This window comes from Neorhizobium turbinariae (assembly GCF_023223505.1).
Taxonomy (GTDB): domain Bacteria; phylum Pseudomonadota; class Alphaproteobacteria; order Rhizobiales; family Rhizobiaceae; genus Neorhizobium; species Neorhizobium turbinariae.
The window spans coordinates 57,672-109,266 of the sequence record NZ_JALPRY010000027.1; the positions used below are offsets into that span (position 1 = coordinate 57,672).

Here is a 51,595-nt window from a genome sequence, read left to right on the forward strand (position 1 = left end):
CCTGGTACCACGACAACTACCTGATGAGCATGCCGCACAACCTCCAGGTTGGAAAGTGGTTCACCGCAATGGGCGACGGCCGCATCACCAACATCTCGCGCGACGACTGCGCCCGTGCTGCAGCCGCAGCGCTCGCCAGACCGGCTGCGGAAAACCGGATCTTCACTCTCACCGGCTCGCGGTCTTTGAATGCTCACGAGATTGCATCGCTTGTGACAGAAGCAACGGGAAAGCCGCTTGAGGTCGTGCCTGTGAGCGATGAACAACTGGCGCAGGGGCTGGCGGGCGCGGGCCTCCCCGACTTCGTCGTGAAGATGCTGGTCTCCGCCGATGCAAATGTCCGTGCCGGCTATTTTGATCTCGTCACCAACGACTTCAACGCCTTGACCGGCAGAGAGCCGCAGTCACTCAGGGACTTCCTGGCGGCCCACCGGGATGCGCTGGTCGCCGGACACTAGCGACAGGATTGCTTTTCCAATCTGAAAGCGATAATTAGACAACCATTCTAATCTCGCTTCCATTTGGAGAACATATGCGTCGCATCGGCTTGATTGGCGGAATGAGCTTTGAAAGCACCGCAGTCTATTACCGCCTGATCAACGAGATGGTGCGGGACCGCCTCGGCGGCCTCGCCTCAGCCGATATCCTGCTGCATTCCGTGAACTTTTCGGAGGTCGTTGAACTGCAGAAGGCAGGCCGATGGGATCTCGCCGCGGCGCATCTTGCAGCGAGCGCCGGTAAGCTTGCTCAGGCCGGCGCCGACTGCGTGCTCATCTGCACCAACACGATGCATTTGATCGCCGATGAGGTCCAGGCGGCCGTCGACGTTCCGCTCATCAACATCATCGATGAGACGGCCGAGGCTCTCCAGGCGCGCGAACTGAAGCGACCGCTCCTGCTCGCGACCCGCTACACGATGGAGCACGGCTTCTATGCCGATGGCATGCGCAAGCATGGTATCGAGATCATGGTGCCCGACGAACACGACCGTGCCGCGATGCACGACATCATTTTCGGGGAACTCTGCTCTGGCACCGTCAGCGATGCCTCCCGCGCCAGAGCGCTGGCAATGATCGAGAAGGCGAAGGCGCAAGGCGCCGATAGCGTCATTCTCGGCTGCACGGAAATCTGCCTGCTGCTCGATCCCGAACGCCTGCCGCTGCCCGGGCTCGACTCAACCGCAGTCCATGCCTGCGCCGCCGTTCGGTTCGCGCTTGCCGACCACGAAGGTGCACGCGTCGCCGCCTGAGACGGTGAACCTGGCTGAGACGATCAGACGTCCTGGCCGCAGGCGCGCCTGAAACGCCGCACGGTTTCGGCCATCCCGTATTCCAGCGCGTCCGCCGTCAGCCCATGGCCGATCGACACTTCCGCCAGATAGGGGATACGGCGCACGAGCGCCGGAAGGTTGGCGACCGTCAGGTCGTGCCCGGCATTCACCTCCAGCCCTTCGTCACGCGCGGCATCCGCCGTGGCACCGAGGTCGCGAAGAATGGGTTGCGCCCTCTCCTCATCATTAAAGCAGCCGCCATAGGGTCCGGTGTAAAGCTCGATCCGGTCCGCACCAGTCTCCTTCGCCAGCTTCACCGCTTCAACATCGCCATCCCCATCGGCAAACAGTGAAACCCGCATACCGCCCCTCTTCAGGCGCGCCACGATCGGCTTCAGCATCTCGCCGCTCGCGCGGAAGTCGAAGCCGTGGTCAGAGGTTGCCTGGCTCGGATCATCCGGCACCAGCGTCACCTGTTCCGGCTGCGTCTTTTCGCAAAGTTGCAGGAAGTCTTCGCTCGGATAACCCTCGATGTTGAACTCGGCCTGCGGAAACTCGTCATCGATCAGTGCACGCAGCACCGGAAGATCGCTGAACCGGATATGCCGCTGGTCCGGTCGCGGATGAACCGTCAGCCCTGACGCGCTGGCCTCTAAAGCAATCCGCCCTATATTCTCCACGCTGGGCCACGGCAGGTCGCGGCGATTGCGCAGCATGGCGATGGCATTGAGATTGACGGAAAGCTTGGTTGGCATCGGGATCACCCTCTTTAGGCGCATTGGGGAGTGTTCTAGATCAAGCTTTGGCCCGGCGCCATTCGCCTGCGTGAATTACACTCATAAAGAGTTTTTACAGGCGAGAATTCAGGTTAACGAAGATCTACCAATCGGAACAATTTTCTGTAAGTTGCCGATAACAGAATTCGCTGTTGAAGCCATTGGCGGCGGGACGGCGGATGCGGCGAATTCTGTTGCTTTTTCTGCAGCACACGGCACCGCAGCCCCATTCCCACGGATCTTGCACCACAACAACCTGTGACTGCACCCGATTCCGCTGCATTCGCCCTTTCGGGCCTCTTCTCATTGTAGAATCAGCGAACCACCGTCAGCGTATCGGCCGCACGGGTGATCGCCGTATAAAGCCAGCGTTCCCGGGTATCGCGGAAAGCCCAGCTTTCATCAAACAGAACCACGTTGTTCCACTGCGAGCCCTGCGCCTTGTGCACCGTCAGCGCATAGCCGTAGTCGAACTCGTCATAACGCTTGCGCGTCGTCCACGGAATCTCTTCATCGGTCTCGAAGGCCTGCTTCAGGAGCTTGATCTTGGCCGCACCACGATCCATGTCGTCGTCTTCCGGGCGGATCATCAGGTTGATGCCGGGCTTCACCGTCTCGCGCGACGAACTCATTACCTGCCACAGCGAGCCGTTCAACAGCCCCTTCACCTGATCGTTGCGCAGGCAGACCAGTTTGTCGCCTGACTGCGGATAATCCGCGGTAAAGCCCTTCAGCTCGCGAAGACGCTGGTTGTAGCGCTTGCGGGTCTTGTTGGTGCCCACCAGAACCTGGTCCGCTTCCAGCACCAGTTGCTGCGTCACCTCGTTGCGCGAGATCACCTGCGCCTTGCCGTAGTCGCCATACATGATCTCCTTGCCCTCGCGCACATTCATGGCGAGCTGGATGATCGGGTTGTCGCGGGCCTGGCGGTGAATATCAGTGAGAAGGTAGTCCGGCTCCTGCTCGGTAAAGAACCCGCCGCCGGTAACCGGCGGAAGCTGTCCCGGATCGCCGAGCACCAGGATCGGCGTCCCGAAGCTCATCAGGTCCTTGCCCAGCGCCTCGTCCACCATCGAACATTCGTCGATGATGATCAGCGCCGCCTTGGCCAGCGGGCTCTGCCGGTTGATCGAGAACATCGGCGAGATGGACGTCTTGCCGGTTTCCTCGTCCTCGACCGCCTCTTCGCCGCGTGGGCGATAGATCAGCGAGTGGATCGTCTTGGCATTACGGGCGCCACGCGACCGCAGCACCTGCGCCGCCTTGCCGGTAAAGGCCGCGAACAGCACCTCGCCATCCACATGCTCGGCAAAGTGCTTGGCAAGCGTCGTCTTGCCCGTGCCGGCATAACCGAACAAGCGAAAAACCTGGCTGCGGCCATCCTTCAGCCAGCGTGAAACGGCCTTGAGAGCCTCATCCTGTTGGGGAGCAAATTGCATGGCCGGACTTGGCAGGATTCGGACGCGAATCGCAACCAAAAAAGAACGAAAGCGGAATCAAGCTTGTTGAGATGCAAGCAGCGGATCGTTGGCGAGTTCGATCGGCCTGCCATGCGGCGTCGCCTCCGCAGCGCGCTGCCAGCTGTGCTGCAGGGCGAGTATAGTCTCCTCATCCGCCAGCCCCTTGGCCGCCAGAAGGCCCGAAAGCGCGGCAACCCAGCAGTCAAAGTAGTCGCTTCCATCCTCGGCGCGGCCCGGTCGGTGCACCTCGGTCGACAGCGCCTCGGCCCATTCACTCCAGCTGAACAGGCCCCGTTCGTGCAGATACACGGTCATGGCAAAGGCCTCGGCCGCCCATGGTTCGGGAAAGACCGGCGCACCTTCCGGTGATTTCGGCAGCCCGACGGATTGAACAAGCGGTGACGTGGTTTCACAGGTGCTCAAGATAACTCTCCCAGGCATCGATCGAGACGGTCAGCGTCGGGTCGGCGCCCTCGCCCCAGACTTCACCGGCATCGAACACCACGGTATAAACCCATTGCGGGTTTTCGCCCTTCCCATGGGCGTTGTCGTCCGGGAAAACGAAGGAGCCCTGAACCGCCTCGACCACACCGATCTTGGCGCGCGCGTATCGCGGCAGCCGGGTATGGGTCTCGGGGTTGAAGTTCCTCGTGCGCACCTTGTCGCCCGGCCGGAACAGAGGTTGCGTCTCCACCGGCCGATCGCACGGTCCACCCTTGGCCAGCACCGCCGGCACCATGTCCGCCCTCAGGATGCGCTTCGGCGTCGCCGGTTCGGTCAGCTTGACGCTCGCATCAATTTCAGCACGCGTCGCAAAGCCGTGTCGCTCCAGAAGCGTCTCAAGAGCACGCGTCCAGATCTCGTAGTAGCTGGCGGACAGGTATTCGGCCGGTGGGATCCTTTCACGAGCATGCCGGCTTTCATCAATCGACCAGGCACCGAAGGCGCCGCAGGACAAAGTGATCCCGAGCGCCCTCTTTTCCCACTCGGCGTGGAAATACGGCTCGTTCTTTTCCGGCGCGACCGGTCCAAAGCCCATCTGACCGCCAAGGTCATGCGGGCCGTTCATTGCGGTGCTCCCGCAACCGCCGTACCGATCATCGAGTCGCGGCTGACGAGTGCGGCCAGTTCCTCTTCGCTCAGCGCCTCGGTGCCGTCCGGGCGCTCCGGAATGACGAGGTAGCGAAGCTCGGCGGTGGAATCCCAGACCCGGATCTTCTTGGTCTCCGGCAGCCTCAGACCGAACTCCTCAAGCACGCCGCGCGGATCGATTACCGCACGCGACCGATAGGCCGGCGCCTTGTACCAGACCGGCGGCAGGCCAAGCACAGACCACGGATAACAGGAGCAGAGCGTGCAGACGACGAGATTGTGCGTCTCCGGCGTGTTGAACACGGCGCGCATATGCTCGCCCTGGCGACCGGTATAACCAAGGCTGGCGATTGCGGCTGTCGCGTCTTCCTTCAGCCACTGCGCGAAGGTTTCATCCGTCCAGGCCTTGGCGACGACGCGGGCGCCGTTGCGCGGACCGATCTTGGTCTCGTAAGTCTCGACAATAGCGTCGATCGCCGCCGGATCAATCAGACCCTTCTGCACCAGCACCGTTTCGAGTGCCTTCACCCGCGCCTGCATGTCGCTGTAGCGGTTGTCGTGATGGTGGTCGTGCCCGTGGGAGTGACCATGTTCGTGATCATGGTGATGATCATGATCGTGGGAATGATGATGGTCACCCGACATAGGACGTTCCTTCACTTCAGCATGGGCCAGAGGCTCGCGACCAGCAGCACGGCCATGGTGATGTTGAACCATTTCAGGCGTGCCGGAACAGAGAGCCATTCGCGCAAAGCCGACCCGAACCCGGCCCAGGTCGAAACACTCGGCACGTTGACGAGTGCGAAGGCGACCCCGACCAGCAGCACCGTCATCCAGTAGGCGTCCGGATTGGTATAGGTCGCCATGGCGGTCACGGCCATTACCCATGCCTTCGGGTTGACCCACTGGAAGGCGGCAGCAGCAAGGAAGCTCATCGGCTGCGCGCCGGCCTTGCCGTCGGAGAGCGTGCGGGAACTGCCGATCTTCCAGGCGATCCACAGAAGATAGGCGCCGCCAGCGAATTTCAGGATCGTGTAGACGATCGGCACCGTCTGCAGGAGTGCGCCGAGCCCGAAGCCCACGCCGATCAGCAGCGTAAAGAACCCGACGCCGATTCCCAGCATATGCGGCACCGTGCGGGCGAAACCGAAATTCACGCCTGATGCAAAAAGCATCATGTTGTTCGGCCCTGGCGTGATGGATGTCGTGAAGGCGAACAGGACGAGAGCCAGAAATGTTTCCAGCGGCATGCATACTCCTTCGATGCCAAGGGTCCCGTTGTTACTGCCATCTCGTTTGGCGGATGGCCGTGCTGCGTCATAGGATTGTTGCCGGCGCTGTTCAAGAAGAACTTGGAAGCGCTTGGCCACGCGTTATGTCTTGACCATTGCGCCACCATAAAAACGAGTTCGATCATGGCTGAAATTCCGACTGTTGCAATACCCGGCGGCGCCACCGTTCCCGCCCTTGGGCTCGGCACTTGGATGATGGGCGAGGATCCCGCCAAGGCGCAGATAGAAATCGAAAGCCTGCGGCACGGGCTCGATCTGGGCATGACGCTGATCGACACGGCCGAGATGTATGGCGAAGGCGGCGCCGAAAAGATCACCGGCGCTGCGATCGAAGGCCGTCGCGACGAAGTCTTCCTCGTCAGCAAGGTCTACCCTTGGAATGCCAGTCGCCAGGGCGTGGTCGATGCCTGCGAACGCAGCCTGGAGCGTCTGAAGACTGATCGCCTTGATCTTTACCTCCTGCATTGGCGCGGCGAGCATCCGCTGGCGGAAACGGTCGCCGGCTTCGAGGCGCTTCGCCAATCCGGCAAGATCGGCGCCTGGGGCGTATCGAACTTTGACATCGACGACATGCAGGAACTGATGGCCGTGCCCGGCGGCGAGAATTGTGCGGCAAACCAGGTGCTCTTCAACCTGTCGCGGCGCGGCATCGAATACGACCTCCTGCCGTGGTGCCAGCAACGCGGCATCCCGGTCATGGCCTATTCGCCGATCGAACAGGGCCGGCTTGCCAAGAGCGCCGAGTTGATCCGCATCGCCAAGGCCTACCAGGCGACGCCGGCGCAGGTGGCGCTGGCCTTCCTGCTCGAGAGAGACGGCGTGATCGCCATTCCGAAGTCGGCCAACCCACACCGCGTCGAGGAAAATGCAGAGGCGGCAGAGCTTGATCTAAGCGACGATGACTGGCTGGCCTTGGACGCGGCTTTCCCACCGCCAGGTCGCAAGACGCCGCTGGAAATGATCTAGTCGATGTTCATCTGGCGGCGCTCTGCGGCCAGTGTTTCGATCGCCGTGAACACGTCGATTTCCCGCCAGCCGTTCGTATCGCGGTAGCACGGGTAGAGGCTGAAAGCGGCGGCCACCAACTGGTCGACGGAAGGCCTCGCCTTGCGCCGCGTCGCCACGACCCGTGATTTCCCTTCGAAACGGTCGTCGGTCAGGCCCCACCCGGCGTAGGATGGCGCCGCATAACACCGCACCGGTATCCCGCGGATCAAGGCATCGAGGCCCATCTGGCTTGAAACCGTCCACACCTCGTCGATCACCTCGAGCATCGACGCAACCGAGACGGGCTCGGCAGTCACCACGACACCCGGCGTCTGGCGCGCCTGCCCCGTCAGGTAACCCTTGCGGAAACCCACCATGACATCCGGATGGGTGCGCACTACGCATTGCGCTCCGCTCGCGATCGCGTCCTGCAGCATGCGCTTGAAACTCGCCGCCGATCCGCCAGCCATCGGCACGGAGACATCACCGTAGACCTGGTCCACAAGCAGCACGCGGCGGCGGGTGGTGGTTTCAAGCTTTGGCGAGCGGTGCGGCAGGTTGTTGTATTTGGAAAGCTTCTCGCGGATCAGCGCCGCCCGGATTTCAGAGCCAAGTCCCCCAACATCCATGCCGGCAGAGGCAGCAATCAGCGCCTCCAGCCTCGACGGCCGCGACGCATCGACAGGCATGCCAAGGTCATCGATCTGGATGGAGATCGGCAAGGTATTTTCCTTGCCGAGCCCGACGGACCGAAGGAAACCGTCCTCCAGGTACCAGGACGGCAACCCGCGCAGTTTTGCAATGGCGCGCGCCGTCTTTGCGGGAATGCGCCCGCCCCATAATACGACCCCGCCGATGCCGGGCGCTAGCGTCGCGTCAAGCCGGTCGATGCCGAAATAGTGGCTCAGCCATGGCTGGGACTGGCGAACGTAGAAGGTGGCGCCAAGGCGTGTTCCAGGCTGAGGAAGCCAGTCTTTGTCCATCTGCCGCCCTCAGCCTGACGCGCGTTACATTCCCTGCTGCCCGCGATTCATCGCCGCGATCCCCGTGCGGCAGACTTCGATCAGCCCGAGCGGCTTCAGCACCGCCACGAACTGGTCGATCTTCGACGACTTGCCGGTGATCTCCAGGATGAAGTGCTCCACGGTGGCATCCACCACCTTTGCATGGAAGGCGTCGGCCAGGCGCAGCGTTTCGGCGCGGCGTTCACCGGTGCCGACAACCTTCAGCAATGCCACTTCGCGTTCGATCGGGCGCTCCTGGCCCTGTTCACGCGCACGCACCGTCAGGTCCACCACCCGGTGAACCGGCACGAGGCGATCGAGCTGGGCCTTGATCTGCTCGAGCACCGAAGGCGTGCCACGGGTAACGATGGTGATGCGCGACAGATGCGCCTCATGCTCCGTTTCCGAAACCGTCAGGCTTTCGATATTGTAGCCCCGGCCGGAGAAAAGGCCGATGACGCGAGCAAGCACACCCGGCTCGTTGTTGACGAGAACGGAAAGCGTGTGGCTCTCGGCTTTGGCCGTTTCCGGCGCGATGAAATATGCTGATCCCGTCGGTTGCTGATGCGCATTCATGATGTTGGATCCGGTTCCTCAGTATCTGGTTGAAGAGCGACAAGCCCGTCCTTAGACGAGCTGGCGACCCTTGGCATCGATGGCCGTGGCAACGGCTTCATCCGTCGCCTCGTCCGGCAACAGCATTTCGTTATGCGCTTTACCCGATGGGATCATGGGGAAGCAATTGGCAAGGTTGGCGACGCGGCAATCGAAGATCACCGGCTTCTTGACCGCAATCATCTCTTCGATCTTGCCGTCCAGTTCCTTCGGATCATCGCAGTACATGCCGACCGCGCCATAGGCTTCCGCCAGCTTGACGAAGTCCGGCATGGCTTCCGTGTAGGAGTTCGACAGGCGGTTGCCGTGCAGCAACTGCTGCCACTGGCGCACCATGCCCATGTACTGGTTGTTCAGGATGAAGATCTTGACCGGCAGATTGTACTGGATTGCGGTCGACATTTCCTGGATGCACATCTGGATCGAAGCGTCACCGGCAACGTCGATGACCAGCGCATCCGGATGCGCAACCTGCACGCCGAGTGCAGCCGGGAAGCCGTAGCCCATCGTGCCGAGACCGCCCGAGGTCATCCAGCGGTTCGGCTCATCGAACTCGATGAACTGTGCCGCCCACATCTGGTGCTGGCCGACTTCGGTCGTGATGAAGGTATTGCGTCCGCGCGACAGCGCATTCAGCCGCTCAAGCGCATATTGCGGCATGATGACGTCGGTCGAATGCTTGTAGGAGAAGCTCTTGCGCGCGCGCCAGCGCTCGATGTCGCTGCGCCATTCTTCCGTCTGCGCCTTGGCGGGCTTTGCCGTGCGGGCACGCCAGACGCGGACCATGTCTTCCAGAACAGTACCGACATCACCGATGATTGGGATATCGACATGGACGTTCTTGTTGATCGACGACGGATCGATGTCGATGTGGACCTTGCGGGAGTTGGGCGAGAAGGCATTCAGGCGACCGGTGATGCGGTCATCGAAGCGTGCACCAATGCAGACCATGACGTCACAGCTGTGCATTGCCATGTTTGCTTCGTAGGAGCCGTGCATGCCGAGCATGCCGAGCCAGTTGGGACCAGACGCCGGATAAGCGCCGAGACCCATCAGCGTGGACGTGATCGGGAAGTCAGTCAGTTCAACCAGTTCACGCAGGAGCTTGGAGGCTTCCGGACCGGAGTTGATGACGCCACCGCCGGTGTAGAGGATCGGCCGACGTGCGGTCGCCATCAGTTCAACCGCAGCCTGGATAGCTTCGAGCTCACCCTTGGTCTTCGGCTGGTAGCTGATATTGGCCGCCGTTTCCGGCTTTGGCGTATAGGTACCGGTCGCGAACTGGATGTCCTTCGGGATATCGACGACAACCGGGCCCGGGCGGCCGGTCTGGGCGATACGGAAGGCCTCGTGGATGATGCCGGCAAGCTCGTTGACGTCCTTGACCAGCCAGTTGTGCTTCGTGCACGGGCGGGTGATGCCAACCGTGTCGCATTCCTGGAAGGCATCCGAGCCGATCAGCGTGGTCGGAACCTGGCCGGTGAGGCAGACGAGCGGGATGCTGTCCATCAACGCGTCCTGCAGCGGCGTAACGGCATTGGTCGCGCCCGGACCGGAGGTAACCAGCATGACGCCGATCTTGCCGGTGGAGCGGGCGTAACCTTCGGCAGCATGGCCAGCACCCTGTTCGTGGCGAACGAGGATGTGCTGGATTTCGTCCTGCTGGAAGATCTCGTCGTAGATCGGAAGCACGGCGCCGCCCGGATATCCGAAGATATTCTCGACGCCGTTGTCCTTCAGCGCACGCAATACGATTTCCGCGCCTGTCATCCTGTTGCTGTCATCGGTCATTGTTCTGGTCCATTCGCTGCTGGATTTTTACCGGCGGCTCCCCTGAGCCGGATTAAAGGCATAAAAAAAGGCCCCTTGAGGAGCCTGTCTTTCCGCGCATGGGTGGCTAACGCCGGACGGTTACACCGTCCTGCCCATGCGCGTTCCCACCACAATAAGAGCGATCGAAAATTTCATGGGGCGGAGTGTTAGACAGATTAGGGACATTCGTCAACGCTGCGACGCACGAAAATTTCGCATGATGATGATTTTGCTGCAATTCCGCTCACAAGAGCCGAGATCGCTACACCAGTTATTAAGGGTCACAAGTTACATATCGCCCATACGTCGAGCAAACCCGCCAACCCCGACAAGGGGGAGATGTTGCTGAATAACGACCTACAACGTTCCGCGTCCGCCGGAGAGCAGGACCGCCGCGACATCCAGAGCTCGGGAAACCGCCTCCTCGGACGTGTCGTTGCCTGCAACGGCTCGCATGCCACGATTTCCGCAGTTGCCGAACATGGCGATACCGACCTGACCGAACTCTGGTCGGTCGGCCGGCTGATTTCCATCAGCGTCGGGCAGAACCGCGTCGTCGCCCTTGCCTTCGGCATGGAAGCCGATGACCGGGCCTGGAACGAGGGCAGCAACACCCAGTTCCGCATCGAATGCGAGCTGCTCGGCGAAGTGCGCAAGAATGGCGAAGGCCGTGACGAGTTTTCGCGCGGCATTTCGCGTTACCCTTACCTTGGCGCCGTTGCCCACCGCATCCGCGCAGCCGACCTCCTGCGCATCTATGACAGCGGCCTGAACGACACCTGCGTGATCGGAAAGCTGACGCAGGACGAAAACGTCGATGCGGCGATCCACATTCCGTCCATGCTGTCGAAGCATTTTGCGATCGTCGGCTCCACCGGCGTCGGCAAGTCGACGGCCGTTTCGCTGCTGCTGCATAAGGCCGTGGAAGCCGATCCGAAACTGCGGGTGTTGATTCTCGACCCGCACAACGAATTTGCGGCTGCCTTCCCTGACCATGCGGTCGTCATCGACACGGATACGCTGGATCTTCCCTTCTGGCTGATGCGGCTCGAGGAGTTCGCCGAGGTACTGTTTCGCGGTCGCCCGGGCGTGGCCGAAGAGTTGGACATCCTGCGCGACCTTATTCCGGAGGCCAAGCGCGCATTCCGCGGCAGCGATTCCAGCCTCATGCGCCGCACCACGGAAAAGAGCTCGCTCACGGCCGATACGCCCGTTCCGTATCGCATGGCTGATCTCCTGGCGCTCATCGACGAGCGTATTGGGCGGCTGGAAGGCCGTGGTGAAAAGCCATTCCTGCGCTCGCTCAAGATGCGCATCATGTCGGCGATCAACGATCCGCGCTACCACTTCATGTTCTCCAACAACACGATCAATGACACGATCATGGAGACCATTGCGCATATCTTCCGCATTCCCGGCGGCGATCGCCCGATCTCGACCTTCCAGCTCTCCGGGATCCCGTCGGAAGTCGTCAATTCGGTCGCCTCGATCCTCTGCCGCATGGCCTTTGAGCTTGCGCTTTGGAGCAATGGCGCGATCCACATGCTCGTTGTGTGCGAAGAAGCGCACCGCTACGTGCCGGCGGACCCGAATCTCGGATTTTTCCCGACACGCCAGGCCATCGCTCGCATCGCCAAGGAAGGCCGCAAATACGGCGTGTCGCTTGGGGTGATCACCCAGCGCCCGGGCGAACTCGACCAGACTATCCTGTCACAGTGCTCGACAGTGTTTGCGATGCGCCTGTCGAACGACGTCGACCAGGACATCATCAAGTCGGCGATCCCGAATTCCTCGATCTCCACCACCAGCTTCCTGTCGTCCATCGGCAATGGCGAGGCGATTGCCTTCGGCGAGGCGATCTCCGTCCCGATGCGCATGAAATTCGCGCGGGTGGAGAAAAAATACCTTCCCAAGGCGAATGGCGCGCTGGACAAGGGTTCCGACGAAACGCCGGACACGGTGGATCTCCGAACCGTCGTCGCGCGCATGCGCGCGGTAAACGGCCCCGACATCTCATCTTTCCAGCAGAGCTATACTGCTGCGACCGTGACGCCGCAGGACGGTTCCGCAACGGGCGACGAAGTTGATGACTACGGCCAGGAGAAGGATGCGGAACTGGAGCGTTGGGAGCGGGAGCTTCGCGCGAACGGCCATGTGACCGCCAACCCGGCAGCACCTGTGCCTCCCCGCCAGAGCCAGCCGGAACCCTACCGGCCCGACATGCTGCCGCGGACATCGGCGGAGCCCGCTCCAGCGCCACGCCCCGATCGCCACGCCGATCTGCGCCGCGAGCGCATGCCGGACCCGCAGCCGGTGTTCCAGCGCCCTGCCCAGCCGGAGATCGCGCCGCGCCCGAACCCGCTTCTTCGCCGTGAAGGATCGTTGCGCGAAAGCTTGCTCCGCAAACCCTTGAGCAGCCTCTACGACAAGGATTGAGCGAGCGCCGCCTGCTCGCCTAGTTCACCCGCTGCCAGGTCTCGTCCATCTGGTTGCGGAACCATGTCATCTGGCGCTTGGCATACTGGCGGGTCAGTGCCGAACAGCGCTCCACCACCTCGCTTGGCGTCATCCGACCCTGGAGCATCTCGGCAATCTCGCGAACGCCGATCGCCTTCATCACCGGCGCATCGGCTGCGGGCTCCTTCGCCAGCAGCGTCCTCACCTCGTCCAGCGCTCCACTCTCCATCATCCGCTGGAAGCGCAGGTTGATCCGTTCGTGCAGCACCGCCCGGTCGGGTAGAACAACGAGCTTCGTCGCCCGCGCCGGATCGACGATCATCGGCCCACGCCGCTCCTGGAAGGCAAGCAGCGACTTTCCCGTCTCTTCCAGCACCTCGAGCGCACGAACGATCCGCTGGCCGTCGGTGGGCTGCAGCGACTTCGCCGCCTCCGGATCACGTTCGGAAAGCACGGCATGCAGCGCCGGCGCACCCTGCTCCTTCAGCCGCAGGCGCACGGCACAACGGGTACCCTGGGAAATCTCCGGCATGTCCGACAGCCCGCCGGTCAGCGCCTTAAAATAGAGCCCGGTGCCGCCGACGATCACCGGCATCCGCCCCTCAACCTTCAGCGTCTCCAGGAGCGGCGTCACCTCCCGCAGCCACTCACCGGTGGAATACGTCCTCGTCGCCGGAACATGCCCGTAAAGGAAATGCGGCACGCCCTGCATGTCCTCGTCGGACGACCGCGCCGTCAGCACTTTCAAGGTGTCGTAAACCTGCATGCTGTCGGCATTGATGACAACGCCGCCGACATGCTTCGCCACCTCGACGGCAAGCGCGGACTTGCCGCTGGCCGTCGGCCCCGTTATCAGAACGGCGTCCGTATCTTCCAAAAGGTCAAACTTCATATGGCTCTCGTTGCCACGCTCATCGCCCATCCGTCAAACCCTGTTCTGACGCCCGACCTGGGTGAAGCAGCCGCGGCAGCCGTTCAAGCCTCCGGGCTTTACTGGCTGGCAGACGGCGTGGCCTGCGACATCGCCCTGCGTGATGATGCGGATACGGCAGCAGCGGAGGCCGCGCTGCGGTCGGTCATCGGCCAGGCGCCGATCGACCTCGTCATTCAGCAGGCAGAAACCCGGCGCAAGAAATTCCTGATTGCCGACATGGATTCGACCATGATCGGCCAGGAATGCATCGACGAACTCGCCGACCTCGTGGGCCTGAAGGACAAGGTCGCGACGATCACCGCCCGCGCCATGAACGGCGAGATTGCCTTCGAGCCGGCACTGCGGGAACGCGTCGCACTCCTCAAAGGTCTGCCGATCAGCGTCGTTGACGACGTCATTGCCCAACGCATCACGCTTACGTCCGGCGGACCCGAACTTATTGCCACGATGAAGGCAAAGGGCTTTTATTCCGCACTCGTCTCCGGCGGCTTTACGGTTTTCACCAGCAGGATCGCCGCAACGCTGGGCTTTGATGAAAACCGCGCCAACATTCTTCTCGAGAAGGACGGATCCCTCACTGGAGAAGTGGCCGAACCCATCCTTGGCAAGCAGGCGAAGGTCGACGCGCTCATGCAGATCTCAGCCAAGCTCGGCATTTCCACAGACGATGTGATGGCCGTGGGTGACGGCGCAAATGACCTAGGCATGCTGGAACTTGCAGGCTCCGGCGTCGCGCTGCACGCCAAGCCCGCCGTTGCGGCGCAGGCGAAGATGCGCATTGACCACGCCGACCTCACCGCATTGCTTTACATCCAGGGCTACCGGAAGACCGACTTCGTGACGCCATGACCGGCGCACGGGTCGTCCTTCAAACCGAGCGACTGCTGCTGCGGACATGGGTCTCGAGCGATCGGCACCTGTTTCGCGAGATCAACGCCGATCCGAAGGTGATGGAGTTCTTTCCGTTTCGTCGCAGCCACGACGAGGCAGACGCGCTGCTGCCGAAGCTGAACCAGATGATCGAGGACAACGGTTTCGGGCTCTTTTGCGTGGAGCTTCGTGACGAGGCAGAGCCGATCGGTTTCTGCGGCCTGTCCTATGCCAACATGCCGGACATCTTCCCGAAGGAAGTGGTCGAGATCGGCTGGCGGCTTGCGACCCGATACTGGGGCAATGGTTACGCCACCGAAGCGGCCCGGGCGGTACTGGAGTTCGGCTTCATGGAAAAAAGCCTCGACGCCGTGCTCGCCTTCGCCGTCGCGGAAAACCGACGCTCGACCGCCGTCATGGAACGGATCGGCATGCAGCGTATCGAGGCCATGGATTTCGACCATCCGCGCGTGCCGGACACGCATCCTCACCTCAAGCGCCACGTCGTGTACGCGGCGACCAGGGATGCGTGGCAGGCGCAGCGAGGCCCCTGATCTGCGGTGGCTCGCTATTCCAGCGGCATCGCCACGAAACGCAGGTTGCCGGCCGTATCGGACACCATCACATGGGCGTTGCGGCGGCCTTCCGCCTTCAGCGCGTTGATGCGCTTCAGCACGTCTTCGGGCTTTTCGACGAAATCCTGCCCAACCTCGACGATCACCTCGCCGACCTTGACGCCCTTCTGCGCCGCAGGTGAATTCGGCGCCACCGCCGTCACGACCACGCCCTCGACGCTTTCGGCGATGTTGAAGCTCTTGCGCTGCTCCTCATCCAGCACCGCCAGCGTCATGCCGAAGGTCGAAGCGGCGCCCTTGTCAGCCTGGTCAGCCTGGCCGGATTGATCCGGCTGGTCGCCTGGAGGCGTTGCCTGCGGATCATTGTTCTGGCCCTGCTCATCGGGTGCATCAGGCTTGTCGGAATCGTCATCCGCATCGACGCTGTCTTCCAGGCGTCCGAGCGTCACCTTCACGGTCTGCTCCTTGCCGTCCCTCAGGATCACCACGTCGACCTGCTTGTCGACCGGGCTTTCGGCGACGATGCGCGGCAGGTCCCGCATCTCGTTCACTGGCTGGCCGTCAAAGGTCAGCACCACGTCGCCGGCCTTGATCTCACCGTTCTTGATCGGGCCATTGTTGACGACGCCGGAAACAAGCGCTCCCCGCGCACGATCGAGGCCCAGGCTTGCAGCGATATCGTCGGTCACCGGCTGGATACGTACGCCAAGCCATCCACGCCGTGTTTCGCCGAACTCAATCAGCTGGTGGACGATGTTTTCAGCCAGCTCCGTCGGGACTGCGAAGCCGATGCCGATCGATCCGCCGGACGGCGAGATGATCGCGGTGTTGATGCCGATGACTTCGCCGCGCATGTTGAAGAGCGGCCCGCCGGAATTGCCCTTGTTGATCGCCGCATCGGTCTGGATGAAGTTGTCGTAAGGGCCGGCGTTGATGTTGCGCCCACGCGCCGAGATGATCCCGAGGGTCACCGATCCGCCAAGCCCGAACGGGTTGCCGATCGCCATCACCCAGTCGCCGATGCGCATCTGGCGCGAGTTGCCGAACCGCACTGCCTTCAACGGCGCCTTCGGCTCCACCTTCAGCACCGATAGGTCGGTCTTGGTGTCGGTGCCGACAAGCTTCGCCTTCAGCTTGCTGCCGTTCGGGAAGATGACTTCGATGTCGTCGGCGCCCTCGATCACGTGGTTGTTGGTGACGACGTAACCGGACGGGTCGATGACGAAGCCGGAGCCGAGCGAGGAAACCTTCTGGTTGCCGCCCTGGTTGCCCTCGCCGTCAAAGAAGTCGTCAAAGAACTCCTGGAAGGGCGAGCCTTCCTGGATCTGCGGCTGCGGGCCCGCGCCGTCGTCCTTGACGCTCTGCGACGTCGAGATGTTCACAACCGCATCCAGGAGGCCTTCTGCCATGTCGGCAATGGAGGCAGGTCCGGCAGATGCCATGGGCGCCGGCGCCGGAGGCGGATTGATGGACGGCGATGCCGTCGGCGGAACCGGCAGCATCTGGCCGCCCGGATTGGCCGGCGCCGGATTTGCGTTCGGTGCGGCGGTACCACCTGGTGCAGGTTGCAAGGGTTGTGCAGGGGCCTGAGCCAGGGCCTCCAGCGGTCCACCGAGCAGTGCCAGGACTGCCGTCAGACTGATGGTACGCTTGAAGGTCGACTGAACCGAATGGGCCATCTGGCATCCTCGCTCATGCGTTAGTTGCTTCACCCGGAGGAGCAGGACTCAGCCGGTGGTTGGATAGGAGCCTTTGAATAGGGCGTAGTTTCGGCAGAAGATAGGACGGAACTGCATTGGAGGAAATTACCTTTTCGTGACCCCCTCGGGCAAGGTTCTAGAGCCTGAACCAGCCGATACGAAAAAGGGGCGGCCGTGGCCGCCCCCCTTGGGATCAGTTCGCCGGAGCCGGCGCCGCTGGCGCGGCCGGTGCCGCAGGCGTTGCGGTCCCTGCTGGCGCCGCCGGCGCCTGTGCACCCGCGGAGTTGAAGAACTTGAAGAACTCCGAGTCGGGCGACAGCACGAGGCTCGTTTCGCTGTCGGCAAGGGCGGCGACATAGGCACGCATCGAGCGGTAGAACTCGAAGAACGCCGGGTCGCGCTGGAAGGCCTCGCCGAAGATCCGGTTGCGCTCGGCGTCACCCTGACCACGCAGGATTTCAGCGTCACGCTGGGCTTCAGACACGAGCTCGACCACCTGGCGGTCTGCGATGGCGCGCCGCCGCTGGCCCTGCTCGTTACCGCGGGCGCGGATGAGCTCGGCCTCGGCAAGGCGTTCGGCCTTCATGCGCTGGAAGGTCTGTGCCGAGACTTCCTGCGTCAGGTCGGTGCGGCGGATACGAACGTCACGGATGGTGAGACCAAGGGTCTCTGCCGCAGCGCTCAGATCGGTACGAACCTCCTGCATCATCGACGAACGCTCATCCGAAAGAGCGGCATCGAAGTTGCGCAGACCGTAGACACGGCGCAGGGCCGCGTCGAGACGGGTGCGAAGGCGCGATTCAGCCGACTCGCGGTCGCCGGAAACCGTTTCACGGAAGATCCGCGGATCGGTGATCGCATAGACCACGAAAGCATCGACTTCATAGAAGGCGCCGCCACGGACCTGCACACGGATGTTGTCGAGGTCGAAGCGAAGCGCGCGGTCTTCGACATACTGGACACGATCGGCGTCCATGAAGGCAAACGGCAGCTTGAAGTAGATGCCGGGCTCGCGCTTGACGTCCTGGATCTGACCGAAGCGGACGACGATTGCCTGTTCGCGCTCGTTGACCACGAACACGGACGAGTAGATCAGCACGAAAAGAACGGCCAGTGCGATCAGGAATGCTGGAAGCTTGCTCGAGTTCATCGGTTGCCCCCCTGCGTCGCCTGCGACTGCTTCATCAGTTCATTGATAGGCAGGTACGGAACGACCCCCTCCTTGTTGTCCAGGATGATCTTGTTGGAGTTCTTCAGGACAGCTTCCATGGTTTCGAGGAAGATACGGCGACGCGTCACGTCGGGCGCATTGGCGTATTCGTTGTAGATCGAGACGAAGCGCTGCGCTTCACCCTGGGCCTCGTTGACGACCTTGTCCTTGTAGGCGGATGCCTCTTCGCGGATCTGTGCCGCCTGACCACGTGCCTGACCAAGCTTCTGGTTGGCATACTGGTTGGCTTCTTCCACGAAACGATCCTCGTCCTGCTCTGCACGCTGGACTTCTTCGAACGCGTCGGCCACTTCGCGCGGCGGCGCAGCGTCCTCGATCGGCACAGCATTGATGGAGATGCCCGAACCGTAGCTGTCCATCGTGCCCTGGATGATGTTGCGGACTTCCGTCGAGATGCCTTCACGGTTGTCGCGGAAAATATCCTGCGCCGGACGGCGGCCGACCACTTCACGCATGGCGCTTTCGGCAACCTGCTGCAGCGTCGCAGCCGGGGTTTCCAGCTGGAAGAGATAGGCCTTTGGATCCGTCACCGTGAACAGCACCGAGAACTGCACGTTGACGATGTTCTGGTCGCCGGTCAGCATCCAGCCTGCATTGGAGTTGGAACCGCGCGCCGCACCGATATTCTGCTGCTGCTCGGTGACCTTGACGATCTCCACCGATTCCAGCGGCCACAGATGGAAGTGCAGCCCCGGCATCGAGATTTCTTCCTTCGGACGACCGAAGCGCAGTTCTACGCCGCGTTCATCCGGCTGCACCGTATAGATCGACTGGAAGGCAAGGAATGCCAGAACGACCAAGAGAACGATGACGAAGGCGCCGCCGTTGAAGCCGCCGGGCATGACGCCGCGCAGCCGGTCCTGGCTTCGCCGAATGATATCCTCCAGGTCGGGCGGGCCGCCATTGTTGCCGCCGCCACCGCCGCGTGGGCGGTTCGGTCCCTGCCCCCAGGGCCCTTGGTTATTGCCGCCACCGCCGCCCCAAGGACCGCCGCCGCCATTCTGATTGCTCCAGGGCATTCAAACCTCTTTGTTGTATCTCCCGACCCTCGACCCTGCCATGCACAGGCGGAGCCAGCCAATGCCGTTATAGGTATGTGGCAGAGCGCTTTCAACGCGGCTTCAATAACTTCCAGTTCAACGCTAACGAAATGTTCCAGATTCACGCCTTGCGGCGGCGATAGGTCGCAAAGCGCGTGGCATAAGTGTCCTTCTCGCCCTGCGGCACCACCTCTTCCTCGACCTGTTCGAACACTTGAGGGTCGATTGCCGGGAAATACGTGTCGCCGTCCGGGATGTCGGCCTCCACATGCGTCACCTGAAGCAGGTCCGCGATCTTGATGGCATCGACATAGATCTGCCCGCCACCCAGCACATAGATCGTATCGACGCCCGCCTCCGCCGCAAGCCTTTCCCCGACCTTCAAGGCCTCATCCAGCGACGCCGCGACCTCGACGCCCTCCTGCTGCCAATCCGCATTCCGGGTCACGACCACATGCGGCCGGCCCGGCAGCGGCTTTCCACCAAAGCTGTCGAAGGTCTTGCGCCCGACGATCACCGGCTTGCCGGAGGTCAGCGCCTTGAAGCGCTTGAGGTCGGTCGAGAGCTTCCAGGGCATGTCGCCGTCACGGCCGATGACGCCGTTTCGGGATACGGCTACGATGATGGCGATGGTCGGCTTGGTCATGATGTTCCTCCGGGGGACCTTCGGGTAGGCAATTTGTCTCATTTTCAAGTTGGCGAAACTGCGTATGGGACCATGCGAGTTCTGTCAAAGCATGGCGCGCCCCTTCGCTACCGGGGGTAAGCCAGGGTTGACCAGCCTCACGCAATGGCCAGATGCTGGTTGTGTTGTGGCCTTCAGGGTTAGATAGATTCGGTTGCGGGTTATCCGCTCAAGCAAGAGGTTGAGAACAACCTGGTGTCTTTGTCCATGCCACTTCCCCAATCCGATCCCGCCCACATCCTGGTTGTGGACGACGACGGGCGGATCCGACAGATGCTGACACGCTACTTCGAAGGCGAAGGTTATATCGTCAGCGGCGCCGCCAATGGGGAAGAGATGCAGGCGCAGCTGGCGCAAAAGAACATCGACATCATCCTTCTCGACCTGTCACTGCCTGGTGGCAAGGATGGGCTGGACCTCGCCCGCGAAATCCGCGCCACCTCCGACATCCCGATCATGATGCTGACCGGGCGCGACGACGTCATCGACCGCATCATCGGCATCGAGATCGGCGCCGATGACTACATCGCAAAACCGTTCCACCTGCGCGAGGTGCATGCACGGCTCAAATCCATCCTGCGCCGTCGCCATCCCGTTCAACAGAAGCCCGCGCCCGCCGACGACCAAATCGTTCGCTTCGACGGCTGGGCGCTCGATCTCGTGCGCCGCCAGCTCCGTTCGCCGGCCGGTGCCGATGTCGAACTGACCACCGGCGAGTTTGACATGCTGGCGACCTTTGTGCAGCACGCCGGGCGGGTGCTGACCCGCGACTTCCTGATGGACGCCACGCGAGGCCGGCAGCTCGAAGCCTTCGACCGCACCATCGATGCGCAGATCGTTCGCCTGCGCCGAAAGATCGAGGCGGATGCCACCCAGCCGCAACTCATCAAGGCCGTGCGGGGCGTGGGTTATGTCTTCACCGCCAAGGTGGAGCACTAGGACCCACCCCGGACACGATCAGACCGCCACCGGCGCTTCGATGGCGGGATAAGGATCGTAACCCGTCACCTCGAAATCCTCGATCCGGTAATCATCGATCGATGCCGGACGCCGCGTCAGGCGCAGCTTGGGGAATGGCCGCGGCTCGCGCTCCAGCACGGTTTCCGCAAGATGCTGGTGGTCGAGGTAAAGGTGGGTATCGCCACCGACCCAGATCAACTCGCCCGGCACCATGTCGACCTGCTGCGCCACCATCGCCAGCAGTGCTGCCTGCTGACAGATGTTGAAGGGATTGCCGAGCCCGATGTCGCAAGAGCGCTGGTTGACCATCAGCGAAAGCCGCGGCTGGCCTTCTCCGTTGAGGTTCGCCGCGTAGAACTGATAGGTCATGTGGCACGGATGCAGCGCCATCTGGCCAAGCTCCGGCACATTCCAGGCATGGAACAGCATGCGCCGGCTCGAGGGGTTCTTGCGCAGCGTCTCGATCACGTCCGCAACCTGGTCGTATTCCTTGCCGTCTGCGCCGAGCCATCGGCGCCACTGCTTGCCGTAGACGGGGCCGAGATCGCCCCACTGCCGCGCGAAATCGTCGTCGGCAAGGATCTTGGCCTCGAACTCTTCCTGCGAAATCTGTGTGCCCGTCGCCTTGCGATAGGTGGCAAGCGGCCAATCGGTCCAGATCCGCACGTTCTCGCGCAGGAGCGACTGGATGTTCGTCTGCCCGGTCAGGAACCAGAGCATCTCCTTGACCGCCGTCTTCCAGAACACCTTCTTCGTCGAATAGACAGGGAAGGTTCCGTCCGACAGGTCGAAGCGCATCATCGCACCGAACATCGAAAGCGTGCCGACACCGGTGCGGTCGATACGCTTGTCTCCCTTTTCCAGGAGATGCCGGATGATATCGAGATACTGGTGTTCAGGATGTCTGAGCATGGGCTCCAGGTCCTTCATTCGCTTGGTCGCGGCGCGGACGGCACGGCATTCGGGCCGATTCGAAGATCAGCAGTTCATACCGGGTATGGAAGGCGCCACCAATCGCGCACCCACGATATCCCCACCTCAAAAGAAGTTATCCTGCGCGCACCGCCACCCCTTTTCATGTCGGCGGGGATTGCCTATATCTGTCCTTGCCGGGCGCAAGTCCGGCTATGGCAATAAACGGTCGGTGTAATAAACCTATTGGACCCGGGGGCGGTACCCGGCGCCTCCACCAAAAACCGGTCGGACTGGATGGTTATCTGGACCGGCTTTTGATGGGGGCGAAATAGGATCGACAAGGGCGTAAAGATCGAACTTTTGCTCGGCATGATACCACCGTTATCGGGTCAAAAAGTGTAGTTGCAAACGACAACAACGCTAAGGAATACGCTCTCGCTGCCTAATGGCGGTGCGGGAATTCCGACCTAAGTCCTTGGAGGTAGCACTTTAAGGCGGGGTCCGAAGGCACCTGGCAACAGAAGCCTTCACCTTAACGCGCCACTCGAATATCATCCTGCAAATCGGAGCATCAGGCGGGGCTTTCCTCCCTCGGCTTCCGCATGGCATAACGCGTTCGATTCGTGAGACGAGATTAGGAAAGACAGGACCTTATGGGGCAGGATCATATCCGTTACGACATTCTGGCACAGGACGCTCTTCGTGGCGTCATTCGCAAGGTTCTGTCGGAAGTAGCGGCGACCGGCCGGCTGCCGGGTGACCACCATTTCTTCATCACCTTCCTGACCGGAGCACCGGGTGTTCGCATCTCGCAGCACCTGAAGGCAAAATATGCCGAGCAGATGACAATCGTCATCCAGCACCAGTTCTGGGACCTGAAGGTCACCGAAACGCAGTTCGAAGTCGGCCTCTCCTTCTCAGACACGCCCGAACGCCTGGTGATCCCGTTCAACGCGATCCGCGGCTTCTACGACCCGTCGGTCAATTTCGAACTCGAGTTTGAAGTTCCGCTCGCCGAAGAAGACGAGCAGGCCTCCGCAGAGATCACGGCGATTCCGGTTGAGCCGGTCGCCAAGCCCGCCGAAGCAGACGAAGCGCCCAAGGGCGACGAGTTAAAGAAGCCTGCCTCCGTCGTTTCGCTCGATTCCTTCCGCAAGAAGCAGTAGCGGCTGAGCGATGAGTGCCGAGATCGTCAATCTTCGCCAGGCCCGCAAGGGCAAGCTGAGGGCGCAAAAGGAAAAGGCGGCGGAGCAGAACCGTCTTTCCTTCGGACGCAGCAAGGCCGAGAAGACGCTGACCAGGGCGCTCAACGAAAAAGTGTCGAAGACACTCGACCAAGGTCGCTTGGACGCTCCAAAAAGCGACAACTGAAACAGCGTGAAGCCACACGTAAATGCTTGGTTAACTCCCGGCCAAGCGCTTGGCTTGACGCTCCAATGTTCCCGGTATGAATAGCGGCAATTGTTCCGCCCCTCCCGGAGAGCTCCGTGATCCGTAAACATTCCGCGACGTTGCATGGGCATCGCACCAGCTTCTCGCTCGAAGACGAGTTCTGGACTGAACTGAAGGCGATCGCCGCCGAGCGTGGCGTCAGCCTTGCGAACCTCATCGCGGAGGTCGACGACCAGCGGCAGGCCAGCAGCAATCTGTCATCGGCCCTTCGCGTCTATGTGCTGCTGCAGCTAAAGGCGGCAGGCACCCGCTAAGCCAGCACCCGGGACTCGCACCCAACGTTTCGGCGGTCCCGGAGAGCCGGGTGTCGCAGGCAGGCCGATGCTGCAGCTTGTCAACATATAAAGGAACCTTTATGTCTTTTGCGACAAAGGAGATCCTATGACGCCGCAGCCCAATCCCCTCTCAGATCTTCTTTCCGAAAAAGGCGTCCTGCTCGCCGATGGCGCGACCGGCACCAATCTCTTCGCCATGGGCCTCGAAGCGGGCGAAGCGCCCGAGCTTTGGAACGAGACCGAACCTGCCAAGATCACCAAGCTGCATCAGGATTTCGTGGATGCCGGTGCTGACATCATCCTCACCAACTCCTTCGGTGGAACACGCCACAGGCTGAAGCTGCACAAGGCCGACGACCGGGTTCACGAACTCAACAAACGCGCCGCCGAAATTGCGCGAAAGGTTGCGGACGCTGCTGGCCGCAAGGTCATCGTCGCGGGCTCGGTCGGCCCGACCGGTGAGTTGCTCATCCCGCTCGGTGCAATGTCCTATGAAGATGCGGTTGCCGCCTTTGCTGAACAGATGGAAGGGCTGAAGGCCGGCGGCGTTGACGTCGCATGGATCGAAACCATGTCTTCGGCCGATGAGATCCGCGCCGCGGCGGAAGCGGCCGCCAAGGTCGGCCTGCCCTATACCTATACCGGCTCCTTTGACACGGCGGGCAAGACGATGATGGGCCTTCACCCGAAGGACATCCACGCCGTCGCAAAAGATGTGGGTGACGGACCCGTCGCCGTTGGCGCGAACTGCGGCGTTGGCGCGTCCGACATTCTTTCAAGCCTCCTCGACATGACGGCCGCCGAGCCGGATGCCATCACCATCGTCAAGGGCAATTGCGGCATTCCCGAATACCGCGGCGCCGAGATCCACTATTCCGGCACGCCGCCGCTGATGGCGGAGTATGCCCGCCTCGCCCGCGATGCCGGCGCCCGGATCATCGGCGGCTGCTGCGGCACGTCCTGCGAACATCTGGCGGCCATGCGCAAGGCGCTCGACGATTATACGCCGCGACCACGGCCAACGATCGAGGAGATTGTCGACAAGATCGGCCCGCTGCGCAATAAGACGGCCAGTGAATCAGGCGGCGACGCCGGCAGGGAAAGACGCCGGCGCCGCGGCTGAACAAGTCGAGGCAGGTGTCATGGCAAACATATCTCCAATCGGCAGCCGGGAAACCGTCGCAGAAAGTCTGGCCGGGTTTTCGCTCGAAAACCAGAACTGGCTGAAGCTGCTGATGGACGACCCTGCATCTGACGAGATGCTGCTCGAAGGCCTGCACCTCTTCCTCAACCAGGCGTCCGAGGCGAAGTTCCTCAACTCGTTGAAGCTCGGCAAATCCGGCGAGTGGATCGGTGACAATGCCCCGGCCCGGCTGCAGATCCGGCTGATGGAAGCCGCCCGCTCAAGCCAGCATCCGGCCTATCAGGCGTTCAAGGATGGGCTGACCCGCTCCGGCGGGCTGGAGCGCGCCTATCCTAAGGCGAAGATTTAAGAACCCAGCCCATCCATGAGAAATCGTAGCTGTGCGGGCGGATAGCGATATCCTGCTCCGACCGGGCACGCATTGCGGGCGACGCAGCCCGATGCGAGGCATGTCGAGCGAGCGGCTTCGGTCCTCAGATAGGCGCGGCAGCGTGCAACGTCGAATCCGTTGGCTCGCACGGCACCGACCGGGCACGAGGTGATGCAGGGTTTGGTCGAGCAGGATGCACAGGGATGTGGTGACGCTTCCGGAACGGTCTCGAGCGGATGGCGAAATGCCAGCGCGCCGCGGTATCCGTGCCAGAGGCCGTAGACCGGATGAATGAGGATCCCGAGCGGCGACGCCTGCATCGCTTCCGCCTTCATCGCCCATTGCTGGAACGGCTGCCACGGCGGATCGGACGGAAAGAAGGCCTCCGCCCCCACCCGTTCTGCGACGGGGTGGATGATTGCCTTCGACCATTGGTCCAGTGGATGTGCCCCACCATAGCTTTCGCGCCACGCGGCAAAGCTCGTCCAGATGGACCCGCCGACGTTCCCAAGCAACACCACCGACAGCGCGGATGCGCCGTTGCCCAAAACCGGCCCCTCGCCCGCCGCAAAATTGACCACGCCCCGCAAGTGAATGCCATGCGGGGCGAGTGCGTCTGATAGCTCTTTCAACATTTGGCGTGCCGCTCATCGCGGCCCCTTGTACCGGTAGTGCGGGCGCCAGACCCCCTCTTGGATGAAGTCGGCGACCAGCCTCGCGCCGCCTTGCTCCCTGGCGGCATCGGGCTCTCTTCAGGTGAAAGCGTCCGGCATTGAATCCTTGCGATCCTTGATGAAGGCCAGCAGCGCCTCGTCCACAGTCGGGTCGAGCGGCGGAGCCTCGTAGGAGTCGAGCCAGGCGCGGCAAAGCGCATTGGCGCGTTCCTCGACACGCTTCTGCCCCTCGATCTCCCATTGCTCGAAGGAATTGTTGTCGGCAAGCGGCGAGCGGTAGAATGCCGTCTGGAAATGCGCCTGGGTGTGCGAGCAGCCGAGGTAGTGGCTGCCCGGTCCCACTTCACGAATGGCAGAGAGCGCCTGGCCTTCCTCCGAAAGATCCACGCCCTCAGCCATCTTCTGCATCATGCCGAGCTGGTCCTGGTCGATCATGAACTTCTCGTAGGACGACACCAGGCCGCCCTCCAGCCAGCCGGCCGCATGCAGCACGAAGTTCGTGCCGGCCAGGAGTGTCATGTTGAGCGTGTTCGCCGATTCATGCGCTGCCTGCGCATCCGGGACCTTGGAGCCGCAGAGCGAACCGCCGGTACGGAACGGCAGGCCGAGCCGCCGTGCCAGCTGCGCGGCACCGTAGGACACGAGCGACGGCTCCGGCGTCCCGAAGGTCGGTGCACCCGACTGCATGGAGATCGAGGCTGCGAAAGTCCCGAACAGCACCGGCGCGCCCTTGCGGATCAGCTGCGTTGTTGCAGCACCTGCGAGAACTTCCGCCAGGATCTGCGTCAGCGTGCCGGCCACCGTCACCGGGCTCATCGCGCCCGAGAGGATGAACGGTGAAACGACGCTTGCCTGGTTGTGGCGGGCGTAGACCTTCAGCGCGCCGAGCATCGTGCCATCGAATACCATCGGCGAATTGGCGTTGATGAGGTTCAGCGTCACGCAGTTGTTTTCAACGAACTCGTCGCCAAACACGAGCTTCGCCATGGCAATCGTGTCCTCGGCGCGCTCCGGCGCCGTGACCGAACCCATGAACGGCTTGTCTGAATATTTGATGTGGCTGTAGACCATGTCGAGGTGGCGCTTGTTGACCGGGACATCGACCGGCTCGCACACCGTTCCGCCCGACGAATGCATCGACGGCGCAAGGTAGGACAGCTTCACGAAATTGCGGAAATCCTCGATCGTCGCATAACGACGGTTGCCGTCGAGGTCGCGCACGAAGGGAGGACCGTAGACGGGCGCAAACACCGTCGCATTGCCACCGATATGGACGCTGCGCTCCGGGTTGCGGGCGTGCCAGGTAAATTCCTTCGGCGCTGTCTTCAGGAGTTCACGGCAGAGCCCCTTCGGAAAGTGCACGCGGCTGCCGCGTACATCCGCACCTGCCTTGGCCCACAGGTCCAGCGCCTCCTCGTCGTCACGGAACTCGATGCCGATTTCTTCGAGGATCGTGTCGGCATTGCGCTCGATAAGCTGCAGCCCTTCCTCGTCGAGCACCTCGTAGACGCCGATCTTGCGGGTGATGAACGGCAGCGACTGGCCCGGACCGCTGCCCGAACGCGCCGCACGCCGCCCGGCTGCCCCTCTCTCGCCCCGGCCTCGCCGACCGCTCCCGCCTGCCGCCGTTTCCGTGTTCTGGATGATCTCGTCCATATCTCGTCCTCGCCTCGCGCCGTCCCGCGTCTTTGTCTTGATGTGCCATGCTAGGGCGAACTGCAAGGCGAACCCTGCCAGTCTGCGCCACGGTTTTGCGCAACACAGACATCGGCGCAGCCTCGCCGTCGTTTTTCCGACGTTGCGTTGTCGCAGTTGAAAGAAATCAACGGACATTTTGCGGCTAAAGATAAAGGCGGACGGAGGAGCGTCTGATTTGCCTTTCCCTCGTCATTGGCACTCGAACCCCAAGGGAAGCAGTCCATGTCCGACGACGAAATCATCCTTTCGGAGCTTTCCGACGAGGAACTCGTGCAGCAGATGCACGACGACCTTTACGACGGATTGAAGGAAGAGATCGAGGAAGCGACCAACATCCTCCTCGAGCGCGGCTGGACGCCTTACGACATCCTGACCCAGGCGCTGGTCGAAGGCATGCGCATCGTCGGCATCGACTTCCGCGACGGCATCCTCTTCGTGCCGGAAGTGCTGCTATCGGCCAATGCGATGAAGGCCGGCATGAACATCCTGCGCCCGCTCCTGGTCGAGACCGGCGCTCCGAAGCTCGGCAAGATGGTGATCGGCACCGTCAAGGGCGACATCCACGATATCGGCAAGAACCTCGTCGGCATGATGATGGAAGGCGCGGGCTTTGACGTCGTCGACCTCGGCATCAACAACCCGGTCGAGAACTACCTTGAGGCGATCGAGCGCGAGAAGCCGGATATCATCGGCATGTCCGCACTGCTGACGACCACCATGCCCTACATGAAGGTCGTGATCGACACGCTGAAGGAAAAGGGGATGCGCGACGACTATATCGTCCTGGTCGGCGGCGCACCGCTGAACGAGGAGTTCGGCAAGGCTGTCGGCGCGGATGCCTATTGCCGTGATGCCGCGGTCGCCGTGGAAACGGCCAAGGACTACATCCGCCGCAAGCACAACAGCCTGGCGGCCGGCGTCTGAACAGGACCGGCCGCGGCTGCAGTTGATTGAGGTTTAGCGCGAAGCTGCGCGATCGACCCGGCGGCCGGCATCCTGCGTCGCATCAACGGCATTTGCCGTATCCTGGCCTACGCCGCGGATCGTATTGCCGCAGGAAGAGAGAGAAACCATCGTCGCGAAAAGTGCGGCGATTACCGTGACTGTCTTGGCCGTCATGATGGAATACTCCGATGGATGTGGATCATATGGGTCCGGAAATCCTGCTTCCTGAGGAAGCCGCTTCTCCGGCTAAGGAACGTTCAACTTCTGAAAAAGTTCACGTGATCGCTTGCGGCGCGATCGCACGCGAAGTGCTGGCCGTCTGTCGCCAGAACAATCTCGACCACATCCACCTCAACTGCCTGCCCGCCATCTGGCACGCCTACCCGCAAAAGATCGTGCCCGGACTGGAGCAGGCGATCGGTGAAGCCCGCGATGCCGGCTTTTCGCGGATCTTCCTTGCCTATGCCGATTGCGGCACCGGCGGCGGCATCGATGAGCTCTGCCGGCGCGAAGGCGTCGAGCGCATTGCCGGCCCGCATTGTTATTCCTTCTTCACCGGCAACGAGCGCTTTGCCGAGCGGGACGACGACGTCTTTTCCTTCTTCCTGACGGACTTCCTTGCCCGCCAATTCGAGGCCTTCGTGGTCGAGCCGCTCGGGCTCGACCGGCATCCGCAGCTGAAGGAGATGTATTTCGGAAATTACCGCAAGCTCGTCTACCTCTCCCAGGAAGAGGACGAGGCCCTGCAGCGCAAGGCCCTAGAGGCAGCCGATTTCCTCGGGCTGGAATATGAGTACCGCTTCACCGGCTACGGCGATTTGCGCCACGCCCTGCAGTCCGTTTAACGGTTTTTTCTCTCACTCGCCGCCAAAATGTCTCCCAGGAACAAGGAGTGGCACATGCGGGAGCAAGATCCCCTGGTCGTTGTGATGACTGCTGGTGGAATGAACCCGCAGGTGATGATCAATGCACTGAGCGAGCGCTTCCCCAACCTGCACGTCATCGAGGAACAGCCGGAGACCAAAGGCACGCTCTTGAAGCGGCGTGCCCGTCGCTTCGGATGGATCACCGCGCTCGGCCAGCTCGCAACCATGGTCGCCTCGCGACTGGGCAAGAGTGTCGCCGCCAGACGCTCTATCGAGATCCTTCGTGACTACGGCCGCTCTGCCGAACCTAACCCCTCGGTCCCCGTCACTCGCGTTGCCTCGCTCAATGACCCCACCTGTCACGCAGCGGTGACAGCCCTGCAGCCGAAAGCCATCTTCACCATTTCCTGCCGCATCCTCTCGGCCCGGACGCTTGCCGCCATGCCCTGCCCGGTCATCAATTTCCATGCCGGGATCAACCCCATGTATCGCGGCCAGATGGGCGGCTATTGGGCGCGTGTCGCGGGCGATGAAGAGAACTTCGGTGCCACCGTACATCTGGTCGACAAGGGCATCGATACGGGCGGCTCCCTGTACGAGAAGCGCATCAAGCCTTCTCCCTCCGATAGCCTTGCGACCTACCCGCTCCTGATGACGGCAGCCGCCGTCGACATCAGCATCCAGGCGATCGAGGATGCGCTGAACGGTACGCTGAAGCCTTACCAGCCGAGCGGCCCGTCGCATCTGCGCTATCCGCCACCGGTCTGGACTTGGGCCTATCACGGCTTGACCAAGCGGATCTGGTAGCGACGTCCCTCCACGTCGCTTTTCGCGCCTGCCACGTCGTGGCAAGCGCAGTGTGGCGTCCTCCTCCGGTGCATGCTCGGACTGAACGGAGGAGTTCATGGCAGATCGCATCATCGTCTACTGGCGCGACATCCCGGCTCAGGTGATCATCAAGCAGGGTCGCAAGACCGCAAAGCGCGAACTGTCGCTCCGGTTCACGGAAGCGATCGATACGTGCGCCATGCGAACCGGCGCAGCCGAGACCGATGATTATCTTGCCGAATGGCGCAAGGCCGATCCGGTGCCGGTCTCGGACGATCTCGAGGCCGAAGCCGACAAGGCGGCCGCCGAACTCGAACAAGCATACGACAAGCAACGCCTCGTCGCGCTGGTGAAGGCCGGCGGTCGCGAACTGCAGCAGACACAATGAGATTGGGACCCGCCGATACGGCACAGGGATCAGGAGCTATAGACCAGGGATGACCCGCACGATCGTCGCATCCGCCACCCGCGAAGTTGTCATCGGCTTCGACCAGCCCTTCTGCGTCATCGGGGAACGCATCAATCCCACCGGCCGCAAGAAGCTCGCCGCCGAGATGATTGAGGGCAATTTCGACACCGTCATCAAGGATGCGCTTGAGCAGGTTGCGGCCGGCGCCACCATGCTCGATGTCAATGCAGGCGTCACCGCTGTCAATCCGAACGAGACCGAGCCACCGCTGCTCGTGCGCACGCTCGAGATCGTCCAGAACCTCGTAGACGTGCCACTGTCGATCGATTCCTCCGTCACGGCCGCCATCGAGGCCGCGCTGAAGGTCGCCAAGGGACGCCCGCTCGTCAATTCTGTCACTGGCGAGGAAGAAAAGCTCGAAGCGATCCTGCCACTCTGCAAGAAGTACGACGTGCCGGTCGTGGCGATCTCCAACGACGAAACCGGCATTTCCATGGATCCCGACGTGCGTTTCGCGGTCGCCAGGAAGATCGTCGAACGGGCTGCCGATCACGGTATCAAGAGCCATGACATTGTGGTTGACCCGCTGGTGATGCCGATTGGTGCGCTTGGCTCGGCCGGGCTGCAGGTCTTCGCCCTGCTTCGGCGCTTGCGCGAGGAACTGAAGGTCAATACCACGTGCGGCCTTTCCAACATCTCCTTCGGCCTGCCCCACCGACACGGCATCAATGCAGGCTTCATTCCCATGGTCATCGGCGCCGGCATGACGAGCGCCATCATGAACCCCTGCCGCCCGCAGGAAATGGAAGCGGTGCGCGCCGCCAATGTCTTGAACGGCACGGACCAGAACTGCTCGAACTGGATCATGACCTATCGTGACTACAAGCCCGCCGAAGGCGGAGCTGCCGCGACGATGGCCGCTCCGGCAGCCTCGGCCGGTCGTCGTGGTGGTCGCGCAGCCCGTGCCGGCGCGGCCGCTCGCATGGACTAAAACTCGGCTCCCGGAGCCGCAGGCAGAATGAAATGAATGACACGCCCTCGCATCCCCTCGTCCTTTTCATGCCCTCCGGCAAGCGGGGTCGGTTTCCGGTGGGCACTTCCGTGCTCGATGCCGCCCGCCAGCTTGGTGTCTACGTGGAGAGCGTCTGCGGCGGGCGGGCCACCTGCGGCCGATGCCAGGTCTTCGTCCAGGAAGGGCATTTCGCCAAGCACGGCATAAGTTCCGCGCAAGACCACCTTTCGCCGTTCGGCCCAAAGGAAGAGCGTTACGATCGCGTGAGAGGCCTGCCGGAGGGTCGTCGCCTGTCCTGCTCTACCCAGATCCTCGGCGACCTCGTCATCGATGTACCGCAGGACACGGTGGTGAATGCCCAGGTGGTGCGCAAGGCGGCCGACGAGCGCGTTTTCGAGCGCAACCCGGCGGTGCGCATGTGTTATGTCGAGGTCGAGGAACCCGACATGCACAAGCCGCTCGGTGACCTCGATCGCCTGCTGGAGGCCCTGAAGCGAGACTGGCAGTTTGAACGTCTCGACATCGACGTTCACCTCTTGCCCAAGGTGCAGAAGATCCTGCGCCAGCGCGAGTGGAAGGTCACCGCGGCGGTTCACCACGACCGCGCCGCCGACAGTGCGCGAGTCATCGCGCTTTATCCAGGCCTGAAGAACGAGGCCTATGGCATTGCCTGCGACATCGGCTCCACGACGATTGCCATGCATCTGTCCTCCCTCCTGTCCGGGCGCACAGTGGCGTCTGCCGGCACCTCAAACCCGCAGATCCGCTTCGGCGAAGACCTGATGAGCCGCGTGTCCTATGTGATGATGAACCCGGATGGTCGCGAGGCGATGACGGCCGCGGTCCGGGACGCGCTGAACGGCCTGATCGACAAGGTCTGCGAACAGGGTGGCGTGTCGCGCACCGACATCCTCGATAGCGTCTTTGTCGGCAACCCGATCATGCATCACCTGTTCCTCGGCATTGATCCGACGGAACTCGGCGGTGCGCCCTTTGCGCTCGCCGTGTCCGGAGCAGTCGAACTGAAGTCCTCCGACATCGGCTTGCCCATGAACGAAGGCACGCGGACTTACGTCCTGCCCTGCATCGCCGGCCATGTCGGTGCAGATGCCGCCGCCGCGACCCTTTCAGAAGGGCCGCATCGACAAGACGAGATGATGCTGCTGGTCGATATCGGCACCAATGCCGAAATCGTGCTCGGCAACGCCGCTCGTGTCGTCGCAGCGTCCTCGCCCACCGGTCCCGCCTTTGAAGGCGCGGAGATTTCGGCCGGGCAACGTGCAGCACCCGGCGCCATCGAACGCGTGCGCATCGATCCCGTGTCGCTCGAACCGCGCTTTCGTATTATCGGCGTCGAGCAATGGTCGGACGAGCCGGGCTTCGCCGAGGCAGCTACGGCGACGGGCATCACCGGCATCTGCGGCTCCGCGATCATCGAGGTCGTGGCGGAAATGTTCCTCGCCGGCATCATATCCGAAGACGGCGTCATCGACGGCGCGCTTGCCGCCCGCAGCCATCGCATCCTGCAGAACGGCCGCACCTTCTCTTACCTGCTGCACGACGGCGAGCCGCGCATCACCGTCACCCAGAACGACATCCGGGCGATCCAACTCGCCAAGGCCGCGCTTTATGCCGGGGTCAAGCTGCTGATGGACAAGCAGGGCGTCGATCATGTCGACCGCATCGGGCTTGCCGGCGCCTTCGGCACCTTCATCGATCCGAAATATGCGATGGTGCTCGGACTGATCCCTGACTGCGACCTCGAGAAGGTGAAGGCGGTCGGCAACGCTGCCGGCACGGGTGCGCGCATGTGCCTGCTCAACCGCGACTACCGGCGCGAGATCGAAGACACCGTGCGCCGGATCGAGAAGATCGAGACCGCGCTTGAGCCGAAATTCCAGGAACACTTCGTTGCCGCCATGGCGTTGCCGAACAAGGTCGACCATTTCCCGCAACTGTCACGCGTCGTAACGCTGCCGGAGCGGAAGCAGTCGGCCGATGCGACAGCCGACGGCGGAGCAAGACGCCGCCGTCGCTCGCGCGAAAGCGGCGGTGCTGTTCCGGAAGTTTAAGCCGCAGCCGCCGACATCGAACCGAAAGCTTCGCGGATACTCTGCGCCACGGCCTTGGCGGGCACGGAAAGCTGCGGGCTCGTCAGCAGCCGGATGTCGAAGGTCATCAGTTCCGGCAGGCCCTCCTTCGGCCCGAGGATCTGCATGTCGCTCGTGACATAGGACAGCGGGAACGGTGCGATCGCCAGATCCGACAGAACCGCCGCACGCTGCGCCATCGTATGCGCGCTTGCATACGCGATGCGGTAGTTGCGCTTGTGCTTCTCGAGTTGCGTGATTGCATCCTGGCGCCAGACGCAGCCGTCCTCCCAGACCGAGATCGGCAGCGGATCGCGCAGATGTGCCGTACCGCATTTGACACCCGCCCACACGAGCTTTTCCGTATGGATGATCTCGCCGCTCGTCGGGAATGGCCGCGTCGCGCAGTTGAAGAGCGTCAGGTCCAGCCGCTGCTCCTCGATGCGCTTCCTCAGAGCCAGGCTCATGTCGACGGTCACGTCGACCATGATGCCCGGAAACCGCTCGCCAAAATCCTTGAGCACCTTCGGAAGCAGCCGCTCGGCAATGTCGTCCGGCGCACCAAGCCGCACGACGCCGGAAAGCTCCGGCATCACGAAGCGCGACACGGCCTCATTGGAGAGCGCCAGCATCCGGCGCGCGTAGGACAGCAACATCTCGCCGTGCTGGGTGAGCGTCACCGAACGCGCGTCGCGCAGGAACAGCGTCGTGCGCAACTGCTCCTCGAGTTTCTTGATCTGCATGGACACGGCCGACGGCGTACGCAGCACGGCTTCGGCTGCCGTGGAGAAGTTACCCGTCTCGGCGATCGCCACGAAGGTACGCAGGACGTCGTTGTCGAGCAGCGGCAGCGGCTGGCGGAACGGAACGGTCATGACGGCTCCTGTCAATTTTCTTGAACTTTAACACCATATCATTTCGTTTGATTGAAAGTCAATCGAGGCGCATCTTGGGCATCGTCGAAGGCAGCACCGATTTCCACCATCACGGAAAATCATCAATGACATCTGCCGCATTCGATTGATTGATGGAATGTAGAGATCCATCCTCCCAAAGATCAAGATGAAGAAGGACTAGAAACAATGGCTTTGACCAGCTTCAACGACCTCGGAAGGTCGTCGCTCTCCTCCGCAGGCCTAGGCGCCGTGCTGCGGTATCCGTATCATCTCGTCCTCAAGGGCCGGGAAAACTGGCGGCGCCGGCAAACACAGAAGATGATCGAGTCGCTCGATCCCGAAATCCGCAAGGACATCGGCTGGCCGACCAGCTTTACACGGGACGGCAAGTAAACGATGCCGCATTTCAACTCTGGGTCCGCCCGTATTAACATGTGCGGACCCGCTTCCTTCACGACCAAACCCCAGCGCTGAAGCAACAGCGCAGAAGCGACGCAGCAATGTCGCAAAAATGTTCATGGCCGGTCGCCAAAACCCCTTTCCGGCTTCCAGATTTCGTGTCAGTGTCGCTTTTAAAGCAGAAGCAGGCCACACAATAACCGGGCGCGCCGAAGGGGAAGACACAATGGATTTCATCGGCAAGAGCCAGGGCAAGAAACGCTCGATCGTTTTCTTCCTCGTCCCCAATTTCACCTTGCTTCCTTTCTCCGCCGCCATCGAAACCTTGCGCATCGCCAACCGCATGCTGGGCTACTCCGCTTATACCTGGCGCCTCTGTTCGGCGGATGGTGAGAAGGTGCAGTCCTCGAGCGGCATCTGGCTCGAAGCAGACTCCTCGCTTGCCGACGAGCGGCGTTACCTGTCTGGTGAAAACCGCCCGAACATGGTGCTTGTCTGCTCCGGCGTTTATGTCGAGGAATTCCAGAACAAGTCCGTCAATGCCTGGCTGCGCGAAACCTACAACCGCGGCATCGCTGTCGGCAGCCTTTGCACCGGCGCCCATGTGCTGGCCCAGGCCGGCCTCCTCAACGGCAAGCGCTGCGCGATCCACTGGGAAAACCTTCCAGGTTTTGCCGAAGCCTTTCCGCAGGCGGAAGTGTATGCCGATCTCTACGAGGTCGACTCCAACCTTTACACCTGCGCCGGTGGCACCGCCTCGCTCGACATGATGCTGAACCTCATCGGCCAGGATTTCGGCGACAACCTCGTCAACAAGGTCTGCGAACAGCAGTTGACGGACCGCGTGCGCAACCCGCATGACCGGCAGCGCCTGCCGCTGCGCGCCCGTCTCGGCGTCCAGAACGCCAAGGTCCTGTCGATCATCGAGGTGATGGAGAACAACCTGTCGGAGCCGCTGTCGCTGGTGGAGATCGCCGATGATGCCGGCCTCTCGCGCCGCCAGATCGAGCGCCTGTTCCGCCAGGAAATGGGCCGCTCGCCCGCCCGGTATTACCTCGAGATCCGGCTTGATCGTGCCCGCCACCTGCTGGTGCAGTCGTCGATGCCGGTGGTTGAAGTCGCGGTTGCCTGCGGCTTCGTTTCGGCTTCGCACTTCTCCAAGTGTTACCGCGAGGTCTACAACCGCTCGCCGCAGCAGGAGCGCGCCGAGCGCAAGCTGAGCGTCACCAACGCCCGCGCCGGCATCGCAGCCTGAGTCAGGATCAGCTCCGCAGCCGGTAGCCTGTCTTGAACATCCAGCCGATCAGCGACAGGCAGGCGACGAGGAACAGGCACACCATGCCCAGGCTCACGATCGGATTGACGTCGGCAATCTCGTAGAAACTCCAGCGGAACCCGCTTACGAGGTAAAGTACCGGGTTGAGGTGGCTTACCGCCTGCCAGAAGGGCGGCAGCATGTCGATCGAATAGAAGCTGCCGCCAAGGAAGGTCAGCGGCGGCACCACCAGCATCGGCACGATGTTGAGCTGCTCGAAATTTTTCGCCCAGATCCCGATGATGAAGCCGAACAGGCTGAAGCTGATCGCCGTCAGCACCATGAAGACCAGCATCATGAACGGATGCGCGATCGAGATATCGACAAAGAAGGATGCGGTCAGAAGGATGATGAAGCCGATGATCAGCCCCTTGCTGGCGGCCGCTCCCACATAACCGATCAGGATCTCGGTCATGGCGATCGGTGCGGACAGGATCTCGTAGATCGTGCCGGTGAATTTCGGGAAATAGATGCCGATCGAGCCGTTGGAGATGCACTGCGTCAGCAGCGTCAGCATGATCAGCCCGGGCGTGATGAAGGAGCCATAGGAGACGCCCTCGACGCTCTCGATGCGCGAGCCGATCGCCGTGCCGAACACGATGAAATAAAGCGAGGTGGTGATGACCGGCGAAATCACGCTCTGCAGTAGCGTGCGGCGCATGCGGGCCATCTCGAACGAGTAGATCGACTTGATCGCTTCCGTGTTCATGCCTGTTCTCCCGCCTGCTGGGCCACCAGCGCCACGAAAATGTCCTCGAGCGAGCTTTGCCGGGTGGAAAGATCCTTGAAATGGATGTCTTCGGCCGCGAGCATGGCAAGCAGCGAGGCGATGGATCCTTGGCCCTCATCACCCTGGTATTCGTGAACCAGCGCACTGCCGTCGTCGCTCAGCGCCAGGTCATAGGCGGCGAGGCTCGCCGGCAGCGTCACCAGCGGTTCGGCCAGTTCCAGGCGCAACTGCTTGCGGCCGAGCTTGCGCATCAGCGCGTTCTTTTCCTCGATCAGCAGCAGCTTGCCGCCGTTGATCACGCCCACCCGGTCGGCGATCTCCTCCGCCTCCTCGATATAGTGCGTGGTGAGGATGATGGTGACGCCGTTGGCGCGCAGCTTTTCAACCACCTGCCACATCTCGCGGCGAAGGTTGACGTCGACACCCGCGGTCGGTTCATCCAGAAACAGGATTTTTGGCTCGTGGGCCAGCGCCTTGGCGATCAGCACGCGGCGCTTCATTCCGCCGGAGAGCTCACGCAGCATGTTGTCCTTCTTGGACCATAGCGAAAGATCCCGCAGAACCTGCTCGATCACCTGGGGGTTCGGCTTCTTGCCATAAACGCCGCGGGAGAAGCTCACCGTGTTCCACACGGTCTCGAACATGTCGGTCGTCAGTTCCTGCGGCACCAGGCCAATGAGCGAGCGCGCCTGGCGAAAGTCGCGCACCACGTCATGACCGCCGACCAGCACCTGTCCAGCGCTCGCGTTGACGATCCCGCAGATGATGGAGATCAGCGTGGTCTTGCCGGCACCGTTCGGGCCGAGAAGCGCGAGGATCTCACCCTCGTGGATCTCCAGATCGACGCCCTTCAGCGCCTGGAACCCGTTGCCATAGGTCTTGGTGAGGTTTTGGACGGAAACGATCGGAGCCATGCAGGATGCATCTTCTGAAATGATTTTGCAAAGGAAGCCGGCAATATAGGCGGCGTTTCTCGCCTGACCATCCTTGTTGGGAGAACATAGCGGACGATTTCAGAGGACAATCGTCAGGAAGAACTGGATGGAGATCAACGTCAGGAAGATCCCGAAGCCAGCTTCCAGCTGCCGTTTGGACATCGCATGTGCAATCTTCGCACCGACCGGCGCGAGATAAAGCGTGATCGGTATCAGCAGCAGCACCGCAATCCAGTTGACGTAACCGGTGGAGAACGGCGGCAGGCCAGGCGTACCCCAGCCGCCAAGGATATAGCCCGCAAGACCCGGCAGCGAGATCAGCACCCCAACCCCGGATGAGGTGGCGACGCCTTGGTGAATGGTGCGCCCGTACAGGGTCATGAAGGTGTTGTTGAGCACGCCGCCGCCGATCCCCATCAAGCCCGACAGCACGCCGATACCCGCACCGACGAGAAAGCGGATCGGGTTGCCCGGCAGGTCATCGCCCAGCCGCCAGCTGGCCCGGTTGAAGATCATCCGGAAGGCCAGCACCAGCGCGATGATTGCAAAGACTACCCGCAGTTCCGCGCTTGAAGCCTTGGCCGCAACGGCGGCAGCAACCAGCGTCCCGAGCGGCACGGCGATCGTCCAGCTGCGCAACAGCGCCATGTCGACCGCGCCACGCTGCCGATGCGCCATGAAGGAACGCACCGATGTGGGGACGATGATGGCAAGGGAGGTGCCGAGCGCCAGCTGCATCCGGACATCTTCCGGAATGCCAAGCAGGCCAAAGACGTGGAAGAAGATAGGAACGAGTATCGCGCCGCCGCCGATGCCGAACATGCCGGCGAGGATCCCCGCCACGGCCCCCGCGGCGACCAGCGCCAGGATGAAGGGCAGAAGTTCGGTGAGAAAGTCCATGTCGGATGCGTGCTCCCGCAGGCTCCGGAATCACTCCCGCTCCGGCGCCGTCACCGGGCTTTGATCACGAATATGCGGCGGCACACAAGCGGCTGCACCAACATGGGACATGGCTAGCTGAAGGTGAAAGGCAGTGGAGACCCGGAACACGGGGCATGGGTCAGGTCGTGTACCGGGTCTCCCGCTGCAGGCGGGGTACGTCGGGGGGACGGACTGCAGCACAGGCATAGTTGCTGCGCCGCCGCTTATGGTTCCAGTTCCGTTGCCCAACGTGGTGTACGAAACATTAATCTCCACAGCCTGGGACAGCGACAGCCGCTGAAGCAGCCGCTCGTCAGAGGCTGCAGTGGCGCTTTCCAGACTTTCGCGAACGCAGGTCGAAGTGGAAATGGTTCCAATGCTCGGCGTTGCTGCCCGGGCCAAGCACGGTGTTGAAATACTTGCAGCTGTCGCTGCGCACCGATTTCAGCAATCCGCCTTCGCGCAGCGAGAAGAGCCCCTTCTTGCGCACGTCGATTTCATGGCCGTTCTTCAGCACGATCTGGCCGATGTCGATCGCATTGCCCTTGGCGTGTTCCGACATCGGGTTGTTGCGCTGGCGGCTGTTGTTCATCCGACGGCAGGAATAGCCGCCCATCGGCACGATCTTCTTCACACCGGTGAGGTAACGCATGCGCGCCGATGGCGCGAGTTCGTTCTTCACCCACTTCGCAAAAGCAAGCGTCACCTGGCAGTTGAGCGTCACCGCCGGCTTCACGTCGATATTGCCCGACAGGCCCGACAGCTTGACCGGGTGCGCAATGCCGCAGCTTCCGCCCTGGCTGATCCGCGGCCGGTCCTCAAACTCCACGCCGAGACGACGCAGCTCGGCACGGCAGCTCACCTCGGACTGCGGCATTACTTCCCGCGGCCACGACTGTTCGCGCTGGCTCATCGGCGCATCGCTTCTCGTCGGGTTGTTGGGGCGAAGCATGGCGACCTGCTGCGTCCCCGTCGGCGCACGATTTGGCGCCCTCACCCGCGATCCGTCACCCCAGGTCATCGAACCGGCCGTGGAGGGTTCACGTTTCAAACCCGCGCCCGTCCGCTTCGGCGGTACGTTGACATAATCGCTGCCGATATCCTGGGCGATCGCCTGCCGGCGCGGCTGCAAGGCCACCGGATTGTCCGTGCCAATGCCATCCACCACCGGCTGGTCGCCCACGCCTTCGGCGATGTCGCTGTTCTGCTCTTCGGCGAGGCCCGTTACTTCGCTTTCATCGGGACCGAAGCCGAGCTCAGCGTCGATATTGACGCCCTCGTCCGGGATGCTCATAGGCCCGACGGGTGCGGCCGCCCGCGTCGTTCTCTGCCGGCCGAGCGAGGCCTGCTGTTGCATCGCCTCCTCGCTGTCGATCATCGGCAGGCGGCTCGCCTGGACCGTCGAACCACTCATCGAGAGCGTGCCGAGATTGGACGGCGGCGCGCCCAGCACCTGCCCTTGACCCTGGTACGGCTGGTTCTCGTCGGGTGCGCCGAGATACTGCCCCCCATTGCCGGCTTGGATGTCACCTTGCGGAGACGGTCCGGTGGAATAACCGTAGTCGACGGCGCTCGCCTGGCTCACCGGCGCCTGGTTCATCGGGTAGGCTTGCTGCGAGACTGGCTCGCGCGGCAGGCTGCGCACCGGCGTGATGGCGCCAACCTGCGTGCCGGTATCGATGGACCCGGGCGGAACGAGATCGCCGGAAGAACAGGCCACCAGCATTGTTGAGATCATCAACGAGCTGATCGCCCGCCGAAAAAGGGAAGCATACGCCATACCGATTGCCACTCTTCCGGTGCCGAAATGACACAGAACCTCAAATTAGAGGAATCGGGTAAACGAAGCCTTGAGCAACCAAGGCCATTTGGTGACGCGTAGGCGACGAAGAGATGACGCCCGGTATGGGATTGCTGGTCTGAGGCAGAACAGCAAAACGCCCACCGGCGGTCATCCGGTGGGCCTTCTTGTTGTGTACCGTTCGTGGCTTAGGCCGCGTGCGACTGCCAGCCCTGTGCCTGCTGGGCACGACCATGGTCGAGCTTGAAGGCGGCAAGCAGGTTGCGCAGGTGCACGCTCTGCTCGGCCAGCGTCTGGCTTGCAGCCGTGGTTTCTTCCACCATCGCTGCGTTCTGCTGGGTCATCTGGTCCATGTGGTTCACGGACGAGTTGATTTCCTGCAGGCCGGTCGCCTGTTCGCGGGCGGCCGTCGCAATCGTGTCGACATGCGCATTGACTCGGTCGACGAGCGTCGCGATCTCGACAAGCGCGTCACCGGTGGAGCGAACCAGCGCCACGCCACCTTCCACCTCGCGGGCGGAGTTGGAGATCAGCGTCTTGATCTCCTTGGCGGCCCCCGCCGAACGCTGAGCCAGTTCGCGCACTTCCTGCGCCACGACTGCAAAGCCGCGACCTGCCTCACCCGCACGGGCGGCTTCGACACCGGCATTGAGCGCCAGCAGGTTTGTCTGGAAGGCGATCTCGTCGATCACCGAGATGATCTGGTTGATGCGGTTCGAGCTGTCCTCGATCCGGCCCATGGCGTCGATCGCATTGCGGACGATCTCGCCGGAACGACCCGCACTTTCCTTCGTTTCGCTCACCATCACGCGTGCCTCGCTGGCGCGCTCGGACGCCGTGCGAACCGTGGCAGTGATCTCGTCGAGCGCAGCTGCGGTTTCTTCCAGGGCCGCCGCCTGCTGTTCGGTGCGCTTGGAGAGATTGCCGGTCGCACCCGAGATGTCGGAGGCGCTGTCACGAACCACGAAGCTCGTCTCGGCGATGTCTGAAATCGCACGATGCAGCGATCCGACGGCCGCGTTGAAGTCGTCACGCAGCTTGGCATATTCCGGGCCGATGTCGTCGAGAACGACCGAGAGATCACCGGCAGCGAGTTGCTCCAGCGCATGGCCAAGCTCGTTCATGGCGTGGGCATGGCGCTCGGCATTGGCCGACAGCACCCGTTCCTTGCCGGAGCGTTCCTCGGCAAGCGCCCTGCTCTGCTCGGCTTCGCGGGCCTGCAGCTCGGCGCGTTCGGCAACCGATTCCCTCAGAACGTCGAGCGCGCGGGCCATCTCGCCCAGTTCGTTCTTCTGGCCCATGCAGGGCACGGCCACGTCCATCTCGTTGTCGGCAATCCGCTGCAGCGCCTTGCGGATGCTGCCGATCGGGCCGGTCACCGAGCGAACGACGAAGGTCGCGCCGCCGACCATGACCAGCGAGCAGACGCCGAAGATCATGGCAAACCGGATGGCATCCGAACGGAACATCGCGTGCAGGTCGTCGACGTAGACGCCCGTGCCGACGATCCAGCCCCAGGGCTCGAAGCCGGCAACGTGCGAATATTTCTCGACCGGCTGGTCGGCGCCCGGCTTCGGCCAGTAGTAGTCCATGAAGCCCTTGGCGGTCGTGCTCGCCTTCACGACGTTGACGAATTCGACGAACAGGAACTTGCCGTTCGGATCCTTGTCGCCGCGGAGGTCCTTGCCGTCCATCTCCGGCTTGATCGGATGCATGACCATGCGTGGCAGCATGTCGTTGATCCAGAAATAGCCGGTGCCGTCGCCATACCGCATCACCGAAATGATGTTCTTGGCCTCGGTCTGTGCCTGGTCGCGCGTCATCGCGCCGGATACCTCAAGGTCATGGTATTTCTTCAGAACTGTCAAAGCAGCATCATTCATCTGGGCGAGGCCAGCCTTGCGCTCGCGCTCCGATGAAGAGTAGCTCTGGAAAAGGCTGAAGATCATCGCGCCGCCCAAAATAACGAGCGACAGCATCACAAGGCAGTAGAGCCGCCAGGATATGGTTAGACGTTGCATGGTACCCCCCTTATTCTTAACACCGGTCAATTTGTAACTGACGCTGGTTACCAGGTAGTGAAGCACCGTTTGGCGTCACCGCATGCGCGAGTAAGTGCCTGCTAATCAAGCGTGCAGAGATTCAATTGCCGGCGCATTGCGCCCCTGCGCCCGAGGTCTAAGGTGACTGGAGGAGGAATCGGAAACGGACTGGCTGAAGGACCTTTGACGAATGACCGATACTGCGAAGCCAACGGGCGAGCTGACGCTCAGAACCCTGGCCATGCCGGCCGATGCCAATGCCGCGGGTGATATCTTTGGCGGCTGGGTCATGGCCCAGATGGACCTGGCGAGCGGCATCCGCGCCGCCGAGCGTGCCCGCGGTCGCGTCGTTACCGCCGCCGTCAAGGAAATGGCCTTCGAGCTGCCGGTCAAGATCGGCGACACGCTGAACGTTTACACCGAGATCACCCGCGTTGGCCGCTCCTCGATCACGCTGTCGGTGGAAGCCTGGGCCCATCGTGCCCGTCACCGCATCCTCGAGAAGGTGACGGCGGGGACCTTCATCATGGTGGCGCTCGATGAAGAGGGCCAGCCGACCCCCGTGCCGGCCGAAGAATAGGCCCTACCCCTTCAAGTAGTTCGACGCACCGTCGAGCGTCAGGCCCGGAAACACCTTGGTGGTGAGGTTGGCCGGCGAGACCTCGAACTGCTGCTGCAGCAAGGATGCGGCCACCGCGCGCAGGTCACCTGTCGGCGACAGGTCCTGGCCGTCGAGCAACTGGTCGGGCGTCAGGCCCGGCCACTGGCCATGAACCTGCCCGCCGGCCACCGCGCCGCCGGCGAGCAAGGCCACGCTCGCGGTGCCGTGCTCCGTCCCGCCTTTGTCGTTTTCGCGCGCAGTGCGACCAAACTCCGTCACCGCCAGCACGACCGTCTTGTCCCAGGCCTCCGTGCCCAGAGCCTCCTTCAGCGAGATGATTGCCGTCGTCAGGTCGCCGACTGCCTTCGGGAATTGCGTCTTCTGGTCAACATGCGTATCCCAGCCCGCGATGGAGAAGTTGGCGATCCGGTAGTTCTCGCGCAGCAGGCTGCCCGCCATCCGGCCGATCTCCGAGATTTGCGTCGCACGTGTCGCGCCTGCGGGCGGGCTCGGTGGTCCGCCGCCATCGGTGGTCGCTGCCGCGGACCAGACCTTGGCAAACTCCTCGTCGCCGCTGAACAACTCCTCGAAGAACCGTTCCTCGTCGCCTGCCAGCGCCAGGCCATAATGCGCACCGCGCCTCTGTGCGTCGTTCGGGCCATTCAGGATCAACTCGGAGGCACCGCTGACATTGACTGCCTGCCGTGAACCAGAGCGCGGCAGCACGGCGAGCGCCCGGTTCAGCCATCCGGATTTCTCGCCAACTTCGTGGCCACCGTTCTCGAGGATATCCTGGCCTTCGAAGTGGTTGCGCGTGCCGCGATACGGGGTTGCGACGGCATGCACGAAGGCAAGCTCGCGCGCCTGCCAGAGCGGCATCAGGTCGCCGGCGGCGGGATGAAGCCCGAAGAACCCGTCGAGATCGATCAGGCCGGTCTCGGGCTTCAACGCCAGCGACGGCCGCAGTGCTGCAAAGGCAGCGTCGCCATAAGGCTGCACGAGATCCAGCCCATCCATCGCACCGCGCAGGATGATGGTGACGAACCGGCCCTCACCGGACGCCGCGGCAACACTGATCGGCGCCATCATCGGCAAGGCGGCGAGTGCGCCTGCCCCGGCCAGAAGCTTGCGGCGGGACAACAGGAAGGATCGGTCGCGGGTCATCATCTATCTCCTGTTGAACTCGGGCGATGCGAGCACCATCCCGATGCCTTGCAGCCGGCTCGGCGCATGCTCCACCAACCTCTTCGTTTCCGGCCGCACAGCATCGCCAAGCGCCGCCACCACCAGCGCATTCGGCTCGATGCGCTGCGCGAAAATCCCCGCTACCATCCGCGCCCAGGAGATTCGTTCGCGCATCTGGTCGGGCGTCATCCAGGCGCCCGCATCATCACCATGGCCTTCGAGGCGCGGAGGATGCCACATCGGCTGTCCCATCCGCTGCAACGCGCCCAGCGTCAGCGCCTCCGCCCGGTCGGCACGCGCCCTGCGATCCTCGGCCCGAACGCCCGCCGCGAGTTCGATCGCCTTGCCCACCGGCCCGTCCGCCTCGATCTCCATGTCGCGCTGCAGGCCCGCCAGGCTGCGTTCCGAAAGTTCGATCGCCCTGAAGGTGGATGCCACGAATTCGAACGGCGCCTTGATCTTGCGTCCTGGCTCTGACCAGGCGCGCGGATGCTCCAGCATCGCCTGGTACACCCGCATGAGGTCACCCTCGCTTTTCTCCCAGGCGTCGGTCATCGCGGAAACCAACTCTTCCGGTGCCTCGTCGGCAATGAAATGCCGCACCAGCTTGCGGCAGATATGCGCTGCCGTTTTGGGATGAACGGCAAGGTCCTCCAGCAACAGCACATGGTCCTGGTTGCCGCCCTCTTCGCCACGATAGGTCTTCCCCATCACGACATGCGGACCCGGCGGGCTGAATCGAGGCTCGAACAGGATCGTCAGCGCCCGGTAATCGACCGTCACGCCGCCCAGCACACGGGCCGTGGCCTGCAGGTCATCGGGTGTCTGCCCAGCGTCCGGGCCGAGTGTGTAGGCGTCCAGCAACTGCCGCGCCAGCCGCTCGTTGCGGAGCGTCGGTGCGCTGCCTTCGGCAGCCGCCGTGGTACCATCGCCCTGCACGCTGATCAGCAGCGCCGGATGCAGGACCGCCGCCTGCAGCAGGGCTGAAAACTTGGCGCCGAGCTTTGGCCGGATGGCCTGCACCTCGTGAAGCCCCGCGATCATCCCCATCGGAAGAAAGTCGGCGACGCTCACCGCGAAATGATTGGCCCAGAAGCTGACCAGCCGCTCGTAAAAGCCGAGGCGCGAATGCACCGCCCGGCCAAGCCGCGCCATGGCGTCCTGCCGGAAGATCTCATGCGCCTCCTTGTCCATCTCCTGGCGGATGCTCTCGTTCGGCTTGCCGCCTTCGGCAGCCTTCGCCTCCGCGGCCTTTACGGAAAGAAGCCGCGTCGCCCTTTCCAGCCGCCCGGCGACGCCGTCGCGGGGGAAGGTCGGCTTCTCCGCCACGCCTACGGCGACCTGCGCAAGCACGCCTGCCGCATCACCGGGAAAGTCTTCACCGGGGCGCAATCCATAACCGTAGCGGATGGCGGCGAGCGTCGCAGTGGATAGAGCCATCGATCATTCCTCGTTCGCCGAACCACTGCCAGCGACAAAACACATAAACCAGTCAGGAAACGCGGCCATTTCGAGACGTGGAGTTTTTCAGATTATGTCGAACCGACGTTCTTGTGGTGGCGCGACAAGATCCAACGTGACGATTCGCAGCCGTTCCGCAACATTGGAAATACGGTGCAGCCGCAACTCTTTGTTACTCTCTGTTTAGGATGTTCCCGACATCATTGCGGCTCATCCCGCGAAGCAAGAATTTCTTATTATTCCTCTGGTTACGACTTCCACAACAACAAAACGAGCGACCGGAACCAGATGGAAGCCCAGCACATGCCCGGCTTGGACGGCCCCGCCCTCGCGCTGGAAATCAAGCGCGCACAAGCGGTGACGATGCGCGAGCGTTTGCGCTCCACGATCATCACCAATGCCTGCATCTCCGCTTCCGCCCTTTGCGTCGTCGCTGCCGGTCGCGGCCCCGTTTTCGAAGCCGTACTCTGGCTCGGCGCTCTCCTGTTGAGCATCGTTGTCCGCGGCATGGTCGGCGTGATCCTGACGAAGTGGGACGTGCTGGAACATTCGCCGCAGGCCGCGCTCGATGCCATGACGGTCGGCGCGCTGATCAGCGGCCTTGTCTGGGCGACGCTTCCGTGGGTGCTTCCAGGTTTTGATGCCACGGGCAAGGACGCCACGCTCTACCTGATGATGATCGGCATCTCCACCGGTGCGGTGCTGATGGGTATCGGGCACAGCCCGATCTCGCTCGCCTTCGCGGTGCCACCGCATCTGTCGGTGATGATCTCGCTTGGCATGAGCGGCGGCGTCGGCGGACCTCTCCTTGCCATCAATGTCTTGGCCCTGACGCTGATCCTCATCCGCAGCAGCCGCATTAGCCAGGCAATCTTCGTCAGCAATGTCTCGGGCAAGCTGCAGGCCACCGCACTTGCGACCTCGCTGTCGTCAGCGAACGGCGACATCATGCGCGCCAACGACCGGCTGGAGGTGCTTGCCAACTGCGATCCGCTGACCGGGCTCGCCAACCGCGCCGCCTTCAACACGGCGCTTCTGACCGGCATCGAAGAGGCCCGCACCGCCGGCCACCAGCTTGCGCTGCTGATCCTCGATCTCGACCGCTTCAAGTCGATCAACGATACGCTGGGACACAGCGCCGGCGACGCCCTGCTGATCGAGGTCGGCGAACGGCTTCGTGCTGCGCTGGAGGGTCCTGGCATTGCCGCGCGCCTCGGCGGCGACGAGTTCGCGGTGATCCTCAGCGGGCCCCATGCGCTCGAAGACAGCCGCCGCCTCGCCCAGGCGATCCTCGATCGCGGTCGCCAGGCCATCATGCTCGGCGGCCAGCCCGCCGTAGTCGGCGCCTCGATTGGCATCGCGCTTTATCCGGACCACGCGACCACCGGCGAAGACCTTTTTGTTGCCGCCGACATGGCGCTCTACCGCGCCAAGGATGGTGGCCGCCGCCAGTGGCGCGAATTCGACCCAGCGCTGCGCTCGCAGTTCGACCGACGCCACCAGGTCGAGCAGGATCTCGGCGCCGCCCTCGCCGATGGAGAGGTCGAGGTCTGGTTCCAGCCGCAGGTCTGCCTCAACACCCACCGCGTCGTCGGTTTCGAGGCGCTGGTGCGCTGGTACCATCGCGAGCTTGGCCCCGTCTCGCCACCCGAGATCGTTGCCGCCGCCCAGGCTGCCAACCTTTCCGACCAGCTGACGGCCACCGTGGCGGATGCCGCCTGCCGGCTGCTCAAGCGCCTGCCCGATCTCGGCCTGCCGTCCGCGACCATTGCCGTGAACATCTCCCCGCGCGAGTTCGACTTCTACTGCGTCACCGAAATCCTCGACAGCATCACCGCCGCGCATGGCATCGATCCGGCGCTGTTCGAGATCGAGATCACCGAGGAAGCCATTCTCGACACGCTCGTCGCCGGCGAGCAGTTGAAGATGATCGAGCGCTCCGGCTACAAGCTCGCCGTCGATGATTTCGGCGCCGGGCATTCCTCCCTCGCCTACCTCGTCCAGTTGAAGGTGGATCGCCTGAAGCTCGACCGCCGTTTTGTGCAGGGCATCACCGCCAAGGAGAACCAGGAGATCGTCGGCGCCATGGCGGGCCTTGGCCGCTCGCTTTCCATGGAAGTGCTGGTCGAAGGCGTCGAAACCGCCGAGGAAGCCGAGGCGCTGCGGGCGCTTGGCGTCGAGATGGCGCAGGGCTACCATTACGGCCGCCCGATGCCCGTCGAGCGCATCGAATCCTGGCTCGCCGACCGCGTGGCCGTTCCGCAGAAGCAGATCGCCTGAAGGGTTTTCGCAACCGCGCCTGTTTCTCTTTTGTACTCATTTTGCCGGCGCCGCCCCTTCCAATTCGACCGGACTCCCTCCATATTCGGCGCATGGCCAGATCCCCTCGCAAGACATCCGCCTCGAAGCCTGGTTTCGAGGAGGCTCCGCAATCGTCATTTGAAGGCGCCCCCTTCTCCGGCTCCGTCGCCGACTGGGTGAAGCAGCTGGAAGCCGAGGCGGAAGCGTCGTCGGTCGAGACGCAGCGCGAGATCGCCTCGAAGGCCGGCAAGCACCGCAAGAAGATCGAGATCGCCGCCCGCGAAGCCGCCATCAAGGAGGCCGCAAAGGACAAGGCGAAGTCTGCCCAGAAGACGGCTAAAAAAACCACCGCCTCGAAGACCGCCCGCGGCGTCTCCATCGGCGCCTCTTCCGACCCGAAGACGCGCGCTCGCGCCGGCCTCAATCCGGTGGCCGGCATGGACATCTCGCTCGAGGACGCCCAGTCGCTGGCGCCCGGCGCCGTGACCGCAACCGTCGACGCGCTCTCGAAGCTCATCGAAAGCGGCAACCCGCTGTTCAAGGATGGCAAGCTGTGGACGCCGCACCGCCCGCACCGGCCGGAAAAGTCCGAAGGCGGCATCCCGATCGAGATGGTCACCGAATACCAGCCCTCCGGCGACCAGCCGACGGCGATCGCCGATCTCGTCGAAGGCATCAATTCCGGCGAGCGCTCCCAGGTCCTGCTCGGCGTCACCGGCTCCGGCAAGACCTTCACCATGGCGCAGGTAATCGCCCGCACCCAGCGCCCGGCCGTCATCCTCGCGCCCAACAAGACGCTCGCCGCGCAGCTTTATTCCGAGTTCAAGAACTTCTTCCCCAACAACGCGGTCGAATATTTCGTCTCCTACTACGACTATTACCAGCCGGAAGCCTACGTTCCCCGCTCCGACACCTTCATCGAGAAGGAATCGTCGATCAACGAACAGATCGACCGGATGCGCCACGCCGCCACCCGCGCCATCCTCGAGCGTGACGACTGCATCATCGTCGCCTCCGTCTCCTGCATCTACGGTATCGGCTCGGTGGAAACCTATACCGCGATGACCTTCCAGATGTCGGTCGGCGACCGCCTCGACCAGCGCCAGCTGCTCGCCGACCTCGTCGCCCAGCAATACAAGCGCCAGGACATCAATTTCGTGCGCGGCTCCTTCCGCGTCCGCGGCGATACCATCGAAATCTTCCCCGCCCACCTGGAGGATGCCGCTTGGCGCATCTCCATGTTCGGCGACGAGATCGACGCGATCACCGAGTTCGACCCGCTGACCGGCAGCAAGACCGGCGACCTCAAGTCCGTCAAGATCTACGCGAACTCGCACTATGTCACCCCGCGCCCGACGCTGAATGCCGCCATCAAGCAGATCAAGGAGGAGCTGAAGCACCGCCTCGCCGAGCTCGAAGCCGCCGGCCGCCTGCTCGAAGCCCAGCGGCTGGAACAGCGCACCCGCTACGATGTCGAGATGATGGAGGCCACCGGCTCCTGCGCCGGTATCGAGAACTATTCGCGTTACCTCACCGGCCGCCGCCCCGGCGAGCCGCCGCCGACGCTGTTTGAATACATCCCCGACAACGCGCTGATCTTCATCGACGAAAGCCACGTGACGATCCCGCAGATCGGCGGCATGTATCGCGGCGACTTCCGCCGTAAGGCGACGCTGGCCGAATACGGGTTCCGCCTGCCGTCGTGCATGGACAACCGGCCGCTGCGTTTCGAGGAATGGGACGCGATGCGCCCGCAGACAATCGCCGTCTCCGCCACGCCAGGCAACTGGGAGATGGAACAGGCGGGCGGCGTGTTTGCCGAACAGGTCATCCGCCCGACCGGCCTCATCGATCCGCCGGTGGAAGTGCGCCCGGCCCGCTCCCAGGTCGACGACGTGCTCGGCGAGATCCGCGAAACCGTGCAGAAGGGTTATCGCACGCTCTGCACCGTGCTCACCAAGCGCATGGCGGAAGACCTCACCGAATACCTGCATGAACAGGGCGTGCGCGTCCGCTACATGCACTCCGACATCGACACGCTGGAGCGCATCGAGATCATCCGCGACCTGCGTCTCGGCGCCTTTGACGTGCTCGTCGGCATCAACCTGCTGCGCGAAGGCCTCGACATTCCCGAATGCGGCTTCGTCGCCATCCTCGATGCCGACAAGGAAGGCTTCCTGCGCTCCGAAACCTCGCTCATCCAGACGATCGGCCGCGCCGCGCGAAACGTCGATGGCAAGGTCATCCTTTACGCCGACAACATCACCGGCTCAATGAAGCGGGCGATGGACGAGACCGCCCGCCGCCGCGAAAAGCAGATGGCCTACAATGCCGAGCACGGCATCACGCCGGAATCGGTGAAGGCCCGCATTTCCGATATCCTCGATTCGGTCTACGAGCGCGACCACGTCCGCGCCGATATCTCCGGCGTCTCCGGCAAGGGTTTTGCCGATGGCGGGCACCTCGTCGGCAACAACCTGCAGGCCCATCTCAACGCGCTCGAAAAATCGATGCGCGATGCCGCCGCCGACCTCGATTTCGAAAAGGCAGCGCGCCTGCGCGACGAGATCAAGCGCCTCAAGGCCGCCGAGCTTTCCGCCATGGACGACCCGATCGCCAAGCAGGAGGCGGCAAGCGCCGAAGGCGCGAGGGGCAACAGAAGAAGTGATGAGGCAAGGGCCGTGGAAGGAAAGCGGTCCCGCGATTCAATCTCCCCCCTTGAGGCGGGGTCCGAAGGACGGGCCGAGACCGGTGGCTCGGCCCAACGGGCGGCAGGGCCGACAGAGGGGGGTAATACCCGCTCCGTTGCTGAAGGTTCACCCCCCTCTGCCCCTATCGGGGCATCTCCCCCTCAAGGGGGGAGATCAGGGGAGCCAGCTTCCTACTTCTCCAAACCCGGCCTCGATGACATGGGCCCGGGCACGGACATGCCGACACCGCTGTTCCGGAAAAACACGCTGGATGAAATGACGGTGGGACGCACTGAAAAACCGGTTCCCGGAACTCTTCCGCCCAAACCGTCAGGCGACCCGAACAAACGCTTTTCGCCATTGCTCGAAGGCTTGCCCGAAGTCGATGACGGCGTGCGCCCCGTCATCCGCGGCAAGGTCGGCGTGGGGTCTTACGAGGACCCCGGAGAGCAGAAGCGCAAGAAGGGCAGGACGAAGGGCAAGACCGGCAGACCTGGGCGGTAGGCTTTCGCGACCCATTCTCTCCCCTTGTGGGAGAGAAAGCGATTTCAGCATCTTAGCTTCAGCTAAGTGCCAGAAATCGCAAGTGAGGGGGTCGCCACTTCCCCGAGGTTGAGACGCAGTCACAAGCGGCCGCCAGGGCCGAAGCTCCGAAATTCTTCTCGCCGTTGCACTGAGAAAAGGTGGCAGCAGCCGCATGAAGAACCTCTACACGTCATTCAGGCTTGACCCGTGGAACCGTGTGGTAGCAGCGGTGACCCTTAGCTTAGATATCGAGGTGAGACGGAGGCCACACCCTTGGTGTCAGCCGTGCTTGCTCAGCGCAATGTCAAACGCTGTAGTGCTCCCAGATTTTGGGCCAGCGTGAGCTGGAATCTTC

The 51,595-nt window shown here is 62.6% G+C and carries 49 protein-coding genes and 1 other RNA gene (1 of these 50 running past the window's edge); 24 read left to right on the forward strand and 26 right to left on the reverse strand.

The window, feature by feature from the left end:
- Together M0654_RS20655 and M0654_RS20660 are read left to right on the forward strand one after the other, a co-directional pair.
- A protein-coding gene (locus tag M0654_RS20655; RefSeq protein WP_248684690.1) for an SDR family oxidoreductase crosses the window boundary here: on the forward strand, positions 1-458 show its 3' portion. 433 nt of this gene lie to the left of the window's left edge; only the last 458 of its 891 coding nucleotides appear in the window; the start codon falls outside the window, past its left edge; the stop codon is at positions 456-458.
- Between the two features lie 74 nt (positions 459-532).
- On the forward strand, positions 533-1,249 hold the full coding sequence (locus M0654_RS20660; protein ID WP_248684691.1) for an aspartate/glutamate racemase family protein: 717 nt from the start codon (positions 533-535) through the stop codon (positions 1,247-1,249).
- A 23-nt stretch (positions 1,250-1,272) separates the two neighbouring features.
- On the opposite strand, the gene M0654_RS20665 is transcribed toward M0654_RS20660, so the two are convergent.
- From M0654_RS20665 to M0654_RS20690, 6 genes are all read right to left on the reverse strand, one after another.
- On the reverse strand, positions 1,273-2,025 hold the full coding sequence (locus M0654_RS20665) for a pyridoxine 5'-phosphate synthase (protein ID WP_248684692.1): 753 nt from the start codon (positions 2,023-2,025) through the stop codon (positions 1,273-1,275).
- Between the two features lie 335 nt (positions 2,026-2,360).
- Entirely contained in the window at positions 2,361-3,485 is a 1,125-nt protein-coding gene (locus tag M0654_RS20670) for an ATP-dependent DNA helicase (RefSeq protein ID WP_118849777.1), read from the reverse strand.
- A gap of 57 nt (positions 3,486-3,542) precedes the next feature.
- Entirely contained in the window at positions 3,543-3,929 is a 387-nt protein-coding gene (locus M0654_RS20675) for a nitrile hydratase accessory protein (RefSeq protein ID WP_248684693.1), read from the reverse strand.
- On the reverse strand, positions 3,916-4,575 hold the full coding sequence (gene nthB / locus M0654_RS20680) for a nitrile hydratase subunit beta (protein ID WP_248684694.1): 660 nt from the start codon (positions 4,573-4,575) through the stop codon (positions 3,916-3,918). The genes M0654_RS20675 and nthB overlap by 14 nt, the downstream gene beginning before the upstream one ends.
- A complete protein-coding gene (gene nthA, locus M0654_RS20685; protein ID WP_248684695.1) occupies positions 4,572-5,243 on the reverse strand; it encodes a nitrile hydratase subunit alpha in 672 nt (223 codons plus the stop codon). The genes nthB and nthA overlap by 4 nt, the downstream gene beginning before the upstream one ends.
- Before the next feature lie 11 nt (positions 5,244-5,254).
- Complete coding sequence (locus tag M0654_RS20690; protein ID WP_118849781.1) at positions 5,255-5,848, reverse strand: LysE family translocator; 594 nt, start codon at positions 5,846-5,848, stop codon at positions 5,255-5,257.
- Between the two features lie 165 nt (positions 5,849-6,013).
- Between M0654_RS20690 and M0654_RS20695 the strand changes: the two genes are divergently transcribed.
- Complete coding sequence (locus tag M0654_RS20695; RefSeq protein ID WP_248684696.1) at positions 6,014-6,856, forward strand: aldo/keto reductase; 843 nt, start codon at positions 6,014-6,016, stop codon at positions 6,854-6,856.
- Here the strand turns inward: M0654_RS20695 and M0654_RS20700 are convergent.
- From M0654_RS20700 to M0654_RS20710, 3 genes are read right to left on the reverse strand one after another with little or no spacing between them, the layout of a single operon-like run.
- Entirely contained in the window at positions 6,853-7,860 is a 1,008-nt protein-coding gene (locus M0654_RS20700; RefSeq protein ID WP_248684697.1) for a capsular polysaccharide export protein, LipB/KpsS family, read from the reverse strand. The two genes, M0654_RS20695 and M0654_RS20700, sit on opposite strands and share 4 nt — an antisense overlap.
- A gap of 24 nt (positions 7,861-7,884) precedes the next feature.
- Positions 7,885-8,457: an acetolactate synthase small subunit gene (gene ilvN / locus M0654_RS20705; RefSeq protein WP_118849784.1), complete on the reverse strand. Its 573-nt coding sequence runs from the start codon at positions 8,455-8,457 to the stop codon at positions 7,885-7,887.
- 51 nt (positions 8,458-8,508) lie between these two features.
- On the reverse strand, positions 8,509-10,287 hold the full coding sequence (locus M0654_RS20710; protein ID WP_248684698.1) for an acetolactate synthase 3 large subunit: 1,779 nt from the start codon (positions 10,285-10,287) through the stop codon (positions 8,509-8,511).
- A 363-nt stretch (positions 10,288-10,650) separates the two neighbouring features.
- Here M0654_RS20710 and M0654_RS20715 point away from each other — a divergent pair, with 363 nt between their 5' ends.
- Entirely contained in the window at positions 10,651-12,744 is a 2,094-nt protein-coding gene (locus M0654_RS20715; protein ID WP_248684699.1) for an ATP-binding protein, read from the forward strand.
- 19 nt (positions 12,745-12,763) lie between these two features.
- Here M0654_RS20715 and miaA read toward each other — a convergent pair whose 3' ends face one another.
- Entirely contained in the window at positions 12,764-13,657 is an 894-nt protein-coding gene (miaA, locus tag M0654_RS20720) for a tRNA (adenosine(37)-N6)-dimethylallyltransferase MiaA (protein WP_248684700.1), read from the reverse strand.
- Between miaA and serB the strand changes: the two genes are divergently transcribed.
- Entirely contained in the window at positions 13,658-14,548 is an 891-nt protein-coding gene (gene serB / locus M0654_RS20725; protein WP_248684701.1) for a phosphoserine phosphatase SerB, read from the forward strand.
- Positions 14,545-15,123, forward strand: a complete 579-nt coding sequence (locus M0654_RS20730) for a GNAT family N-acetyltransferase (RefSeq protein WP_248684702.1) — start codon at positions 14,545-14,547, stop codon at positions 15,121-15,123. Before serB ends, M0654_RS20730 begins: the two co-directional genes overlap by 4 nt.
- 14 nt (positions 15,124-15,137) lie before the next feature.
- On the opposite strand, the gene M0654_RS20735 is transcribed toward M0654_RS20730, so the two are convergent.
- From M0654_RS20735 to M0654_RS20750, 4 genes are all read right to left on the reverse strand, one after another.
- A complete protein-coding gene (locus tag M0654_RS20735) occupies positions 15,138-16,823 on the reverse strand; it encodes a Do family serine endopeptidase (protein WP_248684703.1) in 1,686 nt (561 codons plus the stop codon).
- A 214-nt stretch (positions 16,824-17,037) separates the two neighbouring features.
- On the reverse strand, positions 17,038-17,994 hold the full coding sequence (gene hflC, locus M0654_RS20740) for a protease modulator HflC (RefSeq protein WP_248684704.1): 957 nt from the start codon (positions 17,992-17,994) through the stop codon (positions 17,038-17,040).
- Positions 17,991-19,094 carry an FtsH protease activity modulator HflK gene (gene hflK / locus M0654_RS20745; RefSeq protein ID WP_118849792.1) on the reverse strand — a complete coding sequence of 368 codons (1,104 nt, stop codon included), beginning with the start codon at positions 19,092-19,094 and terminating at the stop codon, positions 17,991-17,993. The genes hflC and hflK overlap by 4 nt, the downstream gene beginning before the upstream one ends.
- Before the next feature lie 142 nt (positions 19,095-19,236).
- Positions 19,237-19,761: a dihydrofolate reductase gene (locus M0654_RS20750; protein ID WP_248684705.1), complete on the reverse strand. Its 525-nt coding sequence runs from the start codon at positions 19,759-19,761 to the stop codon at positions 19,237-19,239.
- 246 nt (positions 19,762-20,007) lie between these two features.
- Between M0654_RS20750 and M0654_RS20755 the strand changes: the two genes are divergently transcribed.
- Positions 20,008-20,739, forward strand: a complete 732-nt coding sequence (locus tag M0654_RS20755) for a response regulator (protein WP_248684706.1) — start codon at positions 20,008-20,010, stop codon at positions 20,737-20,739.
- Positions 20,740-20,757: 18 nt separating this feature from the next.
- Here M0654_RS20755 and thyA read toward each other — a convergent pair whose 3' ends face one another.
- Positions 20,758-21,672, reverse strand: coding sequence for a thymidylate synthase (gene thyA / locus M0654_RS20760; protein ID WP_248684707.1), 915 nt, complete (start codon positions 21,670-21,672; stop codon positions 20,758-20,760).
- 156 nt (positions 21,673-21,828) lie between these two features.
- Between thyA and ssrA the strand changes: the two genes are divergently transcribed.
- From ssrA to M0654_RS20790, 6 genes are all read left to right on the forward strand, one after another.
- Positions 21,829-22,207, forward strand: a transfer-messenger RNA (tmRNA) gene (gene ssrA, locus M0654_RS20765).
- Between the two features lie 121 nt (positions 22,208-22,328).
- Complete coding sequence (locus M0654_RS20770) at positions 22,329-22,841, forward strand: SspB family protein (RefSeq protein WP_248684708.1); 513 nt, start codon at positions 22,329-22,331, stop codon at positions 22,839-22,841.
- A 10-nt stretch (positions 22,842-22,851) separates the two neighbouring features.
- Positions 22,852-23,046, forward strand: a complete 195-nt coding sequence (locus tag M0654_RS20775; RefSeq protein WP_248684709.1) for a DUF4169 family protein — start codon at positions 22,852-22,854, stop codon at positions 23,044-23,046.
- Positions 23,047-23,162: 116 nt separating this feature from the next.
- A complete protein-coding gene (locus tag M0654_RS20780; RefSeq protein WP_118849797.1) occupies positions 23,163-23,381 on the forward strand; it encodes a ribbon-helix-helix domain-containing protein in 219 nt (72 codons plus the stop codon).
- Positions 23,382-23,508: 127 nt separating this feature from the next.
- Entirely contained in the window at positions 23,509-24,525 is a 1,017-nt protein-coding gene (bmt, locus tag M0654_RS20785) for a betaine--homocysteine S-methyltransferase (RefSeq protein ID WP_248684710.1), read from the forward strand.
- Positions 24,526-24,544: 19 nt separating this feature from the next.
- Positions 24,545-24,895 (forward strand): hypothetical protein, encoded by a 351-nt coding sequence (locus M0654_RS20790; protein ID WP_248684711.1) that lies wholly within the window; start codon positions 24,545-24,547, stop codon positions 24,893-24,895.
- Here M0654_RS20790 and M0654_RS20795 read toward each other — a convergent pair.
- Both M0654_RS20795 and M0654_RS20800 read right to left on the reverse strand, forming a co-directional pair.
- Entirely contained in the window at positions 24,892-25,551 is a 660-nt protein-coding gene (locus tag M0654_RS20795) for a ferredoxin (protein WP_248684712.1), read from the reverse strand. The genes M0654_RS20790 and M0654_RS20795 overlap by 4 nt on opposite strands.
- Before the next feature lie 117 nt (positions 25,552-25,668).
- Positions 25,669-27,246 carry a trimethylamine methyltransferase family protein gene (locus M0654_RS20800; protein WP_248684713.1) on the reverse strand — a complete coding sequence of 526 codons (1,578 nt, stop codon included), beginning with the start codon at positions 27,244-27,246 and terminating at the stop codon, positions 25,669-25,671.
- 264 nt (positions 27,247-27,510) lie between these two features.
- Here M0654_RS20800 and M0654_RS20805 point away from each other — a divergent pair, with 264 nt between their 5' ends.
- Entirely contained in the window at positions 27,511-28,212 is a 702-nt protein-coding gene (locus M0654_RS20805; RefSeq protein WP_248684714.1) for a corrinoid protein, read from the forward strand.
- A 33-nt stretch (positions 28,213-28,245) separates the two neighbouring features.
- Here M0654_RS20805 and M0654_RS20810 read toward each other — a convergent pair whose 3' ends face one another.
- Positions 28,246-28,362: an entericidin domain-containing protein gene (locus M0654_RS20810; RefSeq protein WP_248684733.1), complete on the reverse strand. Its 117-nt coding sequence runs from the start codon at positions 28,360-28,362 to the stop codon at positions 28,246-28,248.
- A 59-nt stretch (positions 28,363-28,421) separates the two neighbouring features.
- On the opposite strand from M0654_RS20810, the gene M0654_RS20815 reads away from it, so the two are divergent.
- The 5 genes from M0654_RS20815 (at position 28,422) to M0654_RS20835 (ending at position 33,420) form a co-directional block, all read left to right on the forward strand.
- Complete coding sequence (locus M0654_RS20815; protein WP_248684715.1) at positions 28,422-29,078, forward strand: DUF1638 domain-containing protein; 657 nt, start codon at positions 28,422-28,424, stop codon at positions 29,076-29,078.
- 54 nt (positions 29,079-29,132) lie between these two features.
- Positions 29,133-29,906, forward strand: a complete 774-nt coding sequence (locus M0654_RS20820; protein WP_248684716.1) for a formyl transferase — start codon at positions 29,133-29,135, stop codon at positions 29,904-29,906.
- A 97-nt stretch (positions 29,907-30,003) separates the two neighbouring features.
- The gene (locus M0654_RS20825) at positions 30,004-30,315 is read left to right on the forward strand and encodes a virulence factor (protein WP_248684717.1); all 312 of its coding nucleotides are present in this window, start codon (positions 30,004-30,006) and stop codon (positions 30,313-30,315) included.
- A 49-nt stretch (positions 30,316-30,364) separates the two neighbouring features.
- Complete coding sequence (locus tag M0654_RS20830; protein ID WP_248684718.1) at positions 30,365-31,327, forward strand: methyltetrahydrofolate cobalamin methyltransferase; 963 nt, start codon at positions 30,365-30,367, stop codon at positions 31,325-31,327.
- A 32-nt stretch (positions 31,328-31,359) separates the two neighbouring features.
- Positions 31,360-33,420 (forward strand): ASKHA domain-containing protein, encoded by a 2,061-nt coding sequence (locus tag M0654_RS20835; RefSeq protein WP_248684719.1) that lies wholly within the window; start codon positions 31,360-31,362, stop codon positions 33,418-33,420.
- Here M0654_RS20835 and M0654_RS20840 read toward each other — a convergent pair.
- Positions 33,417-34,313 carry a LysR family transcriptional regulator gene (locus M0654_RS20840; RefSeq protein ID WP_118849809.1) on the reverse strand — a complete coding sequence of 299 codons (897 nt, stop codon included), beginning with the start codon at positions 34,311-34,313 and terminating at the stop codon, positions 33,417-33,419. The genes M0654_RS20835 and M0654_RS20840 overlap by 4 nt on opposite strands.
- 207 nt (positions 34,314-34,520) lie before the next feature.
- Between M0654_RS20840 and M0654_RS20845 the strand changes: the two genes are divergently transcribed.
- Positions 34,521-34,727, forward strand: a complete 207-nt coding sequence (locus tag M0654_RS20845) for a hypothetical protein (RefSeq protein ID WP_248684720.1) — start codon at positions 34,521-34,523, stop codon at positions 34,725-34,727.
- Positions 34,728-34,959: 232 nt separating this feature from the next.
- On the forward strand, positions 34,960-35,988 hold the full coding sequence (locus tag M0654_RS20850) for a GlxA family transcriptional regulator (protein ID WP_248684721.1): 1,029 nt from the start codon (positions 34,960-34,962) through the stop codon (positions 35,986-35,988).
- A gap of 7 nt (positions 35,989-35,995) precedes the next feature.
- Here the strand turns inward: M0654_RS20850 and M0654_RS20855 are convergent, their stop codons facing one another.
- From M0654_RS20855 to M0654_RS20875, 5 genes are all read right to left on the reverse strand, one after another.
- A complete protein-coding gene (locus M0654_RS20855) occupies positions 35,996-36,757 on the reverse strand; it encodes an ABC transporter permease (RefSeq protein WP_118849813.1) in 762 nt (253 codons plus the stop codon).
- Entirely contained in the window at positions 36,754-37,692 is a 939-nt protein-coding gene (locus M0654_RS20860; protein ID WP_248684722.1) for an ABC transporter ATP-binding protein, read from the reverse strand. Before M0654_RS20860 ends, M0654_RS20855 begins: the two co-directional genes overlap by 4 nt.
- A 99-nt stretch (positions 37,693-37,791) precedes the next feature.
- A complete protein-coding gene (locus M0654_RS20865; RefSeq protein WP_248684723.1) occupies positions 37,792-38,613 on the reverse strand; it encodes a sulfite exporter TauE/SafE family protein in 822 nt (273 codons plus the stop codon).
- A gap of 334 nt (positions 38,614-38,947) precedes the next feature.
- Positions 38,948-40,372 (reverse strand): extensin-like domain-containing protein, encoded by a 1,425-nt coding sequence (locus M0654_RS20870; protein ID WP_390920974.1) that lies wholly within the window; start codon positions 40,370-40,372, stop codon positions 38,948-38,950.
- Positions 40,373-40,623: 251 nt separating this feature from the next.
- The gene (locus M0654_RS20875) at positions 40,624-42,456 is read right to left on the reverse strand and encodes a methyl-accepting chemotaxis protein (protein ID WP_118849821.1); all 1,833 of its coding nucleotides are present in this window, start codon (positions 42,454-42,456) and stop codon (positions 40,624-40,626) included.
- 211 nt (positions 42,457-42,667) lie between these two features.
- Here M0654_RS20875 and M0654_RS20880 point away from each other — a divergent pair, with 211 nt between their 5' ends.
- Positions 42,668-43,057 (forward strand): acyl-CoA thioesterase, encoded by a 390-nt coding sequence (locus M0654_RS20880; RefSeq protein WP_118849823.1) that lies wholly within the window; start codon positions 42,668-42,670, stop codon positions 43,055-43,057.
- Positions 43,058-43,060: 3 nt separating this feature from the next.
- Here M0654_RS20880 and M0654_RS20885 read toward each other — a convergent pair whose 3' ends face one another.
- Entirely contained in the window at positions 43,061-44,242 is a 1,182-nt protein-coding gene (locus M0654_RS20885) for a DUF1501 domain-containing protein (protein ID WP_248684725.1), read from the reverse strand.
- A 3-nt stretch (positions 44,243-44,245) separates the two neighbouring features.
- The gene (locus M0654_RS20890; protein ID WP_248684726.1) at positions 44,246-45,703 is read right to left on the reverse strand and encodes a DUF1800 family protein; all 1,458 of its coding nucleotides are present in this window, start codon (positions 45,701-45,703) and stop codon (positions 44,246-44,248) included.
- 324 nt (positions 45,704-46,027) lie between these two features.
- Between M0654_RS20890 and M0654_RS20895 the strand changes: the two genes are divergently transcribed.
- Positions 46,028-48,004, forward strand: a complete 1,977-nt coding sequence (locus M0654_RS20895) for a putative bifunctional diguanylate cyclase/phosphodiesterase (protein WP_248684727.1) — start codon at positions 46,028-46,030, stop codon at positions 48,002-48,004.
- Between the two features lie 92 nt (positions 48,005-48,096).
- Entirely contained in the window at positions 48,097-51,219 is a 3,123-nt protein-coding gene (uvrB, locus tag M0654_RS20900; protein ID WP_248684728.1) for an excinuclease ABC subunit UvrB, read from the forward strand.
- Positions 51,220-51,595: the final 376 nt, after the last annotated feature.

Excerpts from the sequence above, each read along its gene's own strand:
- M0654_RS20660 (WP_248684691.1), top strand. The coding sequence starts at position 533 with ATGCGTCGCATCGGCTTGATTGGCGGAATGAGCTTTGAAAGCACCGCA.
- M0654_RS20665 (WP_248684692.1), bottom strand. The coding sequence starts at position 2,025 with ATGCCAACCAAGCTTTCCGTCAATCTCAATGCCATCGCCATGCTGCGC.
- M0654_RS20670 (WP_118849777.1), bottom strand. The coding sequence starts at position 3,485 with ATGCAATTTGCTCCCCAACAGGATGAGGCTCTCAAGGCCGTTTCACGC.
- nthB (WP_248684694.1), bottom strand. The coding sequence starts at position 4,575 with ATGAACGGCCCGCATGACCTTGGCGGTCAGATGGGCTTTGGACCGGTC.
- nthA (WP_248684695.1), bottom strand. The coding sequence starts at position 5,243 with ATGTCGGGTGACCATCATCATTCCCACGATCATGATCATCACCATGAT.
- M0654_RS20690 (WP_118849781.1), bottom strand. The coding sequence starts at position 5,848 with ATGCCGCTGGAAACATTTCTGGCTCTCGTCCTGTTCGCCTTCACGACA.
- M0654_RS20695 (WP_248684696.1), top strand. The coding sequence starts at position 6,014 with ATGGCTGAAATTCCGACTGTTGCAATACCCGGCGGCGCCACCGTTCCC.
- M0654_RS20700 (WP_248684697.1), bottom strand. The coding sequence starts at position 7,860 with ATGGACAAAGACTGGCTTCCTCAGCCTGGAACACGCCTTGGCGCCACC.
- ilvN (WP_118849784.1), bottom strand. The coding sequence starts at position 8,457 with ATGAATGCGCATCAGCAACCGACGGGATCAGCATATTTCATCGCGCCG.
- M0654_RS20710 (WP_248684698.1), bottom strand. The coding sequence starts at position 10,287 with ATGACCGATGACAGCAACAGGATGACAGGCGCGGAAATCGTATTGCGT.
- miaA (WP_248684700.1), bottom strand. The coding sequence starts at position 13,657 with ATGAAGTTTGACCTTTTGGAAGATACGGACGCCGTTCTGATAACGGGG.
- serB (WP_248684701.1), top strand. The coding sequence starts at position 13,658 with ATGGCTCTCGTTGCCACGCTCATCGCCCATCCGTCAAACCCTGTTCTG.
- M0654_RS20730 (WP_248684702.1), top strand. The coding sequence starts at position 14,545 with ATGACCGGCGCACGGGTCGTCCTTCAAACCGAGCGACTGCTGCTGCGG.
- M0654_RS20735 (WP_248684703.1), bottom strand. The coding sequence starts at position 16,823 with ATGGCCCATTCGGTTCAGTCGACCTTCAAGCGTACCATCAGTCTGACG.
- hflC (WP_248684704.1), bottom strand. The coding sequence starts at position 17,994 with ATGAACTCGAGCAAGCTTCCAGCATTCCTGATCGCACTGGCCGTTCTT.
- hflK (WP_118849792.1), bottom strand. The coding sequence starts at position 19,094 with ATGCCCTGGAGCAATCAGAATGGCGGCGGCGGTCCTTGGGGCGGCGGT.
- M0654_RS20750 (WP_248684705.1), bottom strand. The coding sequence starts at position 19,761 with ATGACCAAGCCGACCATCGCCATCATCGTAGCCGTATCCCGAAACGGC.
- M0654_RS20755 (WP_248684706.1), top strand. The coding sequence starts at position 20,008 with ATGCCACTTCCCCAATCCGATCCCGCCCACATCCTGGTTGTGGACGAC.
- thyA (WP_248684707.1), bottom strand. The coding sequence starts at position 21,672 with ATGCTCAGACATCCTGAACACCAGTATCTCGATATCATCCGGCATCTC.
- M0654_RS20770 (WP_248684708.1), top strand. The coding sequence starts at position 22,329 with ATGGGGCAGGATCATATCCGTTACGACATTCTGGCACAGGACGCTCTT.
- M0654_RS20775 (WP_248684709.1), top strand. The coding sequence starts at position 22,852 with ATGAGTGCCGAGATCGTCAATCTTCGCCAGGCCCGCAAGGGCAAGCTG.
- bmt (WP_248684710.1), top strand. The coding sequence starts at position 23,509 with ATGACGCCGCAGCCCAATCCCCTCTCAGATCTTCTTTCCGAAAAAGGC.
- M0654_RS20790 (WP_248684711.1), top strand. The coding sequence starts at position 24,545 with ATGGCAAACATATCTCCAATCGGCAGCCGGGAAACCGTCGCAGAAAGT.
- M0654_RS20795 (WP_248684712.1), bottom strand. The coding sequence starts at position 25,551 with ATGTTGAAAGAGCTATCAGACGCACTCGCCCCGCATGGCATTCACTTG.
- M0654_RS20800 (WP_248684713.1), bottom strand. The coding sequence starts at position 27,246 with ATGGACGAGATCATCCAGAACACGGAAACGGCGGCAGGCGGGAGCGGT.
- M0654_RS20805 (WP_248684714.1), top strand. The coding sequence starts at position 27,511 with ATGTCCGACGACGAAATCATCCTTTCGGAGCTTTCCGACGAGGAACTC.
- M0654_RS20810 (WP_248684733.1), bottom strand. The coding sequence starts at position 28,362 with ATGGTTTCTCTCTCTTCCTGCGGCAATACGATCCGCGGCGTAGGCCAG.
- M0654_RS20815 (WP_248684715.1), top strand. The coding sequence starts at position 28,422 with ATGGATGTGGATCATATGGGTCCGGAAATCCTGCTTCCTGAGGAAGCC.
- M0654_RS20820 (WP_248684716.1), top strand. The coding sequence starts at position 29,133 with ATGCGGGAGCAAGATCCCCTGGTCGTTGTGATGACTGCTGGTGGAATG.
- M0654_RS20825 (WP_248684717.1), top strand. The coding sequence starts at position 30,004 with ATGGCAGATCGCATCATCGTCTACTGGCGCGACATCCCGGCTCAGGTG.
- M0654_RS20830 (WP_248684718.1), top strand. The coding sequence starts at position 30,365 with ATGACCCGCACGATCGTCGCATCCGCCACCCGCGAAGTTGTCATCGGC.
- M0654_RS20835 (WP_248684719.1), top strand. The coding sequence starts at position 31,360 with ATGAATGACACGCCCTCGCATCCCCTCGTCCTTTTCATGCCCTCCGGC.
- M0654_RS20840 (WP_118849809.1), bottom strand. The coding sequence starts at position 34,313 with ATGACCGTTCCGTTCCGCCAGCCGCTGCCGCTGCTCGACAACGACGTC.
- M0654_RS20845 (WP_248684720.1), top strand. The coding sequence starts at position 34,521 with ATGGCTTTGACCAGCTTCAACGACCTCGGAAGGTCGTCGCTCTCCTCC.
- M0654_RS20850 (WP_248684721.1), top strand. The coding sequence starts at position 34,960 with ATGGATTTCATCGGCAAGAGCCAGGGCAAGAAACGCTCGATCGTTTTC.
- M0654_RS20855 (WP_118849813.1), bottom strand. The coding sequence starts at position 36,757 with ATGAACACGGAAGCGATCAAGTCGATCTACTCGTTCGAGATGGCCCGC.
- M0654_RS20860 (WP_248684722.1), bottom strand. The coding sequence starts at position 37,692 with ATGGCTCCGATCGTTTCCGTCCAAAACCTCACCAAGACCTATGGCAAC.
- M0654_RS20865 (WP_248684723.1), bottom strand. The coding sequence starts at position 38,613 with ATGGACTTTCTCACCGAACTTCTGCCCTTCATCCTGGCGCTGGTCGCC.
- M0654_RS20870 (WP_390920974.1), bottom strand. The coding sequence starts at position 40,372 with ATGATCTCAACAATGCTGGTGGCCTGTTCTTCCGGCGATCTCGTTCCG.
- M0654_RS20875 (WP_118849821.1), bottom strand. The coding sequence starts at position 42,456 with ATGCAACGTCTAACCATATCCTGGCGGCTCTACTGCCTTGTGATGCTG.
- M0654_RS20880 (WP_118849823.1), top strand. The coding sequence starts at position 42,668 with ATGACCGATACTGCGAAGCCAACGGGCGAGCTGACGCTCAGAACCCTG.
- M0654_RS20885 (WP_248684725.1), bottom strand. The coding sequence starts at position 44,242 with ATGACCCGCGACCGATCCTTCCTGTTGTCCCGCCGCAAGCTTCTGGCC.
- M0654_RS20890 (WP_248684726.1), bottom strand. The coding sequence starts at position 45,703 with ATGGCTCTATCCACTGCGACGCTCGCCGCCATCCGCTACGGTTATGGA.
- M0654_RS20895 (WP_248684727.1), top strand. The coding sequence starts at position 46,028 with ATGCCCGGCTTGGACGGCCCCGCCCTCGCGCTGGAAATCAAGCGCGCA.
- uvrB (WP_248684728.1), top strand. The coding sequence starts at position 48,097 with ATGGCCAGATCCCCTCGCAAGACATCCGCCTCGAAGCCTGGTTTCGAG.